Source organism: Parabacteroides sp. AF48-14 (genome assembly GCF_003477465.1).
Classification (GTDB): Bacteria; Bacteroidota; Bacteroidia; order Bacteroidales; family Tannerellaceae; genus Parabacteroides; species Parabacteroides acidifaciens.
Map to the genome: position 1 here is coordinate 1 of NZ_QUDI01000019.1, position 57,671 is coordinate 57,671.

Annotated in this window: 47 protein-coding genes and 2 pseudogenes (1 of these 49 running past the window's edge); 15 read left to right on the forward strand and 34 right to left on the reverse strand. The window is 45.8% G+C overall.

Features of this window, described 5'->3' with window-relative positions:
* Nucleotides 1-311: 311 nt before the first annotated feature.
* Genes DW083_RS10360 through DW083_RS10370 form a run of 3 tightly spaced genes read right to left on the reverse strand, consistent with a single transcriptional unit; the run spans nt 312 to nt 1,785 of the window.
* Nucleotides 312-1,061 carry a biotin--[acetyl-CoA-carboxylase] ligase gene (locus DW083_RS10360; protein WP_122332327.1) on the reverse strand — a complete coding sequence of 250 codons (750 nt, stop codon included), beginning with the start codon at nt 1,059-1,061 and terminating at the stop codon, nt 312-314.
* Nucleotides 1,054-1,407 carry an MmcQ/YjbR family DNA-binding protein gene (locus tag DW083_RS10365; protein ID WP_115501023.1) on the reverse strand — a complete coding sequence of 118 codons (354 nt, stop codon included), beginning with the start codon at nt 1,405-1,407 and terminating at the stop codon, nt 1,054-1,056. Before DW083_RS10365 ends, DW083_RS10360 begins: the two co-directional genes overlap by 8 nt.
* Nucleotides 1,408-1,419: 12 nt before the next feature.
* Nucleotides 1,420-1,785, reverse strand: coding sequence for a YraN family protein (locus tag DW083_RS10370; RefSeq protein ID WP_122332328.1), 366 nt, complete (start codon nt 1,783-1,785; stop codon nt 1,420-1,422).
* A gap of 70 nt (nt 1,786-1,855) precedes the next feature.
* Here DW083_RS10370 and DW083_RS10375 point away from each other — a divergent pair, with 70 nt between their 5' ends.
* Both DW083_RS10375 and DW083_RS10380 read left to right on the forward strand, forming a co-directional pair.
* Entirely contained in the window at nt 1,856-2,083 is a 228-nt protein-coding gene (locus DW083_RS10375) for a hypothetical protein (RefSeq protein WP_115501025.1), read from the forward strand.
* The gene (locus tag DW083_RS10380) at nt 2,080-2,523 is read left to right on the forward strand and encodes a nucleoside deaminase (protein ID WP_115501026.1); all 444 of its coding nucleotides are present in this window, start codon (nt 2,080-2,082) and stop codon (nt 2,521-2,523) included. Before DW083_RS10375 ends, DW083_RS10380 begins: the two co-directional genes overlap by 4 nt.
* Nucleotides 2,524-2,533: 10 nt before the next feature.
* On the opposite strand, the gene fic is transcribed toward DW083_RS10380, so the two are convergent.
* The 6 genes from fic to DW083_RS10410 form a co-directional block, all read right to left on the reverse strand.
* Nucleotides 2,534-3,412 carry a protein adenylyltransferase Fic gene (gene fic / locus DW083_RS10385; protein ID WP_115501027.1) on the reverse strand — a complete coding sequence of 293 codons (879 nt, stop codon included), beginning with the start codon at nt 3,410-3,412 and terminating at the stop codon, nt 2,534-2,536.
* Nucleotides 3,409-3,666, reverse strand: a complete 258-nt coding sequence (locus DW083_RS10390; protein ID WP_115501028.1) for a DUF4834 family protein — start codon at nt 3,664-3,666, stop codon at nt 3,409-3,411. The genes fic and DW083_RS10390 overlap by 4 nt, the downstream gene beginning before the upstream one ends.
* Nucleotides 3,667-3,720: 54 nt before the next feature.
* Complete coding sequence (pssA, locus tag DW083_RS10395) at nt 3,721-4,425, reverse strand: CDP-diacylglycerol--serine O-phosphatidyltransferase (protein ID WP_122332329.1); 705 nt, start codon at nt 4,423-4,425, stop codon at nt 3,721-3,723.
* 9 nt (nt 4,426-4,434) lie between these two features.
* A complete protein-coding gene (locus DW083_RS10400; RefSeq protein ID WP_115501030.1) occupies nt 4,435-5,097 on the reverse strand; it encodes a phosphatidylserine decarboxylase family protein in 663 nt (220 codons plus the stop codon).
* Between the two features lie 73 nt (nt 5,098-5,170).
* Nucleotides 5,171-8,437 carry an exodeoxyribonuclease V subunit beta gene (locus DW083_RS10405; RefSeq protein ID WP_122332330.1) on the reverse strand — a complete coding sequence of 1,089 codons (3,267 nt, stop codon included), beginning with the start codon at nt 8,435-8,437 and terminating at the stop codon, nt 5,171-5,173.
* Between the two features lie 5 nt (nt 8,438-8,442).
* A complete protein-coding gene (locus DW083_RS10410) occupies nt 8,443-8,787 on the reverse strand; it encodes a translation initiation factor (RefSeq protein WP_115501032.1) in 345 nt (114 codons plus the stop codon).
* Nucleotides 8,788-9,003: 216 nt separating this feature from the next.
* Here DW083_RS10410 and DW083_RS10415 point away from each other — a divergent pair, with 216 nt between their 5' ends.
* Nucleotides 9,004-10,839, forward strand: coding sequence for a HAMP domain-containing sensor histidine kinase (locus tag DW083_RS10415; RefSeq protein ID WP_233552149.1), 1,836 nt, complete (start codon nt 9,004-9,006; stop codon nt 10,837-10,839).
* Here the strand turns inward: DW083_RS10415 and ispF are convergent.
* Complete coding sequence (gene ispF / locus DW083_RS10420; RefSeq protein ID WP_115501033.1) at nt 10,817-11,293, reverse strand: 2-C-methyl-D-erythritol 2,4-cyclodiphosphate synthase; 477 nt, start codon at nt 11,291-11,293, stop codon at nt 10,817-10,819. The genes DW083_RS10415 and ispF overlap by 23 nt on opposite strands.
* Before the next feature lie 30 nt (nt 11,294-11,323).
* Nucleotides 11,324-12,502 (reverse strand): type IX secretion system outer membrane channel protein PorV, encoded by a 1,179-nt coding sequence (gene porV / locus DW083_RS10425; protein WP_115501034.1) that lies wholly within the window; start codon nt 12,500-12,502, stop codon nt 11,324-11,326.
* Nucleotides 12,503-12,615: 113 nt separating this feature from the next.
* On the opposite strand from porV, the gene DW083_RS10430 reads away from it, so the two are divergent.
* The 3 genes from DW083_RS10430 to DW083_RS10440 are packed head-to-tail and all read left to right on the forward strand — an operon-like array spanning nt 12,616 to nt 15,396.
* A complete protein-coding gene (locus tag DW083_RS10430; RefSeq protein WP_122332332.1) occupies nt 12,616-13,512 on the forward strand; it encodes a decaprenyl-phosphate phosphoribosyltransferase in 897 nt (298 codons plus the stop codon).
* Nucleotide 13,513: 1 nt separating this feature from the next.
* Nucleotides 13,514-14,113: an HAD-IB family hydrolase gene (locus DW083_RS10435; protein WP_115501036.1), complete on the forward strand. Its 600-nt coding sequence runs from the start codon at nt 13,514-13,516 to the stop codon at nt 14,111-14,113.
* Nucleotides 14,110-15,396, forward strand: coding sequence for a DUF6080 domain-containing protein (locus tag DW083_RS10440; RefSeq protein WP_122332333.1), 1,287 nt, complete (start codon nt 14,110-14,112; stop codon nt 15,394-15,396). Before DW083_RS10435 ends, DW083_RS10440 begins: the two co-directional genes overlap by 4 nt.
* A 4-nt stretch (nt 15,397-15,400) precedes the next feature.
* On the opposite strand, the gene DW083_RS10445 is transcribed toward DW083_RS10440, so the two are convergent.
* From DW083_RS10445 to DW083_RS10480, 8 genes and pseudogenes are all read right to left on the reverse strand, one after another.
* The gene (locus tag DW083_RS10445) at nt 15,401-16,300 is read right to left on the reverse strand and encodes an Rpn family recombination-promoting nuclease/putative transposase (protein ID WP_122332334.1); all 900 of its coding nucleotides are present in this window, start codon (nt 16,298-16,300) and stop codon (nt 15,401-15,403) included.
* Between the two features lie 218 nt (nt 16,301-16,518).
* Complete coding sequence (gene porU / locus DW083_RS10450) at nt 16,519-19,926, reverse strand: type IX secretion system sortase PorU (protein WP_122332335.1); 3,408 nt, start codon at nt 19,924-19,926, stop codon at nt 16,519-16,521.
* A gap of 16 nt (nt 19,927-19,942) precedes the next feature.
* Nucleotides 19,943-20,557: a fumarylacetoacetate hydrolase family protein gene (locus DW083_RS10455; RefSeq protein WP_115501040.1), complete on the reverse strand. Its 615-nt coding sequence runs from the start codon at nt 20,555-20,557 to the stop codon at nt 19,943-19,945.
* Between the two features lie 4 nt (nt 20,558-20,561).
* The gene (locus DW083_RS10460; RefSeq protein WP_122332363.1) at nt 20,562-21,212 is read right to left on the reverse strand and encodes a redox-sensing transcriptional repressor Rex; all 651 of its coding nucleotides are present in this window, start codon (nt 21,210-21,212) and stop codon (nt 20,562-20,564) included.
* Nucleotides 21,213-21,538: 326 nt separating this feature from the next.
* Nucleotides 21,539-24,061 (reverse strand): DUF6383 domain-containing protein, encoded by a 2,523-nt coding sequence (locus DW083_RS23490; protein ID WP_158582108.1) that lies wholly within the window; start codon nt 24,059-24,061, stop codon nt 21,539-21,541.
* Entirely contained in the window at nt 24,058-25,308 is a 1,251-nt protein-coding gene (locus tag DW083_RS10470) for a hypothetical protein (RefSeq protein WP_147382125.1), read from the reverse strand. Before DW083_RS10470 ends, DW083_RS23490 begins: the two co-directional genes overlap by 4 nt.
* An 801-nt stretch (nt 25,309-26,109) precedes the next feature.
* Nucleotides 26,110-27,563: pseudogene (locus DW083_RS10475) on the reverse strand (aminoacyl-histidine dipeptidase).
* Nucleotides 27,564-27,596: 33 nt separating this feature from the next.
* A pseudogene (locus DW083_RS10480) lies at nt 27,597-28,615 on the reverse strand (lysylphosphatidylglycerol synthase transmembrane domain-containing protein).
* Between the two features lie 100 nt (nt 28,616-28,715).
* Here DW083_RS10480 and rsmA point away from each other — a divergent pair.
* The 8 genes from rsmA to DW083_RS10520 all read left to right on the forward strand — a co-directional run bounded on the left by rsmA (nt 28,716) and on the right by DW083_RS10520 (nt 34,662).
* On the forward strand, nt 28,716-29,495 hold the full coding sequence (gene rsmA / locus DW083_RS10485) for a 16S rRNA (adenine(1518)-N(6)/adenine(1519)-N(6))-dimethyltransferase RsmA (protein WP_122332338.1): 780 nt from the start codon (nt 28,716-28,718) through the stop codon (nt 29,493-29,495).
* 32 nt (nt 29,496-29,527) lie between these two features.
* Nucleotides 29,528-30,877, forward strand: coding sequence for a magnesium transporter (mgtE, locus tag DW083_RS10490; protein ID WP_115499994.1), 1,350 nt, complete (start codon nt 29,528-29,530; stop codon nt 30,875-30,877).
* Nucleotides 30,878-30,956: 79 nt separating this feature from the next.
* Nucleotides 30,957-31,301, forward strand: coding sequence for a CidA/LrgA family protein (locus tag DW083_RS10495; RefSeq protein WP_115499993.1), 345 nt, complete (start codon nt 30,957-30,959; stop codon nt 31,299-31,301).
* Complete coding sequence (locus tag DW083_RS10500; protein ID WP_122332364.1) at nt 31,301-31,999, forward strand: LrgB family protein; 699 nt, start codon at nt 31,301-31,303, stop codon at nt 31,997-31,999. Before DW083_RS10495 ends, DW083_RS10500 begins: the two co-directional genes overlap by 1 nt.
* A gap of 170 nt (nt 32,000-32,169) precedes the next feature.
* Nucleotides 32,170-32,733 carry an elongation factor P gene (gene efp / locus DW083_RS10505; protein WP_115499992.1) on the forward strand — a complete coding sequence of 188 codons (564 nt, stop codon included), beginning with the start codon at nt 32,170-32,172 and terminating at the stop codon, nt 32,731-32,733.
* A gap of 82 nt (nt 32,734-32,815) precedes the next feature.
* The gene (gene radC / locus DW083_RS10510; RefSeq protein ID WP_122332339.1) at nt 32,816-33,496 is read left to right on the forward strand and encodes a DNA repair protein RadC; all 681 of its coding nucleotides are present in this window, start codon (nt 32,816-32,818) and stop codon (nt 33,494-33,496) included.
* 45 nt (nt 33,497-33,541) lie between these two features.
* Nucleotides 33,542-33,859 carry an SUF system Fe-S cluster assembly protein gene (locus DW083_RS10515; RefSeq protein ID WP_115499990.1) on the forward strand — a complete coding sequence of 106 codons (318 nt, stop codon included), beginning with the start codon at nt 33,542-33,544 and terminating at the stop codon, nt 33,857-33,859.
* 119 nt (nt 33,860-33,978) lie between these two features.
* Nucleotides 33,979-34,662, forward strand: a complete 684-nt coding sequence (locus DW083_RS10520; RefSeq protein ID WP_370038999.1) for a UDP-2,3-diacylglucosamine diphosphatase — start codon at nt 33,979-33,981, stop codon at nt 34,660-34,662.
* Nucleotides 34,663-34,808: 146 nt separating this feature from the next.
* Here DW083_RS10520 and DW083_RS22755 read toward each other — a convergent pair whose 3' ends face one another.
* The 7 genes from DW083_RS22755 to folP form a co-directional block, all read right to left on the reverse strand.
* Nucleotides 34,809-35,006, reverse strand: a complete 198-nt coding sequence (locus DW083_RS22755) for a hypothetical protein (protein WP_233552150.1) — start codon at nt 35,004-35,006, stop codon at nt 34,809-34,811.
* Nucleotides 35,006-36,112, reverse strand: a complete 1,107-nt coding sequence (locus DW083_RS22760; protein ID WP_233552151.1) for a hypothetical protein — start codon at nt 36,110-36,112, stop codon at nt 35,006-35,008. The genes DW083_RS22755 and DW083_RS22760 overlap by 1 nt, the downstream gene beginning before the upstream one ends.
* Complete coding sequence (locus DW083_RS22765; RefSeq protein ID WP_233552152.1) at nt 36,028-36,825, reverse strand: hypothetical protein; 798 nt, start codon at nt 36,823-36,825, stop codon at nt 36,028-36,030. The genes DW083_RS22760 and DW083_RS22765 overlap by 85 nt, the downstream gene beginning before the upstream one ends.
* Before the next feature lie 167 nt (nt 36,826-36,992).
* On the reverse strand, nt 36,993-38,192 hold the full coding sequence (locus DW083_RS10530; RefSeq protein WP_122332341.1) for an acetate/propionate family kinase: 1,200 nt from the start codon (nt 38,190-38,192) through the stop codon (nt 36,993-36,995).
* A gap of 74 nt (nt 38,193-38,266) precedes the next feature.
* On the reverse strand, nt 38,267-39,280 hold the full coding sequence (gene pta / locus DW083_RS10535) for a phosphate acetyltransferase (RefSeq protein ID WP_115499986.1): 1,014 nt from the start codon (nt 39,278-39,280) through the stop codon (nt 38,267-38,269).
* Between the two features lie 134 nt (nt 39,281-39,414).
* Complete coding sequence (gene cdaA / locus DW083_RS10540; protein WP_115499985.1) at nt 39,415-40,200, reverse strand: diadenylate cyclase CdaA; 786 nt, start codon at nt 40,198-40,200, stop codon at nt 39,415-39,417.
* A gap of 4 nt (nt 40,201-40,204) precedes the next feature.
* A complete protein-coding gene (folP, locus tag DW083_RS10545) occupies nt 40,205-41,041 on the reverse strand; it encodes a dihydropteroate synthase (RefSeq protein WP_122332342.1) in 837 nt (278 codons plus the stop codon).
* A 96-nt stretch (nt 41,042-41,137) separates the two neighbouring features.
* Here folP and murF point away from each other — a divergent pair, with 96 nt between their 5' ends.
* Complete coding sequence (gene murF, locus DW083_RS10550; RefSeq protein WP_122332343.1) at nt 41,138-42,424, forward strand: UDP-N-acetylmuramoyl-tripeptide--D-alanyl-D-alanine ligase; 1,287 nt, start codon at nt 41,138-41,140, stop codon at nt 42,422-42,424.
* A gap of 108 nt (nt 42,425-42,532) precedes the next feature.
* Here murF and DW083_RS22770 read toward each other — a convergent pair whose 3' ends face one another.
* From DW083_RS22770 to DW083_RS10595, 8 genes are all read right to left on the reverse strand, one after another.
* On the reverse strand, nt 42,533-45,001 hold the full coding sequence (locus DW083_RS22770; protein ID WP_233552153.1) for a glycoside hydrolase family 88 protein: 2,469 nt from the start codon (nt 44,999-45,001) through the stop codon (nt 42,533-42,535).
* Between the two features lie 37 nt (nt 45,002-45,038).
* Nucleotides 45,039-46,946: a RagB/SusD family nutrient uptake outer membrane protein gene (locus tag DW083_RS10565; RefSeq protein WP_122332344.1), complete on the reverse strand. Its 1,908-nt coding sequence runs from the start codon at nt 46,944-46,946 to the stop codon at nt 45,039-45,041.
* Between the two features lie 18 nt (nt 46,947-46,964).
* Nucleotides 46,965-50,456: a SusC/RagA family TonB-linked outer membrane protein gene (locus DW083_RS10570; protein ID WP_122332345.1), complete on the reverse strand. Its 3,492-nt coding sequence runs from the start codon at nt 50,454-50,456 to the stop codon at nt 46,965-46,967.
* A gap of 143 nt (nt 50,457-50,599) precedes the next feature.
* Nucleotides 50,600-51,586 (reverse strand): FecR domain-containing protein, encoded by a 987-nt coding sequence (locus DW083_RS10575; RefSeq protein WP_122332366.1) that lies wholly within the window; start codon nt 51,584-51,586, stop codon nt 50,600-50,602.
* 67 nt (nt 51,587-51,653) lie between these two features.
* A complete protein-coding gene (locus DW083_RS10580) occupies nt 51,654-52,223 on the reverse strand; it encodes an RNA polymerase sigma-70 factor (RefSeq protein ID WP_115499978.1) in 570 nt (189 codons plus the stop codon).
* 85 nt (nt 52,224-52,308) lie between these two features.
* Entirely contained in the window at nt 52,309-54,426 is a 2,118-nt protein-coding gene (locus DW083_RS10585) for a right-handed parallel beta-helix repeat-containing protein (RefSeq protein ID WP_122332346.1), read from the reverse strand.
* 649 nt (nt 54,427-55,075) lie between these two features.
* Nucleotides 55,076-57,316, reverse strand: a complete 2,241-nt coding sequence (locus DW083_RS10590) for a DUF2339 domain-containing protein (protein WP_122332347.1) — start codon at nt 57,314-57,316, stop codon at nt 55,076-55,078.
* A gap of 25 nt (nt 57,317-57,341) precedes the next feature.
* Nucleotides 57,342-57,671, reverse strand: the final stretch of a protein-coding gene (locus DW083_RS10595) for an alpha-L-arabinofuranosidase C-terminal domain-containing protein (RefSeq protein ID WP_370039005.1). 1,899 nt of this gene lie beyond the right edge of the window; 330 of the gene's 2,229 nt are visible here — the last part of the coding sequence; its start codon lies beyond the right edge, outside the window — the gene reads right to left on this strand; the stop codon is at nt 57,342-57,344.

The window sequence follows — 57,671 nt, forward strand, 5'->3', positions numbered from 1 at the left end:
GGTGGGAAAGGTGGGGGTTGTACAGGCCGGCCAGTTCGCCTACTCCGTAGGCATGGATGCGGAAGGTTGTTGTTGTCATTTTCTTGTGTTTTTAATTAATCAAATATACGGAATAAATCTCACATTATCAAACGTTTCCGGTGGTAATCGGTAATAAAAAAACAGGAATATCACCCCTTTTCGTCCATACCTCTTGACGTGCCATCACATTAACGTACGGGCAACGGCTTTATGGATAGAGCAATCAGAAAAATGCCGATCGCATACAAGTTTTGAGGATATACGGAAAGGTGGTTATGTATATGTCTCAGCTAAATAACTGTCGTCACCTCCTTAAAAGCATATCTCCTCCGCTCCCCGTCACGCAGTTGGAGGATCAGGTGGCCGGTCGGCTCGATTGCGTGGATACGGGCTTCGAAGCGGCCGTTTTCGTCGGCATAGGGATAATAGCCGTCACCACGATATAAAGCTGCCATATAAGCCGCGCGGATCTCATCTTCTTTCTCTTGCAGCAACAGGCAATAATAATTGAAGAAGATACGCAGGAAACGTTTCAGGAGCTCTTCGCGGTCGTACGTCTTCCCGGTAATTTGGGTGAGCGATACAGGATTGGGGGCATTGCTCCGGAAAACCTCCTGATTGATATTGAGGCCGATGCCGATAACCGAACAATACAGATGTTGTCCCGACAAATCATTCTCGATCAGCATGCCGCATATCTTACGGTCTTTCCAGTAGATATCGTTCGGCCATTTCACCGTGACGGAGTCGATATAGCCGTCTAACGTCTCCTTGACGCTCAGGGAAGCGATCTGGGAAATCAGGAATTGGCGGTTTGCCGGAAGGAAATCGGGATACAGCAGGAGACTGAACATCAGGTTTTTCCCGGCTTCCGATTCCCATGAGTTCCCCACCTGCCCTTTTCCGGCAGTCTGGAAGTCGGCAATGACAAGGCTGCCCTCCGGCAGTGCCTCCCCGGCAAGCAGCTCCCGCAGGTAGTTATTGGTTGAATTTGTCTCATTCAGCCGGATAATCCGCGGAGTTTCGTTCTCTTTATTCATTGTAGAGTTCTCTTGTTTTCTTCGGCAATTTGGCTATTACTTCACGGTAGGAATGGCGGATCCAGTGCTTGATCTCCTCATCCGGCATATCGCGGTCGAGATAGATCGTGTTCCAGTATTTCTTATTAAAATGATAAGCGCCTTCCACTGCCGCATAGCGTTCGCGCAGTTCCTCGGTGTAGTCGGTACTGCATTTCAGCGACACACACGGTTCATCCGCATCCAACGGCAGAAGCAGGAACATCTTTTCCTCTACTTTAAACACTAACGAAACATCGTCGAAAGGGAAACATTCCGTCGCATTCTTCAGCGACAGACAATATTCCCGGGCTTCTTCTATATTCATATATCTTTCATATTAGCGGCAAGGAGCATAAAACGCGTCTTCGATATGGTCGATTTCATAGTCCTCGCCTCTTTTTATTACGGTAATAATATCGAAACGGACCGGCAACCCGAGATTGAAAAAGCGGACATAGGCATCGGCAGCTGTCACGATGCGGCGGATTTTCCCGTTATCCACAGCCTCCTCCGGCGCTAAAAGATAGTCATCCGAGCGGGTCTTGACCTCCACGACAACCAGTTCGCCGTCTTTCATGGCAACGATATCCAACTCATAATGATGCCAATGCCAATTCGTATGGACAATCGTATAATCATGCTTTTCCAGAAAAACACGCGCAACGGCTTCCCCGTCTTTCCCTGTTTCGTTCCGTTTTGCCATCCTGTGTAATTTGCACAAATATAACGTTTTTCTTTTTTATTTGAGCTTTCAATCTTACATTTGCAGAACAATGGCATTGAAACGTAAATATTCGCCCCCTCAACCGAACCACCCGCGTGTGCACAAGGTTACTTTTATGCTCAACGACGACGAGCAGAAGGCTGTGGAGCGTTATCTTGCCAGATATAAGATAGCCAACAAGTCCCGCTGGTACCGCGAGACGATCCTGTCCCACATACTCAAAACACTGGAAGAGGACTATCCTACCCTCTTCAACGAAAACGAAATGAGAAGATGATCAATCCTTTCAACGACGAATATTTCATGAAGCAGGCGCTGATAGAAGCCCGCGCCGCAGCTGCCGAAGGCGAAGTTCCGGTCGGCGCCGTCATCGTATGCAACAACCAGATCATAGCCCGTGCACATAACCAGACGGAACGCCTCAACGACCCCACCGCCCATGCCGAGATGCTGGCGATAACGGCCGCCGTAGGTGTCTTAGGAGCCAAATATCTGACGGGATGCAGCCTGTATGTGACCGTGGAGCCTTGCGTCATGTGTGCCGGAGCCATCGGATGGGCGCAACTAAGCACAATCGTCTACGGAGCGACAGACGAAAAAAGAGGCTTCCGGCAATACGCCCCGAAAGCCTTCCATCCTAAAGCCATAGTAAAAACGGGCATCCTCGAAAAAGAATGCGCAGAAGAGATGAAGCGCTTTTTTCAGCAAAAGCGCTAAAAAAGGCATATTATTCGTTTTCTTCATAATAATACGAATAATCAATCCCTTTCATAAAGATTTCACGGTCGTTGATCTTATCTGTCAAAGCATTCTTCAGTAACTGTTTCAGTACGCTGCTGTCTATAGAACTTCTTACCATTGCGTCCATGTAATCAGTTTTATTAATCTTGCTCCAATCCACACACTGTTTCAGGTGTTTCTTGAAAATCAAATCCAACCAAATACGCGTACTCCGACCATTTCCTTCCATGAATGGATGGGCTATATTCATTTCCACATATTTATCGACTATCTCGTCAAATGTGTTCTCTGGCATTTGTTCAATTTGCTTTAATGTGTTGCCTAAAAAGTGCGCCACTGCAAACTGAAAGCCGCCTTTCGAAATATTCTTCTGCCTTATTTTTCCCGCAAAGTCATATATCCCTCCAAAAATATAGGCATGGATTTGCTGCAAACTTTTCACCGTCCCGATTTCCGATTCCCTGACCAGGTTACTTTCAAAAAAAGAATATGCTTTTTTCTTACTCTGTCCGTCACTGCTGTTATCGCTATATGTAAACCAATCAAGAAACTTCAGGGCTTTGTTATTTGGGAAATGCTTGGCAAGAGAGATCACGCCGTCACTATCAAACGTATCTGTCAAATATTTCTTTCCATCAGGTGCAGTTAATTTCAGTTGGTGAGCGTCACTAACCAACTGACTGTTCTCTTTTTTTAATTTGTTCTTAAGATATTTCCAATAGTTACGGGCTTTTGTATAATCGTCCTGCCCGTTTAAAGCACTGACAATATCAATAACACTAAAATACCATTTCTCACGTTCGTCGTCCCATATAGCACGAACCTCGCGATCTGCAAAAAAGCGGATGGATATTTTGGGATTCATTTCACCTCCTCATAGTCGACATACTCGCCTTCGTCCTTGGCGAATATCTTTTTACGGGATACGGAAGAAGGTTCTTCGTACGTGCTGCTCCGTCCGGAGGAAGAAGAGGTAGTTGTTTGACGGCGTTGCCCTCCTTTTTTCCCGCTGCTTCCGCTGCCAAACAGGATATTTTTGAACGTACGCAAGATTGAGAATCCCATCAGGAATACTAACAGGATAAAGAAGAAGAACATTACAAACAAAAATTTAAACATACTCCGTCACTTAGTTGGTTTTTATTACACAAACACAAAGATACGAATTCTTGTTTATCTTCTTTTGTTAAAAAAAGACAAGGCGATATAGAGTATAATCGTTCCGGCAATACCCAGAACGCCAAAGAGAGCCACAAAGACCACTGCGCCGCCTACCAGGATGTAGCGAAGTTCGTTGCCTTTCCACTTTAACGACTTGACCTTTAAAGAGAACATCGGGACCTCCGAGACCAACAACAAAGAGAACAGGATCGCCAGAACGATTATCCCGGCAATGAACCCGATGCTGTCCACCGGAATGGAAGCCCGAAACGCATATCCGATAGAAGCCCAGAAAAGAGCATGTGCCGGCACCGGCATACCGATGAAAGAGGTCGTTTGCCTTTCGTCGATATTGAATTTGGCAAGGCGCAACCCGGAAAAGACAGGTATCACTAAAGCCAAATACGGAATATAAGGGGCGGCGTTTCCCAAAGCGGGAACCGTCATACAAGCCTGCTCCAACAGCCAATAGGCAATCATCCCGGGGGCCACCCCGAAACTAACCATGTCGGAAAGGGAATCCAGTTCCTTTCCCATCGGAGAATAGGCATGCAGGGAACGGGCGGCAAAACCGTCGCAAAAATCAAAAACAGCCGCCACGACAATCCACAGGGTTGCCATCGGCAAGTTGCCTTTCAACGCCATCACACAGGCGATGCAACCTGATACAAGACTGCAACAGGTCACTAAATTAGGTATACTTTGTTTGATGCTCATTTACTTCTTTTATTTTCCCAAGCGGGCTATCGGAGTCTGGTTACCGGTAACCTTCTGGTCCATTTCAACCAGTACTTCCGTCCCTACAGGCAGGTAGACATCCACACGGGAACCGAATTTGATAAATCCCATCTGCTCGTCGACGTGGCATTTGTCGCCGACTTTGGCATAAGTTACAATGCGTCGCGCCATCGCTCCCGCAATCTGCCGCGCCAGGACATCTATCCCGTTGCGGGTCGTAATCACAACGGCCGAACGTTCGTTCTCCGTACTGCTTTTCGGCAGGTAGGCCGCCATGAAACGTCCGTTCTGATGCGATACGTGCTTGACTGTCCCGTTTACAGGAAACCAGTTGGCATGCACATTAAAGACGGACATGAATATCGAGATTTGCAGGCATTCCCTGTGCAGTATCTCGTTCTCCTTCACTTCTTCAATCGCCACGATCGTCCCGTCGGCGGGAGCAATCACCAAACCTTCCGAATCGTAGGGGAAGCGGCGGAACGGACTGCGAAAGAAGTTAAGTACCAATAAGAACAGGACAGTGGTGACAAAGGTTGTGCCGTAAAAGACCCATCCTTTGTTGACAGTATGATACAGCGCAACGTCCACAATAAAGAATATCGTGAAGAGCGTTAACAACAGACCTGTTCCTTCTTTATGTACTTTCATTCTGTAATCTAATCGTGTATTTTATCGTAAGAATCTGCAAAAATATTCATTTTTACCGAATAACAAAAATATATCACCCTTTCACAGCTTCTATTTTGCTTAATTCGACATACCAGAGGAAACCTTCCACCTCCTTATATCCCATCTGGCGGATCAGCTTCAGATAGTTGCGAATCTGGCTATGATAGCGTTGGTCAGGATGTTCCCCGAATTTATAGTCGACAACAACAACCCGGTCATCGGTAATCATCACACGGTCCGGACGCTTCGACAGCCCGTTTCCGAACAGGATGTCGACTTCGTTCAGCACGCGGGCCGTCCCGTCATACCAGGGTGCGGCATCCGGCATGTTCAGCAACTCTTCCAGGCGGGAGACGAGCGCCGCCGCTTCCGTCCGGTCGATCACGCCTTCCTGGCGATAGCGTTCAACGGCCTGGGGGATATCCTTCCGCGTACGGATACGGCTCAACACCTCATGCATCAGGGCGCCATGCTTCCGACGGGCATTATCGAAAAAGAAGCCTTTCCCATGCAGGCGCAGTTGCAAGCGATCATCCGGAGAGATCGAGTTCATGCGGCTCATTCCGACCTCCTGCATGCCTGTCTCTTCGGTCTTGGCAACCGGATGCCACCAGTCACCCAACTCGAACACACCTCTTCCGGTATCAAAAGATGCCGGCAACGAGATCAGTCTCTCGCCTGCCCGGGTATCGGAGACCTCCGTATGCAGACCTGCCCAGAGGGCATCCGTCAAAGAGGATATCTTTTCCACCTCGCCTGTTTCTTCCTTGATCTTCTTCGGACGCGGGGAGAATACGACCAACTCTTCTTTCGAGCGGGTAAAGGCGACATATAACGTGTTTAAGTTGTCGATAAAAGCGTGTAACCGCTCTTTAAAGTAATCGGCGGCAAAGATTGTCTTCGCTAACGACTGACTGTAACGCACGGGGACCAGATGCAGGCGGTTGAATGGCATCTCCTCCGGATGACACCAGAGGATCACAGGCTTCGTCGGCTTATGGTCGATTTCCCAATCGCTGAAAGGTATGATCACGACCTTAAAGCCTAATCCCTTCGACTTATGGACCGTCAGGATGCGGACCGCGTTCTGTCCGTCAGGCGTGGCAATCGTTTTCCGGCAACCTGTCTCATCCCACCATTTCAGGAAACGGCTCAGGTCTGCGCTCTCCTTCTGGGTATATTCGGAAACCATATCTAAGAAAGCCTGTACAAAGACCTGTTCGTTCTCCGGAAAGTCGGCGGAGAAGAGGCGAAACAACCCCTCCGTTATCTCATACAGCGACTGGCGGGAAAGCCCTTGCAGGGCCGATGCGATCTCCGGCGGGAAGGTCTTTGCGCGGCTTCCGCATTCGATGCTGTTCGTTTGCGGCCCCGCATCGGGTGCGGGAACAGCGTTCAGTATCCAATAGGAGTACAAGGCGATCTGTTCGTTCGTCCTGTCGTCCGGGTTCTTCAGGTAGCGCAACAGGGAAACTAAGAAGCGGACCGCCGTCGAACCGCTTACAAACAGGGCCTCATCGGAGATTATATCGTAGTTATAATGGTCGGAAGGATGTTCTTCCTTATATGTCAGCAACGTATCCGCCACCTGCGCCCCTTCCTGGTTGGTACGGACGAGAATGGCAATGTCTTTCAAGGCATATCCGTTGTCCTGCAGTTTTTCAAGTACGCCCGGCAAACGTTCCAAAGCCTCTTCCTTCCAGTCTTTTTCGTCATCACCGGAGAGGAATTCGATCCGCACATGCCCCTCTTTCTCCCGGAAAGGCGGAGGAACCTGTTGGAAACTATTGTCGTAGGCGGACATGATCTTGGTAAAATAGGCCGCCCGTTGTTCTTCCGTCAGGGAAGAAGCGGAAAGGGCTTCGTTATACATCCCTTGAAGCACGCCGGGCAATGTCGTGAAAAGGGCATTGTTGAACATCACGATATTCCGGCAACTGCGCCAGTTATCTTTCAAGGTCTCTTCACGGACCTCTTCGGGCGAGAAGTCGGCCTGTACCTGCTCATCGAGCAGCTTCCAGTCGGAATTGCGGAAACGGTAGATACTCTGTTTCACATCTCCCACGATCAGGTTATCCCGGTTATGCGCCAAGCTTTCTTCAATCAGCGGACGGAAGTTATTCCACTGCATCCCGCTGGTGTCCTGGAACTCGTCTATCATATAATGGTCGACGTGCGTACCGGTCTTTTCATAGATGAAGGGGGCATCGCTCCCACCGATCACCTTATTCAACAGTTCGGTCGTGTCGGCTATCAGCATCACATTCTTTTCTTCCCGGTAAGCCGCGATCTGGCGGGAAACATCCGTCAGGATTCCCAATGTATAGTAATAGCGCACAATCTCACGGGCCGTATTATAGGCGGTCAGATCACCGAACAAGGCGACAATGCCTTTGATACAGTCGTTCAACCCGTCTTCAAAAGCACATCCGATGATTTGCCGGGCGCCGAGCGAGGTCGTCTTCGTAAAGCATCCGTCCAGATTATCCGCCAGGCCGATAAAGGTGGCTGACGGTTCCTTCATTTCCCCTTGCGCCAAGCGGTCGAAAAGGGTCAGGGGCGAACGGCTCCCTCCCTTGAAGTCCGTTGGTTTGAGTGCATATTTAGCCAGAATCTCCAATCCGCGTTCCCCCAATTCTTTGGCGGCAGTCTCCACAGAACGGATGATGCCGTAGAGAGCGTTCTTATAGTCATCCAACGCTTTCTTATCTTCTATATCCCGGCCGACTTCATCACTGAAAGCCTTATAGCTCTCCTTAAAAACTTCCCGGCTCAGGGACATGATGTCTTTACGGAGGTTCCACTCCCCGCCGTTCTCTATCTTGTCTTCCGCAAACCGGAGCAACCAGCCTAACAGGTCCTTGCTCTCGGGCTTTTCCAAATCCGACAGCAGGTTGTCGATAGCCGTAGTCAGCACCAGTTCCTGGTCCATCTCGATGCCATATCCTCCCTGCAAGCCAATCTCGCGGGTAAAGGCACGCATGGTCTGTTGGAAAAAGCGGTCGATCGTACTGATATTAAAGGCGGAATAGTCGTGCAGGATATCGATCAGTATCTTTGCTGCCTGCTTCCGGACCTGCGTCTCCGTGAGCGAATAGGTCGAGCCGAGCAATTCCACATAATCCGATTTCTTGCCGGAGGCTAAGTTATACAGTTCATCGATGATACGGGTCTTCATCTCGTCCGTCGCCTTATTCGTAAAGGTCACGGCAAGAATGCGGCGGAAAGCGCCCGGCCCGGTGAACAACAGGGTCAGGTATTCCCCGGTCAATTTGTGGGTTTTCCCGGCTCCCGCCGAAGCTCTGTAGACAGTCAGCATACGGTTCAGATTATACGGCTCTTGACGTAGCCTTCCTTTTGCAATATCTCCAACACCTTCGGACGCAGATCACCCTGCACGATGATTTCCCCTTCTTTGGCGGAACCGCCGACACCGCATTTCACTTTCAGGAATTTGCCGAGTGCTTCCAAATCGGAAGTCGTCCCGCGGAAACCGGTCACCAGTGTCACGGCTTTTCCGCCCCGGTTCCTTTTATCTAAAGAAATACGCAACTGCTGTTTCTCTTTCGGAAGTGTGTCTTCTTCCTCTTCATCACCTGTGTTATATTGAAAATCCGGGTTGGTGGAATACATAACCCCCAGACGCTCTTTCCAGTCGTTTGTCTTCATATTTACTCTTTTCTTTATGGGTTCAAATCTACAAATTAACACCGGGATAAACAAGATTACAAACAATAATACCTATATTTGCATAAACTTTATGATTTTCAAGCACCTTTATCATTTTGCCAATCGAATATGAGAATAACAGGGTATTTATTCACATTTCTTATTCTTCTGATATGCAGGCAGGCACGGTCCGCCCAGCATACAGATGAAGACTATGTGCTGGTAGTACATTCTATCAACTTTAATGAAACCTGGACACATCAAACCTATGAAACCATTCAAACCCTGATCACCCAGGAAGGGCTACAAGTCAAAGGAGAAGAGCTGCAAATTCCGATAATCAAAGATACAACAGAGATTCTGAATAAGTTGGCCTATCTACGGGAAGAATACCCGCTCCCTCCCCGGGCTGTCGTCTGCATCGGCGATCCGGCATGGCTCGTCATACGCCCTCTGTTCGATAACGAATGGAAAGGCGTCCCCAGTCTGGTTTGCTATTCGCGGGGCATGGTTCCACGGAACATAAAAGATATGGTGGAGCGCAAGCTCGACCCCCAGGAAGCCATGGTCCCGACATCCACAATCATAAAAGGGTACAATGCTATAACACTGAGCCAGCCGCTTTATATCCGGGAGACAATCGAAATGATGCAAAAGATGCAACCCGAACTGAAGAAAGTCGTGTTTGTGAACGACAACCGCTACATCAGCATCCTGACCCGCCAGGAAGTGCAAAGCGTATTGGAAGAGCAATTCCCGGACCTTCAGTTAGACGTACTCTCATGGCCACAGCTTTCGACGGAACATCTGTTGGATACGCTCACGACCTACAGCAACCAAGATGCCGGCATCATCTATTATTCCTGGTATGCGGCAAGCCAGAAAGGAGAGAACCATTACCTGATCGACAACGTACAGAAAATGACAAACAGCTTTTCCAATCCTCCCGTCTACGTTATTAACGACCTCGACATAGAGGGAGGTAACTTTGCCGGAGGGCATTATATCTCGGTTGAAGACTTCAACAAGACTGTCATCACCTATCTGCTGGAAATGCTGAAAGGCAAAAAGATAGATAACACGCACGAACATATGGCCGGGACTCCCAGGACCTATTTGAATTACCAGCATCTGTACAGGCATGGTATTTCCCCGTCCCGCTATCCCCAGAATGCTGTCTATTTCGAACAGCCCCCTACATTCCTGGAGAAATACAAAGTCCAGATTATCTGCGGGATTGTCATCCTTATCCTGTTGATGTCTGTTGCCTTCCTGCGTATCCGACTGCTGATCCAGAAACGAAAAACGGAAGAAGAACAACGGGAGAAAGAAAAGATAGAAGAGGCAAACCGCCTGAAAACGGCATTCTTAGCGAATATGAGCCACGAGATACGTACGCCGCTGAACGCAATCGTCGGCTTCTCCAACCTGATCGCCCAGGGAGAATGCCCGGAAGAAAACCGGGAAGAGTTCTGTAAAACGATAGAGACAAACAACGAATTGCTCCTGCAGCTTATCAACGACATCCTCGACCTGTCCAAGATAGAAGCGGGCAAACTGGACTTCATATATAGCGACATAAATGTTTCCGAGATGTTCAACCACCTGATGCAGGTGTTCCGTGACAAAACCAAACCCGGCGTGGAGCTAATATGCATCCTGCCTGAAAAGCCTTACGTTATCCATTCGGAGAAGAACCGGCTGATGCAGGTTATGAGTAATTTCCTGACAAATGCCTGTAAGTTCACATTTAAAGGTTCCATCACAATGGGATATGAGGAAACAGAAGGAGGATTGCGTTTCTATGTAACAGATACGGGGAAAGGGATTGCAGAAGAAAACATCCCGCACGTATTCGAGCGGTTCGCCAAGTTCGACACCTTTATCCAGGGAACGGGACTCGGCCTCTCCATTTGCAAGACTATCATAGACTGCCTGAAAGGAGAAATAGGGGTAAAATCGAAGGAAGGGAAAGGAAGCACTTTCTGGTTTACGATCCCCTGCGAGCCTGTGTCGGGCGCAGACTCTCTTACTTCTGAATCAAGACCGTAGCGTAGGCGGCGATTCCTTCCTGCCGTCCGGTGAAGCCTAACTTTTCGGTGGTTGTCGCCTTAATGGATATATCTTCGACATCCACTTGCAGGACTTGCGCCATCACCCGCTTCATTTCGGGGATATGCGGATTCAGTTTCGGACGTTCGGCTGCGACTGTCGCATCTATATTGCCTAACGTATATCCGGCATCACGAAGCAGTTCCATCGTATCATAAAGAAGGATCTTGCTGTCTATATCCTTATATTCGCCTGCCGTGTCGGGAAAGTGGTAACCGATATCGCGCATATTGGCCGCCCCCAAAAGGGCATCGCAAATGGCATGGATCAACACGTCGGCATCGCTATGGCCCTGCAAGCCCAACGTATGCTCGATCTTCACTCCGCCCAACCACAAATCGCGGTCCGGCACTAACGCATGCACATCATATCCAAAACCCACCCGTATCTTCATAACTTTCAATTTTCAATTCTCAATTTTCAATTACCTAAACAGATTCTTAATCCCGTCCATATCGAAGGACAGAGAGAAACGAAGTGTCTGGTCCAACGGGTTCTGTGGAACGGTACTGATCAGATAAGCGGCATCCAACTGGAAAACGCTCATACGGAAACCGGCGCCGACAGAGAAATACTTACGGTTACCGACATTCGCACTCTCGTAGAAATAACCGCCACGAACGAAGAACTGTTCATTGTAGCTATATTCGGCTCCGACCGAAACCATCACCTCTTCCAACTCGCCCTTAAAGCCGTTAGGAGAATCGCTAAACGACTTGAACATACCGGAGATACTGGACAAAGCCTTGTAGTCTTCCTTGCGGGTGGTAAACTCTTCATCCGTCTCTCCGTCTTTCTTCTGCGGAACGGAAGGAACCATGTATTTACTTAAATCCAGATAAACGCCGATACGGTTATACTCGTCGATAGGATAAAGCAAACCGGTACCCAAAGCTAACTTGGCAGGAAGGAACATATTGTTCGTACCTTCGTCATACGAAATCTTACTACCGATGTTCGACAAGTTGAAACCGAAACTCCACAAAGCTTCCGCACTGCCCATCATCACATACTTCTCCAAATATCCGGAGATATCGGCTGCAAACGCATTGCCGGCATGCTTCAACTCATTCGGGTCGACACCCATATCGGAACGGATATAACGCAAAGCAACCGCCATTGAATAGTTTTCCGACAACTTACGGCTATAACTCACGTCGAACGCCATCTCATACGGGTTTGCATAAATAGGCTGGTCGCCGATGTTTTCATACTGCGGCACTTCACCCAAGGAGAAATAGCGCAAAGAGGCGCCAACCGCCTGCAAATCATTATCCCCTATTTTATAGTAACCGGACATATTCACCAATGCCACGTCGTTGACCAACTTGCGCAACCAAGGCGTATAAGACAGATTCACCCCTGCCTTGCTATACATAAAAGCATATTTGGCCGCGTTCCAATATTGTGAACCGATATCCGGCAAAGTGGAAACACCGTTATCACCCATTCCGCCGCCACGCGCGTCAGGAGCGATAATCAAGGAAGGCACAGCCATTTCGATAGGTGAATATTTAATATCATCACCTTCCGCCCACGCTGTTGCGGAGATGAAAAGACCAAGCAATATAACGAGTGTCCCGATTCTGAATTTACTTATCATACGTTTTAATTTAATTGAACCCTGCCGGCAGTCCTTCGCCGACTGTATTATAAACTGAATAATCCTAACTTTATTGTATGCTCGAATAAAATTCCTACTTTTGCCCTTTGAGTATGAAAGATATGCAATCGACAGGCAAAGTTAAAGCATTATTTCTTTTGATGCGCCCTTCCCAATGGGTAAAAAACATCATCTTGTTTCTCCCTCTGTTCTTTGCGCAGGAGATAGGGGCTTTGGACAGGCTGCAAAACGTTGCGCTCCTGTTTGCCGGTTTCTGTATGCTTACCAGCGGCGTCTATGTGTTCAATGACTTAATGGATGCGGCGGAAGACCGCTTGCACCCCGCCAAACGGTTCCGCCCGATTGCCGCTCGCAAAGTATCGCCGGCAGAGGCTGTCGGTTTCATGCTCCTTCTTTACGGCATAAGCGCTGTATGCTTCAATTTTATACAGACAAGTAGCAACCTCATCTGGTTGCTGGCGGGAGGATATATCCTCCTGAACCTGGCTTACACGCTTTACCTCAAACAGGTGCAGATCATAGACGTCATGATTGTCGCCTGCGGTTTCATCATCCGTCTGGAGGCAGGAGCGACGGCGGGAGACATCGAGTTGTCCCACTGGCTGATCATTATGACTTTCATCCTCTCCCTCTTCCTCGCCTTTGCCAAGAGAAGGGACGATTTGCTTAATTTCATGGAGACGGGACAGGTTTCCCGGAAAAATATTACCGGCTATACGATCGACTACCTGAATGTAGTCCTGTCGTTCCTCTCCTCCATTATTGCCGTGACCTACATCCTGTACACCCTTTCGCCGGAAGTGACGGCAAGGAGCAGCGAGTATCTGTATGTCACGATCCCGTTCGTTCTGGCAGGCATCATGCGATACCTGCAAATCATCCTGGTGGAAAAGAGTAATTGTAACCCGACCGATATTTTGTTGCAAGACCGGACGTTGCAACTGACTGTCGCGGGTTGGTTCGTCGTATTCGCTTTACTTATTTACTGATATGCCAATAGCTGTATTCGACTTTGACGGAACGATCATCTCCCGCGACTCCTTGCCGGACTTTCTGATGCGGACTTGCGGACGGACAGCGTTCATCCTCCGTCTTCCCCTGATAATCATATTGAAACTAACAGCCCTGACAGGCATCCTCTCCACACACCGGGCGAAAGAACTTGTCTTTTCATCCTTCCTTCGCGGAATGAGCGTAGCGGATTTCCGGCAAGCTTGCCTGCGATATGCCGCCCGCATACCGGAGTTGGTTTATCCTGCCGCTTTGGAAGAGATTCGAAAGCACCAGGAAAAGGGTGACAAAGTCGTCATCATCAGCGCCTCCGTACCTGACTGGATACGTCCTTGGGCGGAAACAGTCGGAATCCGGCAGGTGGAAGGAACGGAACTGGAGGTCGAAGGCGGTGTCCTGACAGGACGTTTTTCCACACCCAACTGCAAAGGGACCGAGAAAGTCCGCAGGCTTCGCAAGCTATATCCGGATGTTATTTCCGAGACTTTATATGTGTATGGCGACAGTTCCGGTGACAAAGAACTGCTTGCCATTGCCGACGTTCCCCATTATAAACCATTCAATAAACGACAAAGATGACGATACCTTCCTGCCTGTCCACCCTGCTGCGCGCACTCCGAATCGAGTGGAGAGAGACGAGACGAACCCTGTTTCCGCCCAGTTGGACAGAGGCCGGACTCTTTCTTTTCTTCTTCCTTCTTTATGGGATAATCGGCTACTATATGCTCTTTTACACAGAGCTGATAGACGTTCCGAACGGAGGGCCGGGCAGCTATTTAGGCTATGACAACCTGTTCCACCTGCATACACGCGGAGGGGCGTTCGACGTCAGCCATCCGTTCTTCAGCTTGTTTCATTTGTTGAAAACCCTGTTGATAATCCTGTTGACAAGCCTGTTCAAAGAGAAAACCGGCGGTATTATCTGTCTGGTGCTGATGAACCTGTTGATAACCGGCGGTCTGGTGCTGATCTATCGTTACCTGAAACAGATTGTCCAGGTCTCCACCCGCCGTGCCTTACTGCTCACCGGATTTACAGGTTGTTTCTTTACGACTGTCGTCTTGTCGTTCACAACCGAAAGCTATCCGTTCTCTTTCTTCCTGCTTGTCTTTTCCCTGTTAATGCTCTCGAGGGAATATAAACTGACAGGATATATAAAGGGACGGACCATCCTCTTCCTTTCTTTCCTCTGTGGAGGAATCACGATTACAAACGCAGCCAAACCGGCAATGGCGGTATTCCTGAACAAAACGCCTTTCCTGCATAAGATACGGACAGGCTTCAAAGTGATGCTTCCCTTCGTCGTTTGCGTAGCCGTCATCATGGGCTTTTACACGCTTAAAGCAAAGTTGTTCGCTCCCGAAGGACCCTCCCCGATCGAAACAACGCAACAACTCGGACAGTATTTCATCCACGACGAAACATTCAGCAAACAGGCTTTGATCGATTTCTGGGGAAACACAATCATGAGTACGCCTCTGACGCAACAACAGGTCGGCCATGAGGTGGTGCTGCGTCCCAGCGAATATCTACATAGTTGGAACAATGCGGTGGTCGTGCTCCTGTTAGTGTTGGTGGCGGCCTCTGCCTTGCTCAACCTGCGAAACAAGTATGTACAGCTATTGCTTATGTATCTGAGCATCGACTTCGTGATCCACTTTATTATCCGCTACGGAATGAACGAAGCCATTCTGTTCGGCGGCCACTGGATGTTTGCCGTCCCGATGCTGTTAGGCTGGCTGTACAACCGCCTCCCGGTCCGCATGTACCGGATATTGGACTGGACCGTCATCGGCTTCTTTGTCCTGACTGCCACCATGAATACGTTGGAGTTTATGCGGTTGTGGGAGGAAGTGGGGTAATTGTTTACAAGGCAAGGATTTCTTCTTTGGATAAGCCCGTACAATTTACAATGGTGTCTACATCCAACCCTGTGCGTTTCATGTTTATAGCTGTTTGGCGCAATCCTTTTGCTTCGCCTTCCGCTAAACCCTCTGCACGGCCTTTCGCCAGACCTTCTTCCCGACTGGCGTCAAGAGCGGAGAGCATATCGCGTTCGACAGCCAAACTCAGTTCGTATTCCAAACGTTCGTTGGCAGACATCCGCTCGATTTCCACTATACTTTTCAACTTGCGGAACAGCTGGTTGTTCAGTTCTTCGGGTAAACGGTCCATTATATCTATATTATTCAACACATACAGCCATTTAAGATAAATGCTATTGCACTCTGACAAAGGTAACACAAATTTCGGCATTTCAAAATACACTTCATTCAAGGTTTCACTGAAAGGGACCTTCAATTCGCGATCCATTCGCACCACATCCCAACGGTATTTATGGGGTAATGACGGTTCCATAACATAATTAAGGATGCAGACGATATAGACTTTGCTGATGCTGTAATCCCAATAAGCCTTCTTAGGTTCGTCTTCCAGACACGCGATCTTTTCACGTGCCACGATACTCTGTTGCTGAATCGCGAATGAGGCATAGTAGAGAATACGGTCAGAAAAATACTTCTGCCGCGCTTTCTGCATCTCCACGATAAAAAACTCACCTTTTTCATTTTCACAGAAGATATCGAAAACGGCTTTGCGCTGGTCATGCTTCATGCCAAGCATTTCCACATTACGAAATGTAATATTAACGATTACTTCATCTTGAATAACACTGTTTAAGAAACTAATGATTAGATCTTTACTGACCTCACTGCCAAAAATCAACTTGAAGCCGTAATCCGAGAAAGGATTGATAAATTTGCTCATAGCTAAATAATTTTAGTTGCGTCCATTTGTAGACGTGCTCAAATGTAGACATTAATATTCACATACTACCCAGAAAGAGGATTTAATTTATCCAAAGTCATGTTTTTCTTAGAGTAAGCGCCTTTTAGCTGCTACCCTATAGCCTGTTGACGGATGGGCCATAGGCTATATTTTTTCGGACGGGAATCATATTTTTTCGGACGGGAACGAAAAATGTATTACTCTCCTAATATTATCAACTTCTTCGCAGTCGTTGCCTCTTTGGAGTTATTGGTGCTGATGGCTGCCCGGTAGATATAGACACCGGGACGCAGGCGTGCACCGGCTCCGTCGGTCAGATCCCAGGAGACTGAATAGGCACTGAAGAGATCGGACGTACCGCTTTCTTCATGTTTCCAATAGAGACGGCCTGCCAGATCGTAGACCATGATGCCTACCCGCATCCGGCTTTCCGGGCGGTTATGTGTGATATGGAAGGTCACTTGCCCGCGTGCGGGGCTTGGGGTTGCTACGACATCGACCAGATTGGGCTTCAGGCCTTCGACAACTTCAAAGGTGAAGTTTACTGTTTGGGCATTATTCATTACATCCCAGATTTTAAACTCTCCGGTATGTATTCCCGGTTTAAGGGTCGGAATGCTAAAACCGACAAATCCTTCTCCCGCCACCGTCGTCGAATTCTCATAATAACTGTTTAAAACGTATGTCGTAATAGGGCTTCCATCGATTACCAATGTTATGTCATGGCCAACACTACTTTCAGTTATATTAATACCTGTCTCATCCCAAACCTTTGCATAAAAATACGGGGAACTGTTCACTTGTCCGCCATCGACAAAAGTTGAGTCATTGAGGAATAACGCTCTTATCTCCGGAGGATTCTTATCGTTTTCCGGGTTATCAGAAGTACCTCTGACCGCATAATCCATAAAAGCACCCTGCGCCTCATTACCGGTTGTCTCGTCCAAAGCATACAAGCTCATTTTACCAAAGTTTTCAGTAGAATAAGAGATATCTTTAGGCACTACAAACGAGAACTCAAACTCCCCGTTATTTACCACTCCGTTTCCTTTATAGATGATATTCAGGTAGTCATCGTATGTTACCTTTCTAACGACTGTTTCACCCCCCACCTGAACCGTATTATTACCTAAAGTCGTTACCGATGTACGATTATCAAAGACTGTCGCATACATGGTCCCATTGAAATCCGATTGTGGAGTTCCATCCGAATACACTTTTCCTTTTACCACAACCTTATCCAATGCTCTTAGCGTGACCGTTCCTTCCGAAACATCCTTGCCGTTAACCGTGCTTACAGCCATTTGATATTTAGGATATGCAAGACGCAAAGCCGGGTCGCCAATCAAACTAAAGCCGAGTTTACGAGAAGAAGATAATGCATTTTTAGTATCTTTTAAAACGCCACCTAATGTCTGCGAGGTTCCCCGATTTTCGAACAATGAACGGATCAACTGTGTATTAAGATTGGCATTCGAGAAGGTATAAGCTACACGTGTCGTAGTAAACAAGGCGATACCTCCGCTCTTTTTATTCAGGAAGACCGATTCGCCGGCAGAAGTAGCGGAAGCATCGAACGGACAAAAGTCACAAGTCGCCGTTATCCAGATTGGTAAACTGGAATAGTCCGCCTGCATGATATCATTCTGAGTAATTACTTTCTCATCACTGAGGGCAGTCGTCCCCCCGTGACCGGTATAGTTGATCAGGTACAGGCCATCCTTCAACTTCTTCTGTATCGTAGTATTTACATCCGGATAGGAAGCCTGGCCACCGGAAGAACTCTTTTTATAAGCATCGAAAAACACTTTGGAAACGACATAAGACGGGTTTGTCTCTTCAATAAGGTCAGCAGTCTTGTTTGCGTCTTCTTGATGAATGGTATCAAAAGAATCTGCATTACTGCCGTCATCCGCTATAAAGCAAACATTATTCTTCCAAGATCCTGCTCCGTCATTATTCATATAAGAAATAACTTTATCGACCGCAATTGTAGCCTCGGATACGGTACGAACCGGGAAACGCCCGACCCCTATACTCATTTTCTTGGAATTAAGATTAGCTAAATTATCAGATGTATCCGACTTATTTGCATCTTCCAGAAATGCAAAATAATCATCCACCACATACGAATAAGAATTCAACGAGTTTACGGTCTGATACGTCAGCAACATATTACTCATATCAACCGATTTCCAAGCAGAAGTAAGTTGTCGGTTATCATACGAACCGTCTCCGAAGAGCAGAAGATATTTGGGAGCATCAGCTTCCGAAGTCTGCCGGTCGTAGAACATTTTCATAAAACGGCGATAAGCGGTTGCGTCGGGCGTGCCACTGGAAAACTCGTTATAGATCGTTTCCGGAGCTACGACTTGGACTGTCAGGTTGTCTTTTGTCCGGTGCGCTTCAGCCAGACGTTCCGCTTGGGCAGCCAAGCCGGGCTGGGCAATTATAATCATGTCCTGTTGAGCCAAAGCATGGAGGTTCTGGTTTGCGACTTCGCCAACCGTTTCAGGCGCTTTTATCTGGGAGGGTTTCACAACAACGAACTCGCGCAAATCCGTAGAGGCGGGAATCGTAAACGACAGCTCTGTCCCGCTCAAAGTCGTTTCCATCTGTTGCGGGTTAATGCCGTCGGTTACATCAAACACCAACGTGTTTGCATCTGCGCCCTGGATAATAAAGCGGGAGGCATTCCCTCTTGCGGCAAGGCTCCGGAAAAAGGTGTAAGCATCATACACCTTCAATTGCCGTTTCATCTGCAGACGGAAAAAGTTCAGGCGCACGTTCTTATGCCCGGTTGTATTATATTGAATATCGATGTTTACTTTTTCATTCTTGTCGGCCGTCCAGTTTGCAGTCCTGTAAACTTCTGTCGCCACGACATATTCATCGGATGTAGTATTGAAATTACCCGAGATCAGTTGGTTCTTATCAACACTCATCGTAACGCCGCCCGTATTGCCACTCGCACGTGCAATAAACGAAAGGGTGACTTTCCCAGCATCGTTCGTAATGCCGGGAATCGTGACCGTGTAAGAGCGGGACAAGGTTGACTCGAACGAGTCGCCGTACAACTCACGGCCCGAATTATTGACAGACACCACGTCGTCGTCCTTCACCATATAGTCGTCGAAGGTCGTCACCTGCAAAGTCGCCCCGTCGGCGGAAGCTGCCTTTTCCATCGTCCGCCCGGCAGTCTCCTTTTCGGTCACGAAGTAATATCCGTAGTTGGAATAAGGATTATTGGTGTGGACAAAGGAAGAAGAAGCATATTCCCATTTACGCGGTCCTTTCCCATAGAACAAAAGGTAATCCGCATTCTTCCACACCGCCACTTCCGGCAGGTCATCCACATAAGTCTTAGAGAAATCTTCATCAAGCGGCCAACCGCCATACCCATAGACGGCAACCTTGTCGAGGTTAGAAAAGCCCATCTTCTTCAGGTCGGCCAGCGTCAGCTTGTAGATACCATCTTCTGCCACTTGTATCTTCACCCATTTACCGGAGCTAAGCACCGATTGGGAAGCATAACGGCTACCGTCCGCCCAGGCAGAAGCCAGCAGACCGAATACAAGCAGCAGGGTATATAAGATTCTCTTCATATGTTCTTTTTCCGTGTTATCTCACAAAGAAATCCAGCAGCTTCTGCTCGCCGATATATCCCTGCAAGTGGTCGTCTATCTTGACCGGCCCCACGCCTACCGGGGTTCCGGTGTAGATCAGGTCACCTATCTTCAGCGTAAAGAAACGGCTGACATACGCGATGATCTTGTCGACCGGGAAAAGCATATCTTGTGTGTTCCCCGCCTGGACGGTCGTCCCGTTAATATCCAGATGGAAAGGAATGCGGTTTATATCGCCCACACGCTCCACGGGAATAAACGTCCCGAGAGCAGCCGAATTATCGAACGCCTTACTGATCTCCCAAGGCAGACCTTGCGCACGCAGTTTGCTTTGCAGGTCGCGGGCTGTAAAGTCGATCCCTACCGTCACCTCGTTGTAATAACGGTGGGCGAAACGTTCGGCTATGTTTTTTCCCAGCCGGTCTATCTTTACGACAATCTCCGTCTCATAGTGTATCTCCGAAGAGAAATCAGGTATAAAGAACGGCTTGCCGTCCTTCAGCAACGAAGAGTCGGACTTCATAAAGATAGTAGGCTCCGATAATTCTAACGAATGATGCAGCTCTTTATTGTGGGCGGCATAATTCATTCCTACGGCTATTATTTTCATTATGTCAGTGATTGATTGAATTCAAGCGGTTGAACATGACGGCAAGGTGGGCGTACATGGAGGTGTTCTGCACCACGATATCTTCCGGAACGCGTATCCGGAAGGGGGTAAAGTTCCAGAGCGCCTTAATGCCTCCGGTGATGATATGGTCGGTCACTTCCTGCGCCTTATCCACCGGAACAGTGATCACGCCGATTGTAGCACCGAACTCCTTTTGTTTGGCGGGAAAATCATCCAGATGATAGACCGGAATACCGTTGATCCGGGTTCCCGCAAGCTCCCGGCGCACATCAAAGCCGGCGACAATCTCCAGTCCGTACTGTTTCAGACCGGAGTCTTGCAACAAGGCTGCACCCAGACTACCGACACCGAACAGGAATGCCTTATGCTGTGCCGTGAACCCTAAGAAATCTTCCAACACATCCACCAGCGTACATATCTCATATCCCACACGTGTCTTCCCCGAAATATTCACAAAAGAGAGGTCTTTCGCCACCTGGCTGGGGTCCACATTTATCTCTTTGGCAATCTGCGTAGATGATACAAAAGTCTCCCCTCTCCCCTTCATCAGCTTCAAGAAGGCAAGATACCAAGGCAGCCTCCTGAGCGTCGGCTCCGGTACTTTCCAAAGTTGTTTCATTTCATCGTTAGCCATTCGTCCATACGTATTGATGTAGCTCACAAAAGTACAATTTTTTTCTTAGGGAATAGAAAAATAGAATACAAATACGAAACGGGCTGTTTCGTATTTGTATTTATATCAAAAAAACCTCCCCGGTACTACCACCAGGGAGGTTTCATTTTGTGTCTGCGTTTTCTCTTCACAGGGATACTTGCAGATGAACTTTTTTACTTTAGTATTAATACTCACCGCTTGTTCACCCGTCACAGGATAATTAGCTCAAGAGCTACACGGCAAATTATAGAATTATATGATTAAGAGAGACGGAGAACCACTCCGCCTCTACCTAATGTCTGTTTTTATTTAACGATAGCTTTAACAGCTTCTTCACCTTCAACAGCTACAACAACTACACCGGCAGGAGCAGCGATTACAGCGTCGCTTGAAGTGATGACTGTGTTAGCAATTATCTGGCCTAAGATGTTCGTGATAACAACTTTCTTGCCTTCAGCGTTAGCGATTCTTACAGCGCCGTTCTGAGCGATAACTGTTACTTCAGAAACTTCAACACCTTCGTTAGCGGTTGGAGCTTCAGCAGCTTCAACTTTAACAACCAATGCATCATCCTTAGCACCCATTACCAATACACCATTCAAATTGTGTACATATTTACCTGCACCATTCATAATGCAATATTCATCTATTGCACCATTTTTGTCAGCCTGTACAAACTGGAACTGGAAGTTAGCAACACCAGCCTTAACAGCATGTTTCAAACCATCTTTAGATGTGCCATTACCAGCAGCAACCGTGTCGATCTTAGCTGTAGCATCCGGAACCAACAGAGTATCCTGAGCCATGATAGAAGCTTCGCGGAAGATTACGCGTGTTTCACCACCGAATACGAACGGATTTACAGTTTCGTCTGCATTAGCGGCAGCAGAGTCAGCAGCATTGTACATGTACAGTCTCTTAGCAGCAACAGCTTCAGTTTCTTCATCACCAGCAACACCGGCAACGCCTCTTGTTACATAGTAAGAAGGAGTAACCTGATTTTCATATTTTGCTGTATCCAACCAGAATGTAAAGTCTGTGATAGTAGCTGCTTTCAGTTCGTCACCAACACGGGCTACAATAGCATTATTCTTAGAATCCATTGCTACATAATCGTTGTTCAGAGCCTTAACAGTTACGTGTTCAGGCATTGTCATCAGAGAAGCAGGAGTATCTTCTTCACCTACGAAGAACAGGTCATTCTTAAGTGTTGTCAATGCAGTTGAGTGTTCAATTACAGCTGTCTGAGCATTTACAGTTACTTTGAATGCTGCGCTTCCTACAGCCGGAACAGTTGTCTTATAACCCTTGTTATCAGCAGTCGCTTCAATTGCTGTTTCAACCGGAGCCAATACATAGCTGTCAGCAGCATCAGTTGCGATGAAGTAGAATGCATATTTTACAATTGCACCGTTCTTCGGGGCTTTTGTTGCTGTTGCAACATTATAAACAAGAGAAGAATCCTTGCTTAATACAAGCTGAGTCTTTGTAGCATTCAATGTCAGATATTCACCTTTCTTATTCTTGATGAAGTAAGCCTGGTTGTACAGCTCTTCAATGTCTTTTACTTTTGCACCATACTGAACAGGTTTAGCTGTTGCAGCTTCCAGTTCATACAATACTTCGTCTTCAGCCAGTTTCAAAGTAGAGTCTTTCTGCATATGCAGGAACATATCTTTCAGATAAGGAGAAGCAGAGTGGATCTTGAATGACTTGTTAACCAAATCAACATCAGCAATATTCTTGAATCCGATAAATTTGCTTGCCTTTTCAGTTCCGGCAGCAACCAACTGGATAGAGTCACCAGCGATTACGATGCTGTCACCTACTAACTGGTCAGCCAAACCTGATTTGTAGACTTTATTAGTTGCACGGTTCTTAATTGTATAATAACCCTTATCTACACCAGCAGCTTTTTCAACTACGAATTGAGTGTACGGATTGAAATCCTGACCTGCAGCCAGATAGTTAGAGCTTGTATTAACCGGGCTCTTATCCAAGAACAGACCTTCGCCCTTGTTCTTTTCACCAGCTCTGTATTTCTGGATATCCTTAATATAATATACCTTTGTTACATCGATTGTTGCAGAACCACCCATTGACGGAGCAGTAGCATACTGCTGAATCAGCGGTTCAGTATAACCTGCAGCTTCAGGATCAGCAGCGTCATAAACAGCAGTAACAGTCAATACATCTACAGAAGAAAGGTTACGAAGGGCGATTGCACCACCTGGTACAGATTGCAAAGCTTTTGTTCCATCATAGAATATATCTTCATATTCAGTTACCGAACCAGGAGTTACTTCATATGTAACAGCAGTTAAAGCTGTTGTTAATGTAGTAACTTCTGTAACATTTGCTGAATTTGCAGCAATAACTAAGCCTAATACTCCATCGTTAGCAATAACAACCTTACCATCTACTATAGTAGCAGCAAAAGTAGAATTTCTTCCTTCTGATGTACAAGTACTTACCCAATCGTTATAAGCGCTTACCAAATTTGCAAGAAGAGTACTTAATGCTGTATTTACAGCAGCTAAAGCAGTCTTCTCATCGGTTATCGTTTTACCAGAACCAACATATGTAGATGCAACATCCCCTTTGCCTGAATTATCCAAAGCCAAGATAGTTGTTCTAGCAGCAACAGTAGCAGAACTATTATCTATAGTGTAAGCTTCTGCTGTATAAAGATCGAACAATGTTGAACCTTTTTTGATCTCATCTGTTTCTTCACCCGCACCAGTAGCGTCAACCGCACCAGTAGCTACCGTAAAATAAGTATCACCAAAAGTAGAAGCTGCAGTAGCTTGTGCAGCCCAGTTAGTCAACAAAGTTCTAACTTTCCTAAATTTTCAGCAGCAGTGTTATAAGCCGCAACAGCCTCTGTTGCCTCATTTGTTGAAATAGTTGCAGAAAAGTCTCCAGTTGGAGCCGAACCTGCATTTTTTATCAAATAGCTCGGAGTAGCAACCGCTTTCAAAGCAATAGAGTCATTACCTACATAATAAGTTGCAGAGAAAGCAGCTGTTTCAGGCAAACGTTTTGCAAAAAGTTTGCGGTCTGTTGTTGCTTTTACCAGATCTCCTGCATTTGTTAATGCCTTGGTAGCATTAAATTCCGGTTCGTAGCCGATTGTATCGACTGCCAACTTATTATACTTACCGGCTTTATCATTAAACAATGTATCAACAACCAGGAAATACTTTTTGTCGATTCTGGCATCATCACCTGTTGCAGACTGATCATTTGAATGACCTTTTACTTTGCTTCCGTTTGTCAAGAAGAACTGAGTAGTTCCTGAAACTGTAGCACCTGAAGTAGCATAAGGAAGAGCTTCCCAGCTATTTGCTGTCAACACGTTCTTTTCTGTAGAAGAAACATCCTTACCACCATTGAAATACAGTTTCCCGTCTGTCAATAACTGGTTGAAAGTCTTTTCTGTCAATGCCATACTTTCAGTAACCGGGCTGATAGCCAGTTTCATTACATTGGAAAGAATGCTGTTAAGTTCACTTGCAACAGCTTTACCTTTATAAGAAACAAGCTTAAAGTCGTCGGTCAATGTAAACACAGAGTCACCAGAAACAACATAGGGAACACCGGCATCAGTCAATGCCCAAGTAGCGTTACCACCGTCAGCAATAGCATATGCTTTAGTAGAAACTCGGGCATTACTTTTATCTGCACCAGTCTTAGCCTTATTATCATTCTTCAATTCGAACGCCAAAACCTGCTGTGTCTTCTTATTGATAAAACGATAAGCAGGAACACCTGCAGGATCAGAAGGTTTGATTTCTTCAATCTGCCAAAGAGCAGCATTGATACCATCAAATACATTTTCACTGTAAAAAGAGTTTTTTATTCCCTTAAAGCCAGAAATATCACTACTTTTTTCAAGAAAAGCCAATTTCGGGTTATTTCCATCCTTACCAAAAGACAGCACAGAACCATCTGTTTTTGCCAAGAACGCGAAATCGCCACTTTCAACATCGCTACTAAGTTGTGCGAAGGCGTTGAAAGACGATCCACCGGCTACCAGAACGGCAGCCAAAAGAGTAGAAAATCTTTTGTTCATAATCTAAATAATTTAATTAATAATACTATATATAATGAAATTCAGTTCTTTACGTCCCTTCTTGGGATCGTCTATCGAAATGACGAGAGAAAACGTACGTTTTTTTTAGTCATTTTTCGGGAGGGTGTCGGAGGTTCGTGTTGAAAAGGTGTAATTTCGTACAAGTTAAGCTATCTAATTGATAAGAAACAATATAGAAAAAGAAAAATCTTTGCGGAAAGGATTGCAGGTTTAAAAAGTATATGTATTTTTGTAGCTGAAAAATGACGAATTTAAACGTACGTTTTCATTAGTCATTACCGAACAGCCTCCTATCTTTTTAAAATTCAACACTTTATATTCAATTTTATATCTGTTTTACCCCCTAAAACAGCCCTTTTACGCGTACATTATATAAATTAGTACATTACTATTAATCAAGACATTACGAAAACCGCTAAAATGCAAAAAGACGCCTTTTTGCAGATAACCGCCCAAAACAGCCCTTTTTAGCCCCTATCAAGCCGGATATTTATCCAAAAATAAAGACAGTCATTGAAACTAAAGTGTCTGCGGTCGAAACTAAAGTTTCACGGCAGGAAACTAAATTTTCGTCCGAGGAAACTAAAGTTCCATCGGCATGAAACTAAAGTTTCAAATGAAGAAACTGTTTGAAACAAAAGTTTCAAAGAAAAAGATACGTGAAACTAAAATTCCGGAGATGGAATACAGTGAAGTGTGAGGAGATTTATTAAGGAAAGTATGGCAGAGAGATGTTGCGGCCCCGCGTCGAGCGCGGGGACACATCCTCTCCTAATTATATTATATTCTTGCAAGCGTCGTAACAATGAAATCCCATGTGCGGGCAACGGACGGAATGCTTACCCGTTCGTCCGGAGAATGCGGATGTTGCAGGTCCGGGCCGATAGAGATCATATCCATGTTCGGATAGGCTTCCTGGATAATGCCGCATTCGAGGCCGGCGTGCATCACGGTTGCTTCCGGTTTCTTGCCGTACAGGTCCAGATAGGCTTGCTGCATGATCTTCAGGATCGGAGAATCGATATTCGGTTGCCAGCCGCCGTAGCCGCCGTCATATTCCACTTTGGCACCTGCCAGCGCGAATACGCTTTCCAGGCTGGAGCAAACCGCTTCTTTGCGGCTCTCGGAAGAGCTGCGCACCAGGATCTGGATTTCGATCAGTTCGTTCGACGACTTCACGATTGCCAGATTTGTAGACGATTCCACTGTTCCCGGGAAATCGGCCAACATACTGATAACGCCGTTCTGACAACCTTCGATCGCATTGATCAGGTCGTCCTGGATTTCTTCGGGGATCAGAGTCGCCGGCATATCGGTCATTTCTGCTACGAAATTGACATTATCTTCAATACCTTTATATTCGGTACGATACATTTCCTGATAATCGGATACAAATTCCCAAAGGCTTCCACATTGTCGCCGGGAATCGTAATGACAGCAAAAGCCTCGCGAGGAATCGCATTCCGCAACGAGCCGCCATCGACAGACGACAGACGCGCACCATAATCGCGTACCGCCTCTTTCAGGAAACGGAACATCAGCTTATTGGCATTCGCACGTCCTAAATGGATATCGACACCGGAGTGGCCGCCTTTCAAACCGGTCAGGCTGATCTTTACAGCGACATCACCTTCCGGAATATATGTATCTTCCTTAAATTGCATAGACACGTTCAGGTCTGCGCCACCGGCACAACCGACAAACAATTCGCCTTCCTCTTCGGAATCGCAGTTCAACAGGATCTCACCTTTCAGGAAACCCGGTTTCAAGCCGACGGCGCCGTCCATCCCCACTTCTTCATTAATGGTGAAAAGGGCTTCCAGCGGACCATGTTTCAACGTCTTGTCGGCAAGGGCTGCCATCGCAAAAGCGGCACCCATACCGTTATCGGCGCCTAATGTCGTTTCGCGGGCTTTCACCCAGTCTCCATCTATGTAAGCATCGATCGGGTCGGTTAGAAAGTCGTGTTTTACTGAAGAGTTCTTCTGCGGAACCATATCCAGATGAGACTGCATGGTTACGGTTTTGTGTCCTTCCATTCCCGGAGATGCCGGTTTACGAATCAAAACGTTTCCCACTTCGTCTTGCAGGGTTTCCAATCCCAATCCTTTACCAAAAGCTACCATAAAACGGGTTACAGCCTCCATGTGTCCGGTCGGACGAGGAATTTGCGTAAGGTCATAGAAATAACCCCAGACAGGCTGCGGAGAAAGATTTTTGATTTCTGCTGACATAGAAGTTTAATTTAATTTGTGCTACTTTTATTTTTATGCAATAGTATTATCATTAACAGCAACCGGGGCTTCCTTGTTCGTGAACGGCAAAACCACCACGCCAAACAGCCCTGTAAGTCCGAGCCACGCGTCTGCACCGTGTGTACGACCAGGGCGAAAGCCGCTGCATCGGTTTCCTTTACTCCGAAGCACATCAGGGTGGCGATCACCATAAAATGCCACGGTCCGATGCCTCCCTGAACGGGCACAGCCACTGCGATACTGCTCATTGTAAAAGCGATCAGCCCGACTGTCACACCCAGGTCGCGGGTAAAGTCGAATGCGTAGAAAGTGATGTAGAAGTACAGGAAATAGCCTGTCCAGATCAGTAACGTTTGAATCACAAAAAGACCTTTCCGCTTCATCAGCCAGATGCTCTTCATTCCGTCCCAGACGTTCTGCAACATCGACTTCGCTTTCTTCACCAGCGTAAAGTTACTCATATATGTGAATATAAACCAAATTCCGGCGATAAAAATTACTGCCGCCACGTAAATCCATATCGAATTGAACATCGACTGGAAACCGTCCAGCAAGGCGGGGTTCTTCGCAAAGAAACTCTGGAAGAAGCCGAAATTGAACACGACGATAGACATAGTGATCAGCCCGACCATGATCGTATCGCTCACACGGTCGATCAGCAAAGTGCCCAACAGGCGGGTAAACGGAATCTTGTCATATTTGGTGATCATGCCGCAGCGCCAGACTTCGCCCACGCGCGGCAGGACAAGGTTTACGGCATAATTGCCGAGGACGGCGTAAATGACATTGCTTGTCTTCACCTTATCGCCCAGCGAACGGATCAGCAACCCCCAACGCAAGCCGCGGACGATATTGGCTCCTAAGCCGAACAGAAGCGAAAAGAGGATGATTTCGTAACGGACGCCTTTGCGGATCACGTTCCATATCTCGCCAAGATCCATCTTACTATACAAATACCAGAGCAGTAAACAACCGAAAGCAAGCGGGAGGATGATCTTGAGAAACGTGCGTAGAATTACTTTAAAATCCATTATGCGTAGATTGACTTTAAATTATTTGTTGTATTTTTGTACGCCTGCAAAGATAAGCATTATATTTAAATACGAACACAACTATACACCAAAGAAGTGGATGAGATTAGTTAAGCCAAAGAAAGCGTTAGGACAACATTTCCTGAAAGATCTGCAAATAGCTGAACGCATTGCAGATACATTGTCCGACTACAAGCAGTTGCCTGTACTGGAAATAGGCCCGGGTATGGGCGTCCTCACCCAATTCTTACTGGAAAAAGGACACGACCTGACAGTGGTCGAGCTGGACCTGGAATCGGTCGATTACCTCGAACAGAACTTTCCGGCCTTAGAAGGCAAGATACTGGCGGAAGACTTTCTGCGCCTGGATCTCAGCAAGTTGTTTGCCAGTCAGTTCTGCGTGATCGGCAATTATCCGTACAATATATCCAGCCAGATATTTTTCAAGGTTCTCGATTATAAAGAACATATTCCCTGCTGTTCGGGCATGATACAGAAAGAGGTGGCCGAACGCCTTGCCGCCGGTCCGGGCAGTAAGACATACGGTATCCTGAGTGTCCTGCTGCAAGCCTGGTACGAAGTGGAATATCTGTTTACCGTCAGTGAGAAAGTATTCGATCCGCCTCCAAAGGTCAAAAGCGCGGTGATACGGATGGTGCGCAACAACCGGATGGAATTGGGATGCGACGAAAAGCTCTTCAAAACGGTTGTCAAGACCTCTTTCAACCAGCGCCGCAAAACGTTGCGCAATTCGATGAAACCGCTATTAGGCAAAGACTGCCCCGATTACCAGCTCCCGATCTTCGACAAACGGCCGGAGCAGTTGTCGGTAGAACAGTTTGTGGAGCTGACGTTGATAACGGAACGGAATTTGAAATAAGCAAGTTGTTCATCTTCTAAATAGGCAGAGAAATGATTGAACTGACGAAAGAATATATAGAGAATCTGAAAGGCATCATCTCTGAGAAGGATGACGCAAAGATCAAGGAGACACTGGATGAATTATATCCGGCCGATATCGCCGAACTGTATCAGGAACTGAACCTGCAGGAGGCGATCTACCTTTATCTTCTGATGGATGGCGAAAAGGCGGCGGATGTGCTGATGGAACTGGACGAAGAAGACCGTCACAAGTTACTGAAAGAACTTCCGAACGAACTGATTGCCAAACGCTTCGTGGACAATATGGAGACCGACGACGCCGTAGACCTGATGCGCGAGTTGGACGAAGACACCCAGGAAGAGATTCTTTCGCACATCGAAGACGTGGAACAGGCCGGAGACATCGTCGACCTGTTGAAATACGACGAAGACACTGCCGGCGGTTTGATGGGTACGGAAATGATCGTGGTAAACGAGAATTGGAGTATGCCCAAATGTATCGACGAGATGCGCAAACAAGCCGAAGACATGGACGAGATCTATTATGTGTATGTAGTAGACGACGACGAACGCCTGCGCGGAGTGCTCCAGCTCCAGAAACTGATCACCAATCCTTCCGTCTCGAAGATCAAGCACGTGATGAAGAAAGACCCGATCTCCGTCCGCGACAGCGACAGCATCGAAGAGGTGACCGAGACGATCGAGAAATACGACCTTGTAGCCCTGCCGGTTGTCGACAGCATCGGACGACTGGTCGGACGCATCACCATCGACGACGTCATGGATGAAGTCCGCGAACAACACGAACGTGACTACCAGTTGGCATCCGGTATCTCGCAGGACGTGGAGACTTCGGACAACGTCTTTACCCAGACAGCCGCCCGCCTTCCCTGGCTGTTGATCGGTATGATAGGCGGCATCGGCAACTCCCTCATATTAGGGAACTTCGAAGGCAACTTTGCCGTCAATCCTAAAATGGCACTCTTCATCCCGCTTATCGGTGGAACCGGCGGTAACGTCGGGATTCAATCTTCCGCTATCGTGGTACAAGGCTTGGCTAACAACAGCTTGAAAGAAGGGAATATCGTACCCCAGATACTGAAAGAAGCGGTTGTCTCCTTGATTAATGCCAGCATCATCAGCCTGGTCGTATTCATTTATAACTTCTTTATGTTAGGCGACCGGGCTATTACGGCTTCCGTCTCCCTCAGTCTGTTTGCCGTCGTGATGTTCGCCAGTATCTTCGGGACGTTAGTGCCTATGACACTCGACAAGCTGAAGATCGATCCGGCTCTGGCGACCGGACCTTTTATCACCATTACAAACGACATTATCGGGATGATGATTTACATGTTTATCTCGTCTACGCTGGCCGGATAGTTAAATAACCTATGTTGTAGAACATATTTACGACATAGGTATTATCTTTGCGGCAGGTTATCAAAAAGACAGTAAAGACATGCTAATAGAAGCATTTTACATTCTCTTCTTCTATTTTACAGGAGAGTTTATCAGTTATTTCATCGACGGGTTCATTCCGGGCAGCGTAATCGGGATGGTATTGTTATTTTTAGCGTTGGCATTCAAAGCCGTCAAGCCGAATAAAGTAAAGAGACTCTCGACGCTCCTGACCGAGAATATGGGATTGTTTTTCCTTCCGGCGGGCGTAGGCCTGATGAATTCGTTGGGTATTATCTCCAAATACTGGGTTGTGATCGTTACGGCATCCGTTGTCAGTACGATATTAGTAATCGCCAGCGTGGCTCTCATCCAGCAAAAATTAGGGAAGGAGGCCGACAAATGATGAATAACCTGGCACAGTCGGAGGTCTTTTCCCTTACGTTAGTGATTGGCACTTACCTCGCATCGCTGGCGCTCTACAGGAAAACGCGTATCAGCCTGCTGCATCCGCTTATCACTTCCATCTTGGTCATTATCGTCGTACTGAAGACGATGAATATCGAATATGAATCCTTCCAGAAAGGCAGCCACCTGATTCATTTCCTGTTAGGGCCGTCGGTCGTGGCGCTCGGATATGTGCTTTACGAACAAATCCAGTATCTGAAGGGGAATGTCATTTCGATCCTGACCTCCGTCTTTGTAGGAGCGATTATCGGGATTGTCAGCGTCATCGTTATCGGCAAACTGATGGGAGCGGACGCGGCATTGGTTGCCACTCTCGAACCGAAATCGGTTACGACGCCTATTGCGATGGGTATTGCCGAGAAATCGGGAGGCATTCCTTCGCTGACGGCAGTTATCGTGGTCGCAGTCGGGATATTCGGCAGCATCGTCGGGCCGTTCGTCATGAAGGTGTTAGGCATTGAAAGCCGCATAGCCAAAGGGTTGGCGTTAGGAGCCTCTTCGCATGGCGTCGGGACATCCGTAGCGATCCAGATCGGGGCCGTGGAAGGAGCGTTGAGCGGACTGGCAATCGGGTTGATGGGTATTATGACGGCAATTCTCGTCCCGGTTATCAGTTTTATTATCTCGCTATTCTAAGCAGATCATCACCTGACTCATGCTCATCGTGAATCATATCAAACTGATTTGCAACCCATTTCCAAATAAAAAAGCAGAAGTTTATTGTTACTTTAAGAGGAAAACACTACTTTTGCACCCAAAATCCATCACGAGATAAATTAACAATATATAATATAAAGCACATAAGTATGATTAATTCACAGGACATTAAGAAAGGAACATGTATCCGTCTGGACGGTAAACTCTATTTCTGCGTCGATTTTCTTCACGTAAAACCGGGAAAAGGTAATACGATTATGCGTACAACTCTGAAAGACGTTGTAAAAGGCGGTCAGATCGAACGTCGTTTCAACATCGGTGAAAAACTGGAAGACGTACGCGTAGAACGTCGCCCGTACCAATACACATATCAGGAAGGTGAACACTATCACTTCATGAACCAGGAAACATATGACGACGTGATCATCGACAAAGACTTGATCAACGGTGTAGACTTCATGATCGAAGGCCAGATGGTAGACGTTGTTTCAGACGCTTCGACCGAAACAGTCCTGTTCGCAGATATGCCTGTAAAGGTTCAGCTGAAGGTGACTTATACCGAACCGGGAATCAAAGGCGATACAGCAACCAACACACTGAAACCGGCTACGGTTGAATCAGGTGCGGAAGTTCGCGTTCCTTTGTTCATCGAAGAAGGCGAAACGATAGAAATCAACACACAGGACGGTTCTTATGTAGGACGTATCCGATAACAATGGACAATTGACAATTGACAATTAAGAATTTGCAGTTTCCCGCATTTAATTGTCAATTGTCAATTAATAAAGTCTTGCTATGAAAATAAAAGAATGGGCCGAAGAAGACCGGCCGCGCGAAAAAATGTTACTGAAAGGTATTGCGTCTCTTAGCGATGCCGAACTGCTTGCCATCCTGATCGGTTCAGGAAACAGCCATGAAACGGCTGTCCAACTATCACAACGTATCCTTTTCTCCGTCGATAATAACCTGAATGCTTTAGGTAAACTTTCCGTCAAAGAACTGATGTCCAAATTTAAAGGCATCGGACAGGTAAAAGCGATCACCATCAATGCGGCACTCGAATTGGGGAAACGCCGCGGGAGCTGCGATCACATCCAACGCCCGGAAATCCGGAGCAGCCACGACACATTCCGCCTCCTTCATCCCCTGCTCTGCGACCTTCCGCACGAGGAACTGTGGGCCGTACTGGTCAACCGCTCTTGCCAAGTCATCGAAAAGGTCAAAATCAGCCAGGGAGGGACAAGTGAAACATCCGCCGACCTGCGCCTGATACTAAAAGCGGCAATCACTGCGCTCGCCTCAAGTATCATCCTCTGCCACAACCATCCTTCGGGAAGCATCCGTCCCAGCCGGGAGGACGACCAGTTGACGCAACGACTTAAAAGCGCTGCCCGGCTGGTCGACATCAACCTGCTGGACCATATCGTCATCGGCGACGGCAGCTATTACAGCTATTCGGACGAAGGAAAACTTTGAACAATTGACAATTTATTTGTACGTTTGCATTCAAATTGAACAAAGATGAACAACGAATTCCTCCAAACAGAAGAAGCGATTGTCGCCATGCTTAAAACCGTGTATGACCCGGAGATTCCGGTGAACGTGTACGATCTTGGCCTGATCTATAATATAGAGGTTGACGATGAGAAGAACGTCCGCATCGACATGACCCTCACCGCCCCCAATTGCCCGGCTGCCGACTTCATCATTGAAGACGTCCGCATGAAGATCGAATCCGTCGATGGCGTGAATAATGTGGAAATAAACCTTGTTTTCGAACCCGAATGGGACAAGGATATGATGTCTGAAGAGGCTAAACTGGAATTGGGTTTCTTATAATATACACCCGGTAGCAACATGGATTCCCTTCGAAAGAAATATATTTTGCTTCGGATGCCCATCTGGGCGCCCGTTTCCATAAAGACCCGCTTGCCGTCGAAAAGAGACTGGTACGCTGGTTGGACAGCATCAAGGACGAGGCGATAGCAATCTATTTCCTGGGGGATATGTTCGACTACTGGTACGAATACAAATATGTCGCGCCCAAAGGCTTCGTCCGTTTCCTTGGCAAGCTGGCGGAGTTGTCGGACAGCGGGGTGGAAATCCATATCTTTATCGGCAACCACGATATCTGGATGTTCGACTATCTGCCGAAAGAGATCGGAGCCATCATCCACCGGGACGTACTCACGGTTGACCTGTTGGGCAAACGCTTCTTCCTCGGACACGGTGACGAGGTCGACTACCGCAGCAAGGCATTCCGCTTTATCCGTACCCTTTTCCGCAATAAATTCTGCCAATGGCTGTATGCGGGCATCCATCCCCGATGGACATTCGGCTTCGCCCTCGGCTGGTCGCTCAGCAGCCGCAAAAGCGGATTGAAGAAGCACCGGACAAGCGAAGCGGCCGAATACCAGGGAGAGGAGCACGAATACATGGTCCTTTTTGCAAAGGAATATCTTAAAACGCATCCCGACATCAACTTCTTTATCTTCGGCCACCGCCACATCATGCTCGACCTGATGCTCTCGCGCACGTCCCGCCTCCTGATTGCCGGAGACTGGATGCATCTCTTCTCATACATCGTATGGGACGGCGAAAACCTCTTTATGGAGCAGTTCGAGGCGGAGCAGACTTCCTGAAAAAAGGACCGGCATCGCTTCTGAAAAAGGTTAGCATCGCTTACGAAAAGGGTAGGCATCCTTTCGAACAACGGCTCACGGGCCATATTTTACGGGACGGGAGCGAAAAAAAACGGGACGGGAGCCATAATCCCGCAGTCCGAATACTATTTTTTCCAGCAAACAACCAATGTTTCCTCCGGATGGACAGTCAGGATATCACCGTCTATCGAACCGTTTTTATCGGCAAAAAGGACTTCTGACGGGCGCTTCTTACCATCCGTCTGTAAAGCGATCGTTTGCAAAGCGCCTGATTTATTGACGACCACAGCGATATAAGCGTCTTTCGTCTCAGACACCTTCATCAGGACGTCTTTATAATAGGTTTTGAAGGAACAGGGCAAGCGGTCCGTATTGCACTCCTGCCGCACCCAGCCGGCAAGTGGCGCGCGTCCCCTTTCCAGGCACCGCTACCCAACAGACCCGGAACCCAGACAACTTCTCCTTTCCCGTAAGCAAAGCGGGATGCCAGCGGAAGCTCTCCTTCCCCGCAAATCGTTTCAGCGCCTTTATCCGTACGGATAAGTCCCTTCCAACCATATCCCGGAACAGGCTGTTCGTATCCTTTCAGGCGGTACAGGTAAGGAGTGTCGATCCGTTTGAACTCGGAGATACAGCCGCCAAAGAGGTTCTTTAGAGAGAAACCGGTCAACATCTGGTTATGGACATCCCCATCGTAGAAACCGGTCATTCCGTCTACAATCAGTTTTCCGCCCTTTTGGACGAAAGACTCTAACAACGGGACGTATGAAAGAGGCACTGCAATCTGGTGGGCCAGGATAATCGTTTGCCCCGTATAGTCCGGACGGCTGAAATCATATTCCTCAAACGCCTTCAGATTCGGGGTGATGCCACTCCCGGACAAGGCTTTGAAATAGCCCAGCATATTAGTCATACACATGATACGCCCGTCTTCGGCGGCAGGCGTTCCCTTCGAAACAATATCCTCCGTCCAGAGAGACTCGCGGATATAGACGATACTGATTCCCGGATCCAGTTTCTTCGCCTCCGAGAAGAGCGTTTTATGCTGTTTCAGACAGTTGCCGACCTCGGCAACGGCAGCCACCCGATCCGTAGGCTGGTGCTGGAAGTCGAGCAAAGCCCATTCTCCCGACTCGATGCCCGATGCACGCGGGTTAAGCGACCAGAAGATCGCGCCTTTCCCTTCCGTCCCCATCACGATCCAGAGCCATTGTGTGATCTCTTCCTTTGTCGGGCACATGGCACGGGCACCGCTATAAGTATTGTTTCCTCCCTGCACCTCCGTCATCAGCCAAGGCAGTTTCCCGGCACCGGACAGCAGCAGTTCGCAGTCGGCAGACATCGCTAAGCTGTATTCTTCGCGCGGGAAAAGGGTAAAATGCAGCTGGCATGAGCCGAACCGCCCAGGCTGTTCAGGAAACGGCGCCACTCGGGGAAGTTATATTCCGTTATATTCGAGAAAATAGCATGATTATTGACATGCAGGTGTATATTCTTATCGTACTTGCGCACTTCGGAAGCGATCCAGCCGAGCATCCAGGTCGTCATGTAGTTCATGAAACGTTTATCCTGCAAATCGACCAATACCGGATATCCGTTTTCCAGATATTCCGCCTGCGGATGCTGTCTGTTCCACTCCCGGCGCATCTGGCGTGAGAACTCGTTATCTTTCAGCCCTCCGCCCGGTTCATTGATCAGCACCCAGGCATACAAAGACTTGAATTGTTTGAAATGAGTCGTCATCTGCTTGATATATTCGGCAAAGGTATTCAACTGTGCACGGCTCTCCGGAAACTTCCAGCCTCCGATATCCGTCTTGTCCGTCAGCGGGAAGAATGTCCCGATAATCTTGATATCATACTTCTCCGCCAAGCGGAAAGCACGGTCGAAGAGAGAGAAATCCCAACCGCCGGGTTTACGCATATACGATTCGAACATACGGATGCGGCAAACCGACATCCCGCTGTCGTGCATTGTCCGGAACCAGCCTTCCGTCTCCTCCTCCGTCTGTCCGGGTTCGATAAAGACCTGCGCTCCCAACAACGGATAATCATCTGCGGAAATCGTCTGCTGTGCCTCGGCACGTTCCGGCAACAGCCATGCTGCCAGCAATAAAAGGAGTAAGAACTTACAAGCTTTCATGGTATAATATTGTATTTAAATGGTTTCCCGATCAATAAGAAGTTTCCAAAGATAAACAAATAACGGATAATACGTGTCAAACAGACAAAAAAAAGACTGCCCCAACCGGTGTCGGGGCAGTCTAAACACTAATCCTAATGTTTTGTAAGCTGTGAGGATTAGAATAATTATTTATCTAATATTTCCATTGTATCGGCAGCGATCATGAACTCTTCGTCGGTCGGCACGACGATAATCGTCACCTTGCTGTCCGGCGTACTGATAACCATTTCTTCGCCACGCATACCTTCGTTCTTCTGAACGTCGATCTTCATACCCATGTATTCCATGTCTTCACATACGACACGACGGGTAGCCCACTGGTTCTCACCTACGCCACCTGTCCATACCAGGATATCGCAACCACCCATGGCAGCCGCATAAGCACCGATATATTTCTTGATACGGTAGTTGTAAACATCCAATGCCATGATGGCACGTTCGTTACCGGCAGCAACAGCCGCTTCGATCTCGCGCATATCGGACGAGATACCGGAAAGGCCGGCAACACCGCTCTTCTTATTAATCAGGTCGGACAAGCCTGCGCCGTCCATACCTTCCTTATCCATGATGAAAGACAAAGCGCCTGCATCCACATCCCCGCAACGGGTACCCATCAGCAGACCTTCCACCGGAGTCAGTCCCATAGAAGTATCGACACACTTGCCATGATCGACAGCGGCGATAGAACCTCCGTTACCTACGTGAGCCGTGATGATCTTCTGTTCTTCGTAAGGAACACCTAAGATTTCACAGGCGCGGCGGGATACATAACGGTGGCTTGTCCCGTGGAAACCGTAACGGCGCACACCGTATTTCGTGTACATTTCATACGGCAGACCATACATATAAGCCTTGCTCGGCATTGTTTGATGGAAAGCTGTGTCGAAGACTGCCACCTGGGGAATACCCGGGATCAGCGCTTCCATAGCGTCGATGCCTTTCAGGTTAGCCGGGTTATGCAGCGGAGCCAGGTCGGAACATTCGATTACTTTGTTGAGCACATCCTGGTCGATCTTCACGCTGGAAGCGAACTTCTCGCCGCCGTGTACCACGCGATGGCCGACAGCGTCGATCTCCGTATATTCTTTGATACAGCCGTATGTCTTGTCTGTCAGAATGCTCAGGATAAATTCGATACCTTCCTTATGGCCGGGAATCTCTTTTTCCAGCACAACTTTCTTTCCGTCTTTGTCGGTCAGCTTCAGGAATGCGCCCGGCAAACCGATCTTTTCGATACCACCCTGGGCCATCACTTCGCCGGATGTCATATCGAATAATTTATATTTGATGGAACTGCTACCGCAGTTTAATACTAAGACTTTCATGTTCTATGATTTATGATTCGTAAATGTTAATTGTATAGAGACGCACGGCCGTGCGTCTCTACGGCCATATATCTTTATTTTGCGGCTTTCAGACCGATAGATTGGTTGCAGGCAATGGCTACCATCTTATAGATATCGTCTACGGAACAACCGCGGGACAGGTCGTTAACCGGAGCAGCCATACCCTGCAGGATAGGGCCTACGGCTTCCGCACCACCCAGGCGCTGAACCAGCTTATAAGCGATATTACCTACTTCCAAAGTCGGGAATACCATGACATTGGCCTGTCCGGCTACTTCACTGCCCGGAGCTTTCAGGGAAGCTACTTTCTCAACCAGGGCGGCATCGGCCTGCAACTCTCCGTCGATCTTCAGTTCGGGAGCCATTTCTTTTGCCAAGCGGGTTGCTTCCACAACTTTGTCCACCATTTCGTGGGATGCACTGCCTTTTGTAGAGAAGCTCAGCATGGCAACACGCGGTTCCATACCTACGATATCGCGGGCCGTAGCAGCAGTGGCGATAGCGATGCTTGCCAGTTCGGGAGCTGTCGGGTTCGGCATTACGGCGCAGTCGGCAAATACTAAAACACCGTCTTTTCCATACTGCGGAGTTTTTGTAAACATCAGGAACGCACCGGATACGCAGCTCATGCCCGGAGCAGTCTTGATGATCTGCAAAGCCGGACGCAAAACATTACCGGTAGTGTTCTGTGCGCCGGCAATTTCACCGTCGGCGTCACCGGATTTAATCATCAGGCAAGCAAGAAACAAAGGATCTTCTACTAAAACGGCAGCCTTTTCGGGTGTCATTCCTTTCTTCTGACGTAACTGGAAAAGCAGGTCGGCGTAAGCGGCTTTCTTTTCGTGATTCTTCGGATCGATAATAGTAGCTTGTCCAATGTGGTTCAGCCCGTATTCAGCAGCCAGGCTGTTGATTTCAGCGGGATTGCCAATCAGGATAATGTCTGCAACTCCGTCGGCCACTAAACGGTCGGCAGCTTTCAATGTTCTTTCCTCTGTTCCTTCGGGAAGAACGATACGCTGTTTGTTTGCTTTAGCGCGTGCAATAATCTCTTGCATTAAGTCCATAGCGGAAGATCTATTTTATTATTATGTTGTTAGTTTGATACCACGGTTATCGGGTACAAAAGTAGGCAAAATGTAATATGGAGTTTGCAAAACCGGCAAAATATTTATAAGCCGACCTGCCAGTTTCAGAACATTTAACAATAATTTGTCACTTCTTTCTCTCCCGACAGGATTTGTTGCAAGTCTTCAGCTGTGACGTTTACTTCTATCTTGCCATTATGGGCTACCGATATCTTGCCCCGTTCTTCGGAAACGATGATTACCAAAGCATCGGTCTCGAGCGACATCCCCAGTCCGGAACGGTGGCGGAGTCCCATGTCTTTCGGCAGGTTGGCGTTCTGGGCTACCGGAAGAATACAGCCTGCCGCCTTGATACGGTTATCGGCAATGATCATCGCCCCATCATGCAAAGGGCTGTTCTTGAAAAAGATATTCTCGATCAAGCGGGCATTGACATCGGCATTGAACATCTCACCTGTATGCTCGTAAACGGTCAGGTCCACATCCTGCTGGATACAGATCAGGGCGCCGGTCTTTTTCTTCGCCATATTCATACAGGCCAGGACAACCGGAGCGATAAATTTCCCTTCGTTTTCATTCTCATGGCTCTTCTTGGTAAATATCTTTCCCAGGAATTTCCATCCCCGGTGCGAACCGAGCGCCACTAAGAAACGGCGTATCTCATCCTGGAACAGGATCACCAGCACCAGGAAACCGACACTGATAAACTTATCGAGTATGGCTCCCATCAGACGCATTTCCAGCACCTGGGATACCAGAATCCAGACAACGATAAACGACACGACCCCACTAAAGATAGCTAATGTTCCGGAATTCTTCATCAGCTTATACGTCTGATACAAAAAGAAAGCCACCAACAAGACATCGATCAGGTCTTTTACTCCGAAATTCATCCACATAGTTTTATTGTTTCAACTGATTAACAATCTTCACTGCTTCCACCGCCGCCCGCACATCATGTACCCGCAGAATATCCGCTCCGTTCATCAGGGCGAAGGTGTTGAGAACGGTTGTCCCGTTCAGACTGTCGGCTGGTGTGCCGCCCAGAAATTTATAGATCATGCTCTTGCGGGAAACACCAACCAGCAGGGGAAGGCCAAACTCGCCGAACTCGCGCAAATGGCTCATCAAAGCATAATTCTGGTCCACCGTCTTGCTGAAGCCGAAACCTGGGTCCAGGATGATATCATTCACACCCAACAGGCGGAGACGGCGAACTTTAGCGGCAAAATACAACATGATCTCCTCCATCATGTCCGCATAATCCGTATGCTGCTGCATCGTCTGGGGAGTACCCCGCATATGCATCATGATATAAGGCACATGCAAACGGGCAACCGTATCGAACATTTCGCGATCCAGCTCACCGCCCGAAATATCATTGACAATCGCAACGCCGTATTCCTCAACGCACCGGCGGGCAACATCCGCCCGGAAGGTGTCGACAGACAAAGGCGTATCGGGATAATGCGCGTTTAATATCTTCAAAGCAAAAGCCAACCGGCTCATCTCCTCTTCCGGTGAAACTTCCACCGCATCCGGACGCGAAGAATATCCCCCGATATCGATTATTTGTCCTCCTTCGGACAAAATCGTCTGTATGCGTTCTTCAATAGCTGCCTCGGTCTGTTTCCGGCTGTCGGCATAGAAAGAATCGGGCGTGATATTCAATATTCCCATCACCAACGGTGTTTCGAGCGAGGTAAGCGTTCCTCTAATATTGAGCGTTTTATGCAACATTCTTATTTTTCTTTCCGGCAAAGATAAAGGTAAATACATTAAATCACTACATTTGCGCGAAATAACTCTTATAGAATTTGCAAAGGAGAATATGCTATGACTATTTCAGTACTTTATGAATTGTTTATACACAATCCGAAAATAACAACAGACAGCCGTAACTGTCCGCGTGGCTCCATCTTCTTTGCCCTGAAAGGTGAGAAATTCGATGGCAACCAATATGCAGAAAAGGCATTGGCCTCCGGTTGCGTGTATGCAGTAATAGACAACCCGGACTATTTCATCGGAGAGCGTACGATCCTGGTGGACGACGTGTTGACAGCTTTACAACAATTGGCGCACCGCCACCGCAAAGCAATCGGCTGTCCCATTATCGGCATCACCGGTACAAACGGGAAGACGACCACCAAAGAATTGTTGGCGGCAGTCTTATCGACAAAATACAATCTGCTCTACACCGAAGGCAACCTCAACAACCAGATCGGTGTACCGCTCACTCTGCTCCGCCTGACGCATGAGCATGAGATGGCCGTGATCGAGATGGGTGCCAGCCATCCGGGCGACATCAAAGAGCTTGTGGATATCGTACAACCGAACTACGGCATCATCACCAACGTCGGCCGCGCCCACCTGGAAGGTTTCGGCTCATTCGAGAATATAATCAAGACGAAAGGTGAGTTATATGATTATATACGCCGTACAAAGAACAAGATATTCATCAACCAGGACAACAAATACCTGACGGAGATCGCCAAGGGGATCGAACAAGTCACGTATGGTTCCGATGACACAGCCTTTGCCTGGGGATGTGTGGTCAGCAGCAATCCGTATCTGACCTTCGAGTGGAAACAGCAGGGCAAAATCCACACAGTGGAAACCCACCTGATCGGCGGTTACAACCTGGACAACGCGTTAGCAGCCGTTGCCGTCGGCCGTTTCTTCAAGATCCCGGCAGAACGCATCAGCCGCGCCATTGCCGCTTATGAACCGACAAACAACCGTTCGCAACTCAAAAAGACCGACAAGAACGAACTGATCATAGATGCCTATAACGCAAACCCCAGCAGCATGAAAGTCGCCCTGGACAATTTTGCCGCGATGCCCGTTTCCCCCAAAGCATTAATTTTAGGTGACATGCGCGAATTGGGCCCGACAAGCGACGAGCTCCACGCCGAAGTCATCGCCCGCATCAAAGAAGGCAACTACGACAAAGTATTCCTCTGCGGCGAACATTTCCAAAAAGCCGCCGGCAACGACTTCGCCACCTTCACCACAACGGACGAACTGATTGAAGCCCTGCGCAAGAATCCGCTGAAAGGGTATTATATATTGATAAAGGGGTCGCATTCTATGAGATTAGAAAATATGGCAGAAATTTTATAGAAATCTTCGATGTATATTATTGTAGGCTTGACTCATTAACTTGTGACTATTAAGCTAATGAGTCAAGTCCGCAATAACACAAACAAAAGACACTCTCTCTTTAAAAAATTACTTAGACAGATGTATCATTTCACTTCCAGCTAATAAAAAAGCGCCGGAACCATAAACCTCCCAACTATCTGCCGAAAAGTTTTTCCTCGGATCCGCTCCAATTGGTTGTACCCATCCAACACGCCCATCTTCATTTACACATCTATTTAATCCAATCCATGCTTTTTTCGCCGCATTCAAATAGAGTTCTTCTTTTAATAATCCACTATTAACACCCCAAGCTAAAGCGTAGCAGAAAAAGCCAGAACCGCTGACTTCTCCTCCTGGGTAAGACTCCGGGTCAAGGAGACTCGCCCTCCACAAACCATCTGCCTGTTGTAAAGAGACGATACGAGCAGCCATTTCCTTGAATAATTGTTCATAAAAGCTTCGTTTCGGATAATTAGCAGGCAATTCTTGTAATATGCGGACCAAGCCTCCCATAACCCAACCATTGCCACGTCCCCAAAAAATCAATTTCCCATTAGCTTCCTTTCTATCCTCTTTAGTCCCTTTAATAACATATCCTAAATCACGAGCAAAAAGATGTTCTTTCTTATTGTACAGTAAATCATAACACTCTTTAAAACATTTATCACTATATTCTAAATACGAATTATCATTTGTTACAATCCCCAATTTTACTAATGTTGGAGGTGCCATGAATAAAGCATCACACCACCACCATTTTATTATATCTTTTTTCCCCGAGGTCGGATAAGGTTCTTTTTGAAAACGTGCTAACGCATCAATAGTAGCCTTTAACATTTCAGGACGCTTCTCTTTACGATATAAATCAATATACATCTGGCTGATTGCTATATCATCTGCATGAAACCAACGTTTCCCTGGTTGCCACTGAGTTGAATCATTCCCTACTGCCATCATTGCATTATATATCTTTTTAGAAAGAGTTGTCTCCCATGCAGCATACACTCCTGCATAAAAAGCTCCATTCGTCCAATCCGTTTGTTTATGCCGAGGGTGTTCTAACTGCCAGTCTGTTACTTTAATCATCATCTTCCTAATATAATTCTTCTTAAATAAATGAGCATTATTTTGAATATCCAGATGTGATAGATTAGATGCATAATCTACATATTCAGGCCTTTCCCATTCTTCCCTCATATTATAAGGTAGACGATAAACATGGCCCTTCGAATCGGCAAAATAAAAGTTTGATATACTCAGACAATCAGGATTTCCATCTGCCCAATATGTATAGAACGGATCTATCGCATTTACCGGACGACGCATATACGAATGATTACGAGGACTATCTTTCGTATATACACGCTCTTTTTCCCATGTTTTACCTGCATTCGTACTTATCCATGATTCAACTTCTCCACCAGTACCCCAATGTTGAGGTCCTATTCCAGTCGGGGCTATGACTCTCCAAAGATCCCCCTCCACATAAAGGCTTCCTGAATCATAGTTATGAGTTGAGGTCGTAATCGGATATTGTACCCATTCTCTACCTGTCCAGTAGGCAACGAACCATTCGCGAGGCCCATGTTTAGGCCCTGGTAAATGACCATAACTGGTTAAATACAGTACTATTGCATTCCCGTTCTTATCAAAATTAACATCTTTAATATAAAGATTTTGCCCTTTTGATTCAGCATCTATAACCCGACACGGACTGTCTTTATCCACAATCGGTAACTCAATTGGAGTACCATCGGCCAGAGTCCAAGTTTTCCCAAAATCTACTGTTTGCAAATAATACATATTTGTACGAGTATCACAATCTCCGTTTTTATGACGATTAAAAGTCGTCACCAGTTTATTTCCATACTGACCTGTAATCTGATAATGTCCAGACTTGTTTTCTCCCTCCGGAATAATGGATGCAATCTGATGATAATCACTCCACTGTAATCCATCTGGAGAAGTTCGGTAAAACAATCGCCGAACACCATCATAACGGGTACAAAACATAAAATGCCCTTGTCCTTCCACCAAGCGAGGCTGAGGATAAGCCATTATATCTTTAAAACCTGTCGATTCAAACTTTGAAATATCATAAGGTTTCACACTCTTATATATAAATCCGGGGCGATGATTTCCCCGTCCTGCAACATAGACCCATAAATATCCCTTCTCGTCAATCAAAAGAGCAGGATTATCATGTGGGTCATCTACGCCTTGTTTATCATAAACGACTGTCGGCTTACAGACTTTACCTGTTGCATGGTCATAACAACCTATCATACAAAGTAGATACCTCTCATTCTTATCAATAGTTCCACCAAAAACAAAAAATGTTTTATTGGTTTCCGGGGAGTATATAGCCATTGGGTTATGCTTTACCGTATAAGTTCCCAGCCCTCCTGAATATTTAGAACCATATTCGGATTTCTGGCCCAGATCGAACCATATGGGTCTATATCCATCTATTTTATAGTTACTATATTCACCTTTCTTTTGCGCAGAAAGAGAACAAAAGCTTAATAAAAAGAGAAACAATAATATTTTTTTCATCTTCAAAATGTATTAATATAAATTTCTTATTCAATCATTAATACCCTTCAATTTGCGGAGATACAGGAGCAACTGTTAACAGCTCAGCATTCTTCTCTGCTCCAGGATAACCAATATTCTGATTAATCACTCCATTTACGTTCGACACAATAGCTTCTTCAGGAATTGGCCATAAAACATGATGAACACTTATCTGATAAGTATACCACGAAGTCGTAATATGTTCTCTATAGAAATTATTCTTAGACATTACCCAATCCCACCAAAAATTAACTCCTGGCTCCTTCACATTCGCACCAATTCCTCCGGGACCGGAGAAATTTTCCAATGAATATGTACGATTAAACACTTCGCAAGTTTTACCAAATTTTGCATAAGTATATGCTATACGCACTAATTCAACATGGCGTAATTCTTCATAATACAATTCTCGTGCACGTTCGTTTAATATTTCTCCGATATTAATATCTGCAGCCGTCAACGGATCAGCGCCAGCACGGGTACGTACGACATTCAACATTTCTGCAGCTTGAGTTTTCATATCTTTCCAGTAATAACATTCTCCCAGCATCAAATAAACTTCCGCTGATCGATAGATGTACCAGGGAGTCTCTCCTCCATACCATTGTGTAACCGTTTCTTTCTCGGGAACAAATAATTTATAATGTGGCCATTGAAACCAACACATAATGGAATCATTCACACTGATATTAGCATTTTTTTGTAGATTTTTCCTATACCAGGAGTTTCCTGATTTCTTTAAATCCGGATTATTATACTTCAAATCTTCCGTTCGTCTCCAGCTATCGCGATTATAAACCCCTCTCAAATCATTTTTTTCTTTCTCACCCCAAATCTCATATTGAAAATAATTGGTCGGTCTCGCTTTACCTGTACCACGCCCATACACACGATTAATATCCAAATCCGGATCCTCACGTACATCATCTGCTATGGCCGAAACATTCCAGGCAGTACCCGTTTTTCCATCAGGTGTTATAGTTCCCTGGCCCCCTGTGTTCCAAGAAGGGACCCCGCACCTCATTGTATAAATACGTACAGAACCGTCTATATCCGGATAAGAAGAAGTATAAAAAATCCCCTCTGTATTACTCATATCCAACTTGGCTTCCACACTATGTAAGTCATGCATCAGATTTGTTCGAGTCTTATTTTTGTTCGATGTAAAACGTTCTGTCATTAAAGGATGATTGGCTACAATTTCATTTCCTATTTCAATAGCCCGATCAAACTTTCCTAAACTCATACATATTTTCATCAACAAAACCCCACAAGCATCTTTATTTACTTTTCCTCGTTCAGCTTCAACACGTACCCATTTATAAGCAAATTCCATATCAGAATATAGACGCTCTAAAATGCTCCATCTATCGCTCGAATAATAATCTGTTTTAGGTTCTGTAAGCTCTTCATCCAAGAATGGCACGTTCCCAAATTGGTGTACAGCTCTATAATAACGATAAGCTCGATGAAAAAAAGCAGACCCTAATATATGATTACGATCCTCTGGGTTTTGCCATTCAATATCATCTATTCGAGAAATAACCGTATTACAATATTTAACAACATTATAAGTGTAAGTCCAAAACCAACCAACCTGCGTATAATCTGTTCCTGTTAATTTTGCACTTGGAAGAAGAGCTTGATCCATATCTTGTTGTGGCCCGGTCTTATTGGTTGTTCCGTCCACGCAGATATCCGATTGTATCATTTCTGTTACTATAGGTGCTCCATCACCATAAAATTCACTAACAATATTCCTCATGCATGCTCCTAAAGCCGATTCGAATCCAGCAGCATCAACATATGAATTTTCAGGAGTATAGATTGATAATGGTTTTGTATCCAGCCAACCATCACTACATCCAAAAAGCGATATTGCGGCACAAACCAAAAGTTTCATTTTATATCTATTAATTTCCATAATTTATTCTGTTTAAAATTATAATGTAAAGTTTATACCTAAATTAAACGATCTTGGAGACAAACTGCCATTTTCCGGATCCCAGAAAGTCCAATGAGGAGACCAAACAGCAACATTACGGGCCGTAAGAGTCAATCTCATACTTTGAACTGAAAACTTCTGCAGGAAGTGTTTAGGTACATTATATGAAACGGAAACATTATCCAAACGTAAAAAAGATTTTTTCACCCAGTTAGTTCCCGCATTATAAGAACTGATTCTTGCATAATCATTGGTCGGATTATCTTTGGTCCAGCGAGGCATATCATAGGATGAAAATTTGTAAGGAGAGCCACTATTATAATTTGCAGCTTCGTTAAATGCGCCATAATGTCCAAAGTAAGAATACATTGTAAAAGATACTGTAAAATCCTTATGTATCGTAAAATCATTTCTCATAGACCAACGATAACGAGGTGTTTTGTACCCTTGAAATACCTTATCCTCTGTATTCATAACTCCATCTCCATTTTGATCTTTATATTTAAAATCACCAGGTTTACAACCATAAATTGCAGCCTCTTTTTCTTCTCCCAACTGCCATACACCCAAACGCTCGTAGGCCCATATCCGATCCGGATCTTGTCCGATAAACCACTCATTATTCGGATCATCCGATTCTTTTTTTCCTACTACATTTCCACTACCATCCAAAATATCCTCCATATCTCCATAAAGTGTAACAATCTTTCTTCTGTTCATGGAAAACGTTGAAGAGGCAGACCATTCAAAATTATCCTGCCTAAAAATATTTGCATTCAATGTCAATTCCAACCCTTTATTTCTAAGCTTTCCCAAATTTGCCGTAACATTAGCAAAGCCTGTTATGCTTGGTAAAGAACGTTCTACCAACAAGTCTTTTGTTGTTCCCGAATAAACTTCTAATGAACCACCAATAATATCATTGAATAAAGAAAAATCCAATCCTAAATTATAAGACTCTGTCCGTTCCCATCGTAAATTATTATTAGCCATTGTATTTACATAAATATAAGTCGAGGTGTAAACAGTGCCGTCCGTCCCAATATAAGTCAAAGGATTCGTTTTCATATTAGATAATGCAGCATATTGACCGATATCACGATTTCCGTTCTGTCCCCAAGAAAAACGAAGTTTTCCATAGTTTAGCCAACGGTTTGCTCCTTCCATAAACTTCTCCGATGTAAAAACATACCCAAGTGCAACAGATGGAAAAGTAGCCCTTTTATTATTAATGCCGAATGCAGAATAACCATCTCGACGAACCGAAGCTGTCAACATATATTTATTTTGAAAGGAATAAAAAACACGTGCCATTAAAGCATCCCCTGTCCAATATGTATCAGAGCTTTGATTGGTTGGATTTAAACCTGAAGACAGATTATGATATCCTAAAACATCACTCGGATTAAAATCATAAGTTGATGCAATAGTTGACCAAGTTTCTTTTTTCTCAGCATTAGCCAATAAGGTCAACTCTAAATTATGTTCTTTATTAAATTCCTTTTTCCACCGGAGTATATTATCTACAGTCCAATGCGACTTAATATCGTGCTGACGTTCAGATGTTCCCCCTTTAGTTTCGACCTCACTATCCGCATATTGATGATAAAATCGATGATACCACTGCAAATAAGGAGTATAATTCAACTGATATTCAATGCCAAAGGGTAATTGAACTTTTGCATATAAATTTGCATTCAATGAATAATATTTTTTTGTTTGATCTCTGTATTCACGCGGATACAAAGGGTTCGTTGTCATATTGTCTCCTGCCACATAATAGCGGTACAGGCTTTCAATATCGTCTAAATTATTAGATGCATAAGGTGAATTTTTTGCCATTGCTTTCCAGTCTACCGATTGTGAACTTTCATCCCGGATAGCAAAATTAGCATTCATCCCAATCGTTAGAAAATTTGTTATCTTAGAATCGAGATTCAACCGAGTACGAAGATTCTTATAATCATCCCCTACTATTATACCATTCCGATCCACATAACCTAACGACCAATGGTAGTTTACTTTATCCGTCCGATTAGATACACTTACCGTATAATCCTGCTGTAAACCTTTATGAAGAACAAGATCGGCCCAGTTTGTCTCTATTCCTGCTATATAGTTATCAATTTCCGGCGTATAGAGTTGTAATCTGGAAAGCCATGCACGTGTCAGTTCCTCATCTGAAACAGATGATACCGGCGTTTTTTGATTATAATTATACCAATCTAAAGGATTAACACCTGTTCCGTCCAACTTAAAAGGGCTCGTATAAATTTCGGGATATTTCGTCAAGTAGTCACTTGAACTATTTCCCATTTGATAATCCTGCCTGTATTTTAAATATCCTTCACCGTCCAAAATAGGCATTTGATTTGCAGATTGAACAAAACCTACATTTGCATTAAAAGTAACAGTCGCGGAACCATCCTTTTTACCTTTACCTTTCTTTGTTGTAATCACAATAACCCCATTAGCAGCTTGCGAACCATATACAGCAGCAGAACTTGCATCTTTCAAAACATCAATGCTCGCCACATCATTGGTATTTATATCAGACAAAGAACCATAATAAATAACCCCATCTACAACAATCGTCGGACTCGATCCTGCGGTCAATGTATTTACTCCACGCACTTGAGGTGTCAAATCTCCCTTTGCAGATGTCGACATTCCAACATTCAAACCGGCAGCTGTTCCACGCATAAGATCTGTTATATCGCGAGGAGCCTCCACTTCCATTTTTTCTGCTTTCACACTTGCAATAGCCCCAGTCAAGTCACGACGTTTCGCGGTTCCGTAACCAATTACGACAACCTCTTCCAAGGCTTGTGTGTCTTCAATTAGTACAACACGTATAGGGCGTCTATCCTTCACTTCTATTTCTTGTGACAAATATCCAATATATGATATGACCAAAACAGCTTTATCGGGTACTTGCATAGAAAAATTCCCATCAACATCGGTAATGGTCCCAACAGACGTACTTCCTTTGACTACAATATTTGCGCCTATAATTGCTTCGCCACGATTATCAGTAACCGTACCTGAAACAATATTTTTTTGCTGTGCACCGGATAACATAAGCTCCACCCCATCTTTAGGAGAAAATAATATGTAAGAACCATCAAATACATATTTTATATTTGTTCCTTCAAACGAATTTTTGAGCACATCTTCCAGAGAGATTTTATTAAGATCCGAAACTTTCGTTTTTTGTTGCTTGAATGAAATTACTTTATTGACATCCACATCTTGATTTCTAAACACCACCAAATAATCAGTTTGTGCTTCGATTTCTTTTATTAGTTGACGAATCGTCATGCTATTCCGGCTGAGTTTGATCCCAACATTTTGAGCTCCAGCCTCTTCTGCCATCAGCTGGCACACACATACAAACAATAAGAAAAGTGATATCCTCATAATCCTTACAATATTTTTAATGTGTTTATTATGCACAATAAAGGCATATAACAAAGTTTTTATGTACATTTGCTTACAGTTTAAAGTGAATACTAAAAATTACGACTTGTGTTTGCTTTAACTCCGGCGGCAGTTGTTGGTAGCTTCTGCCGCTTTTGTTTTTTATTCTACTGTTCTTTCATCATAGGCTATAAATTTTAATGTTTGACATGCTATTTTTTTAAGGTCACTGTATTTCGTTCAATATCTTTTTCCACTTTAAATTTCCGTATCTGTTGTAATACACGGAATACATCGTCCAAGCTATCGCGTTGCCTGAATTTACCGGTATAGGTTTCTTTGAATAAGGAAGTATCTTCTATGATGATCTTCACATCATAATAAAGTTCCATCTTTTTCAATATATCAATCAAAGGCTCATTCTCGAAAGCATAAATACCATCACGCCACAGAAAATGATCCTGCAAGCGGATCTTTTCAACTTTCATTTTGCCATTTGAAACAGTCACCTGTTGGTCCGGCTTTAAAAGGATCCCTTCGCTATCCTTACCCGAAAAGCACACACGGACGGAACCTTCCAATAAGCTGGTCTGCACATATCCGGCTTCCGGATAGCTATATACATTAAACTGAGTGCCTAAGACCTTCATGTTAACATCATGCGTAGAAACAATAAAAGGTTTGGAAGGATCTTTTGCCACTTTAAAGAATGCTTCTCCTTCTACCTCTACTTGTCTTTTTTCACCTGTAAACCGGGCCGGATAAGTTAATTTCGACTTCGCATTCAACCAAACCTCCGTTCCATCCTGCAACACTAATTGCGCCCGTTGTCCGGCAGGAGTGTACAAGGTGTTCATCACATTTGCCGATAAATCATCAGACAGTTCCGACCGCATAGACCAATAGGTCAAAAGACTTGAAGAAATGATCAAGACTAATACCGCCGCAGCATATCCTATCCTACGGAACCATTGCTTCCGTACCTTATAACGCTGTTTCTGCAAAATGAACTGATCGAATTTCTGCCTGCCCATTATCTTGTTTTGCATCTGAAGCCCCAAGTTCAGCAAAGCATATTGATTCTGATATTCGGCAAATTGCCTTTTCAGGTCCTCACACGCTTCAACATCATGCAACAGGGATAAACGCTCCTCCGGGGAAAGTTCTTCATAAAAGTATTTATATATTCGTTCGTTCATATTTTCCGCTTTTGTCTCTAATAAACGAATCAAGAGGCAAAAACCCCCAAAGAAGTTAATGCCTTTTTTAATTAGCAAATAAAAATATCAGCAAGGGGAGATAATCTTTTAATTCGACCCGGATCTTCTTATAGGCAATATTCATCTGGTTTTCAACTGTTTTAAGCGATATATTCAGTTCTTCGGCTATTTCTTTCTGCTTCTTTCCCTCTATTTTACTTTTAATAAATATTTCCCGGCATTTTTCGGGCAATGAATCTATTGCCTCCGTAATAATTCTTTCAATATCTTGTTCCAAAAGCATAGATTGGTCAAACAATTCCAGAGAAGCAAGCTTCACACGCAAAGTTGCCTGATACTCTTCTTGCATCACGCTGACAGCTTCTTGCACAACAACCCGATGGCGCAACAGATCGATGCATTTATTTTTAATCGAAGTAAAAAGGAATGCGACCAGATTGATATTATAAGTAAGTATTTCTTTCTTTTCCCACAGTTCGGTAAACACATCCTGCACAATATTTTCCGCATCTTCCTCAGACAATACATATTCCAAAGCGAAATATTTCATCCGTGAAAAATAGGAAACATATATATCCTCAAAATTATATGGCGATATTTTCTTCTCTACTATCATCTCCTCTTAATTGTTGCAAAGAAAAGCAAAAGATATTACAATGCCGCCCGCAGGTCCATGATTTAACATTTTGTTACGTAGCCGTTTACTGGTAAACAGGCAAGGCGTCAAACTGTTCCTTCAACTCATCCGTCAACACAGCCTTCATTTTCCACTCCTGATCGCCATATACCCCTGCACGAGAATAATCAAAAGGCTTAAAACCTATTTTCTTTGCCACACGGGGATTACTAAACCTGAAATCGAATGCATCGGGATTAACAAATAACGGATCTGCAATTATTGAATGCTTATCTTTCCCTAACTTTTTCCAGTCGGAAAAGCTCAATCCATGAAAATCCGGCTGCGGGGCACGCCGGTCCCAATAGCAGTTCCGGTCGATGACGGTTTGGGCCTTAAGCCATGAGTCACTTCCTTTATCCATGTACAAAAGACCTTTGCCGAAATAAATAATATTGTTGATAAACGAAAAGGATAAATGTTCTTCCGGGCGTGTAAGTTGCATTTGTGAAAGCAAGTTGAATGCAAAAATATTGTTCCGGATCACATTTTCCCTCCCGTAATGTTGATGGAAACCAGCGCTCTTACACTTATACACCAGGTTATTCTCCATACAGACCCCATAAGAGCCCTCGTCGGTATATAATCCCCAGCCGCCATAAGTAAACGAATGGATATGATGAATCACGTTATTGCTCACTGTTGTTCCTTCCGAAGCGCCAAGCGTATATACACCTCCCATATCGCTCAACTCTCCCCATCCAAGATGATGAATGCGGTTAAATTCGATTTTATTGCGTTTGGACGGACTCGGCGCATAGCCCCATATCCAACCGACGGAAACGCCCGTATATCTGAGATCGGCAATATCATTGTGGGTAACAGTGTTATCGCTTCCATGAAAGATAATCACTCCGACCGCACAGGGGAACACATATCCGCCATGCTGTATGATATTGTTATGCACAGTAATGTGATGGGTGGCAGCAGTCTCCCCCTGCCCAGTCTTTATAAATCCAGGCGAAGAATAATCCCCTATTTTAACACCGCCTCCTCCTAAATCATACAGATGGCAATGTTCTACCTTGGAATAGGAACAATGCTTACGGAACCAAATGGCATACTGTCCCGTACGGGCTATATCGCAATTGACAAACTCAATATTATTGGCATAATCAAGCATAATGGCAGCATCTATACCGGCAGCCGCCTGCATAGGTTCATTTCCTTCCGGCGGCGTACGATAGGCAGTCGCTTCGAAACAGATATTTTCAAATCGGACAGAAGAAACTACCTTTCCTTCGTCTCCGGTTATAGTTAGAAGTTTATCGGTAACAGGATATACACATTCCGTATTCTCAATCGTTTCGCCCGGTAAAGGGATATAATACAGATACCCGTCGCGTTGCAGAAACCACTCGCCCGGACTGTCCAACGCCTTCCGGTAATTTTCCACGACACAAAGACTTTGGCCGTCGATCTTATTATAAACACGCATAGCTTCACCGGTAAAACATATAGTCGAATCAAGGGCATTGATATGTTCAACCCGCTTACGGGTATTGTCCCACTTATGATAAAAAACCATCAGGACATCATTCCATTCACTCTTATCGATATCATTCAGGACTGGCAAATATTCCGCCGGTACTACCATTTTCTGTACGGCAAAAGTAGGGCCTTGTGAACCGGAAGCATCCAGAACCGTTTCCTCTATTCTTTTCACTTTTACAAACTCGCCCTTATTTGGGGTCTGTGCCCGGAAACGTCGCTGGCCATTCACATACAATTGTTCGAAATAGAATCCTAAATCTGCAACCTCAGGAATATAAACACGCCAAAGCCCGGGTGTCACTTCCTCAAAACGATCCGTTTTCTTTCCTCCGCACACGACCGGCCTGTCATTTTCATCACCGCGAAATATCACCGGCGCCTGCGGTGTTCCGGAATCTTTTCCGGTAAGCATCCATGCGTGAGAAATATAGTAAGTCCCGGATTGTACTTCCACAAAAATCGTATCTGTAATCTGCTTATCAAGACGTAACTCCCTGATTTTGTCCCTGGCGCCTTCAAAAGTGGCCAAAGGTTGATGCAAAGAGCCGGTATTGCCATCATCTCCACGCAGAGAGACATAAATCTTCACACTTGCATCGAGTGTTTGAGAGAGCAGACAGATTGTAAATGCTAAAAAGATAGACTTCATACGATATTGTTTTATGGTTCAGCGACTAAATATACGATTTATATCTTCACTCTCATTCGAGAACATCCAAAAACTTTTAAATAACTCCCCTGCAAGTGATTGACACAATCGGATAAAAAATTACAACAACCCCCTTTTTGCGCACTTTTCTATTTCGTCCGAAATCTTGATCAATTTTGGATTGACTCTTTTCACGGTTTAAGCCATTCACTTTGACACCGGACGGAACAAGCCGCCGAGGTCATTCCGGAAAGCATGCAATTTGATTGCTAAAAGACTAAAACACCGACAATGTGATAAACCTTAACTCCCGGAGAATCGCCTGTAGCAAAATAAAACGGACGGCGTTCCAAATATCTCAAGGAAATTCAGGGGCTTTTTTGCCCTAAAGACGGTCCTCTTTCCAATTACGACCGTCCTAATCGCCATTGTGACCGTCCTAATCTTCGCGAGGTGCCGAGTGCACTACACATTAGCACGGTCACAGTGGCAAAGAGGACGGTCGTAATTGGGGAAAACACTCAAAAAAGGAGAAAAAGTCCCTTTTTGAGGTTAAAAAAATGGATTAACATTTGTTTACTCTCGGAGATCTTTTAAACCTAAAAAATGCGTTTTTTACAATAAGGTCCCCCGGGAGAGTTGAAAATTGTTACTCAAATAAAACCTTCTTCAACTTCTGGTAAAGGAACGAGAGAAGCAGCAGGATAACGCCCAGGATGATAAAGATGACGATCTTGCCGATAGTCGGTAACAGCCATAAATCGATAATGACAAGTTTGAGAAGGACAAGGCCGAATGTGCCTAAGCTGATCATTCGCAAAGATTTTAGATGCAGGCGCATACCGATTGCCATCTCTACAAAACCGGCAATAATCAGGGAAATGGAGAAACCGGCATTCATCTCGTCAGCGAGTGAAAGCTGACACAACAAGCTGCGGACAGCAAGCACCAATAACACAGTCGAAAGGATACTGATATAGCCCGTCATCCGGCTGGCCGCCCCGGAGCGGTAGTTGAAGACGGCATAATATTCCCTTGCCAGCAAATAAATATGTGCCACGATAATAGCCACAGTCAACCATCCGAGCGTCTCTAAATCCGTCCACATAAGATAACGGTTCAGCAAAACAACCTCCATATACCAGACTACCGAAATGAACAGCGAAAGAGCATACAGCCGGTAATAACGCTCCACCGGAAAACGTTTCCGCATAACAATAAGCATGATAAGAAAAGTGGCAGCCGTAAACGACAGCATCAGCCCTTGCGACAAATACCAGTCACCCACATTCCGCGCAAATTCGATCATAAATGCCGTATAAAGAACCGCACAGCCATCCAAAAGGGTGATGGCATTGAACGGCGAATATTTCAGTACGGAAGTCGTGCCAAACAGTTCTTTCTCCCTGAACAGAAGCCAGGCAGCCAACAAAAACGCCAAGCCCACGAAAACGCCCGTCGCAAACATCCCATTCACAAACAGGGACGGCCTCGAGTCAGTACCCAGTACCGCTTCAATATCCATCCAATAGGAAACGTTCGTCAAAAAGAAAAGTATCGCGACAAAATATTCATATACCGGTATCCTCCATTTGATAAAGAGCCACAGGACAATCACCATCTCCGACGCCCACAGCAAAGTGATGAACGTCCCGTCCAACTGGATCGGAATCGTGATAGAAAGGAAGGTCAGTGCCAACCCGATCAAAACAGAGGGCAACAAACCGTTTTCCGTCTTCCGTCGGTTGAGAACAAAGGCTATCACAGCATTAACAGCGGCAATAAACAGCGTAAACATCCCTTTTACAGGCCGTTCGGGACCCATTTCCCGGAGGAACCAAAGACAGATAAAGAGGAAAAGGAAATTATTCAGGACCACGACAGCCATCAATAGCTGGTTGATCTTACGGCTGTCCGAACGAATCACGGATACAATCGGCAACAGGAAAATCAGGTAGAATAGGGTGACGAAGAGCAGCAGGTGCACTAATTGCGTATTGGAGGCAATCTCCAGATCAGCCGCACACGAATAGCCCAACAGGATCAGGTAGCTGGCCGCAAAGCATACAAGCGGCAGCTCGCCCCATTTCTTATAGAGGGAAAGCCCGAACATCCCTAAGTTCAATATCGTCAAGTAGCTGAACAGCACCAGATAACTACCCATGCCATTGCTGACCAAGAAAGGAGAAATAAATCCGCCGACAAGGGCGATAACGGACAGTTCCCTCCGGTTATAAAGGACGGACAGCACCGACATCCCGATCGTCAGCACCACCAATATGATAAAAGCCGCCGCCTGATTAAACAGCCCGTAATAATGGTAAGCCATCGCAACCGTCACATAGAAAACGGCAAAAGCGCCACCTGCCAGCAAGGAACTGAATGCGCGGTATGTCTTTTTCAGTTTCTCCGAGATCAGCAACAAACCACCGCCGACAAGAAATCCCAACACAGTGCGGAACACTTCATTAATCCAATCCTTATCGATTGCATACTTCACGAACAAGCCCACGCCGACAACCAATATCAGGATACCGATCTTTCCGAACAGGTTTTCCCCTATATATTTCTCGTAATTAACGGGCTTGCGTTGCCTTTTAGGAGCTTGCGGCTTCGGCGTTTCTAACGTTACCGGTGTTTCATGGGGAAGAACGTCATCCGGCTTTACCTCTACGGACAATATCGGTATATGATATTCTTCTTCAACCGGTTTAACCGAAACTGCATCCTCCTTCTTCTCTTTCTCTGCCACCGGATGTCCTTCCAACTGCTTCCGCAGACTGTCGATCTCTTTTTTGAGAGATTCGATATTAGTGGAAACTTTACCTATATGATTATACAGGCTGATCCATACGACAAGAATGAGTAAGACGAAAAATGCAGCTTCCATAATGTCACTGTTTAATTAACAGCGACTAATATACGGATTTTATCTTGAATCTGATTACCGTAAACGAATATGCCGGCAATTCGCAGGTAAATTCCTGTCCAACTTCGCAATCAGAGCTTTGAGGTTCGAGGTTCTTATCTTCCAATGCTCCGGACAGAACAGTCTTGACGGCGCGTGAACCGGCAGCCGTAACACCCTCCAGATGAACCTGTGCCCGGGTTGCAGACGGCAGGATATTCACCATTTTCAGGATCAAGTCGCCTGTCTTGCTGTCCTTTACAACTGATACGGGAAAACGTTTGGCAATGTCTTCCGACGAATCGGACAGCTTCACCGTACTCGGCAGATATTCGTC

Bases quoted from the DNA above. Each gene is read 5' to 3' on its own strand.
- DW083_RS10360 (WP_122332327.1), bottom strand. From the start codon at position 1,061: ATGAATAAAGAGAACGAAACTCCGCGGATTATCCGGCTGAATGAGACA.
- DW083_RS10365 (WP_115501023.1), bottom strand. From the start codon at position 1,407: ATGAATATAGAAGAAGCCCGGGAATATTGTCTGTCGCTGAAGAATGCG.
- DW083_RS10370 (WP_122332328.1), bottom strand. From the start codon at position 1,785: ATGGCAAAACGGAACGAAACAGGGAAAGACGGGGAAGCCGTTGCGCGT.
- DW083_RS10375 (WP_115501025.1), top strand. From the start codon at position 1,856: ATGGCATTGAAACGTAAATATTCGCCCCCTCAACCGAACCACCCGCGT.
- DW083_RS10380 (WP_115501026.1), top strand. From the start codon at position 2,080: ATGATCAATCCTTTCAACGACGAATATTTCATGAAGCAGGCGCTGATA.
- fic (WP_115501027.1), bottom strand. From the start codon at position 3,412: ATGAATCCCAAAATATCCATCCGCTTTTTTGCAGATCGCGAGGTTCGT.
- DW083_RS10390 (WP_115501028.1), bottom strand. From the start codon at position 3,666: ATGTTTAAATTTTTGTTTGTAATGTTCTTCTTCTTTATCCTGTTAGTA.
- pssA (WP_122332329.1), bottom strand. From the start codon at position 4,425: ATGAGCATCAAACAAAGTATACCTAATTTAGTGACCTGTTGCAGTCTT.
- DW083_RS10400 (WP_115501030.1), bottom strand. From the start codon at position 5,097: ATGAAAGTACATAAAGAAGGAACAGGTCTGTTGTTAACGCTCTTCACG.
- DW083_RS10405 (WP_122332330.1), bottom strand. From the start codon at position 8,437: ATGCTGACTGTCTACAGAGCTTCGGCGGGAGCCGGGAAAACCCACAAA.
- DW083_RS10410 (WP_115501032.1), bottom strand. From the start codon at position 8,787: ATGAAGACAAACGACTGGAAAGAGCGTCTGGGGGTTATGTATTCCACC.
- ispF (WP_115501033.1), bottom strand. From the start codon at position 11,293: ATGAAGATACGGGTGGGTTTTGGATATGATGTGCATGCGTTAGTGCCG.
- porV (WP_115501034.1), bottom strand. From the start codon at position 12,502: ATGATAAGTAAATTCAGAATCGGGACACTCGTTATATTGCTTGGTCTT.
- DW083_RS10430 (WP_122332332.1), top strand. From the start codon at position 12,616: ATGAAAGATATGCAATCGACAGGCAAAGTTAAAGCATTATTTCTTTTG.
- DW083_RS10435 (WP_115501036.1), top strand. From the start codon at position 13,514: ATGCCAATAGCTGTATTCGACTTTGACGGAACGATCATCTCCCGCGAC.
- DW083_RS10440 (WP_122332333.1), top strand. From the start codon at position 14,110: ATGACGATACCTTCCTGCCTGTCCACCCTGCTGCGCGCACTCCGAATC.
- DW083_RS10445 (WP_122332334.1), bottom strand. From the start codon at position 16,300: ATGAGCAAATTTATCAATCCTTTCTCGGATTACGGCTTCAAGTTGATT.
- porU (WP_122332335.1), bottom strand. From the start codon at position 19,926: ATGAAGAGAATCTTATATACCCTGCTGCTTGTATTCGGTCTGCTGGCT.
- DW083_RS10455 (WP_115501040.1), bottom strand. From the start codon at position 20,557: ATGAAAATAATAGCCGTAGGAATGAATTATGCCGCCCACAATAAAGAG.
- DW083_RS10460 (WP_122332363.1), bottom strand. From the start codon at position 21,212: ATGGCTAACGATGAAATGAAACAACTTTGGAAAGTACCGGAGCCGACG.
- DW083_RS10470 (WP_147382125.1), bottom strand. From the start codon at position 25,308: ATGAACAAAAGATTTTCTACTCTTTTGGCTGCCGTTCTGGTAGCCGGT.
- rsmA (WP_122332338.1), top strand. From the start codon at position 28,716: ATGAGATTAGTTAAGCCAAAGAAAGCGTTAGGACAACATTTCCTGAAA.
- mgtE (WP_115499994.1), top strand. From the start codon at position 29,528: ATGATTGAACTGACGAAAGAATATATAGAGAATCTGAAAGGCATCATC.
- DW083_RS10495 (WP_115499993.1), top strand. From the start codon at position 30,957: ATGCTAATAGAAGCATTTTACATTCTCTTCTTCTATTTTACAGGAGAG.
- DW083_RS10500 (WP_122332364.1), top strand. From the start codon at position 31,301: ATGAATAACCTGGCACAGTCGGAGGTCTTTTCCCTTACGTTAGTGATT.
- efp (WP_115499992.1), top strand. From the start codon at position 32,170: ATGATTAATTCACAGGACATTAAGAAAGGAACATGTATCCGTCTGGAC.
- radC (WP_122332339.1), top strand. From the start codon at position 32,816: ATGAAAATAAAAGAATGGGCCGAAGAAGACCGGCCGCGCGAAAAAATG.
- DW083_RS10515 (WP_115499990.1), top strand. From the start codon at position 33,542: ATGAACAACGAATTCCTCCAAACAGAAGAAGCGATTGTCGCCATGCTT.
- DW083_RS22755 (WP_233552150.1), bottom strand. From the start codon at position 35,006: ATGAAGGTGTCTGAGACGAAAGACGCTTATATCGCTGTGGTCGTCAAT.
- DW083_RS22765 (WP_233552152.1), bottom strand. From the start codon at position 36,825: ATGAAAGCTTGTAAGTTCTTACTCCTTTTATTGCTGGCAGCATGGCTG.
- DW083_RS10530 (WP_122332341.1), bottom strand. From the start codon at position 38,192: ATGAAAGTCTTAGTATTAAACTGCGGTAGCAGTTCCATCAAATATAAA.
- pta (WP_115499986.1), bottom strand. From the start codon at position 39,280: ATGGACTTAATGCAAGAGATTATTGCACGCGCTAAAGCAAACAAACAG.
- cdaA (WP_115499985.1), bottom strand. From the start codon at position 40,200: ATGTGGATGAATTTCGGAGTAAAAGACCTGATCGATGTCTTGTTGGTG.
- folP (WP_122332342.1), bottom strand. From the start codon at position 41,041: ATGTTGCATAAAACGCTCAATATTAGAGGAACGCTTACCTCGCTCGAA.
- murF (WP_122332343.1), top strand. From the start codon at position 41,138: ATGACTATTTCAGTACTTTATGAATTGTTTATACACAATCCGAAAATA.
- DW083_RS22770 (WP_233552153.1), bottom strand. From the start codon at position 45,001: ATGAAAAAAATATTATTGTTTCTCTTTTTATTAAGCTTTTGTTCTCTT.
- DW083_RS10565 (WP_122332344.1), bottom strand. From the start codon at position 46,946: ATGGAAATTAATAGATATAAAATGAAACTTTTGGTTTGTGCCGCAATA.
- DW083_RS10570 (WP_122332345.1), bottom strand. From the start codon at position 50,456: ATGTACATAAAAACTTTGTTATATGCCTTTATTGTGCATAATAAACAC.
- DW083_RS10575 (WP_122332366.1), bottom strand. From the start codon at position 51,586: ATGAACGAACGAATATATAAATACTTTTATGAAGAACTTTCCCCGGAG.
- DW083_RS10580 (WP_115499978.1), bottom strand. From the start codon at position 52,223: ATGATAGTAGAGAAGAAAATATCGCCATATAATTTTGAGGATATATAT.
- DW083_RS10585 (WP_122332346.1), bottom strand. From the start codon at position 54,426: ATGAAGTCTATCTTTTTAGCATTTACAATCTGTCTGCTCTCTCAAACA.
- DW083_RS10590 (WP_122332347.1), bottom strand. From the start codon at position 57,316: ATGGAAGCTGCATTTTTCGTCTTACTCATTCTTGTCGTATGGATCAGC.